Below are 57,671 nucleotides of genomic sequence, written 5' to 3' on the forward strand. Positions count from 1 at the left end.
CTCGGCGGGTGAGGGGGACGTCCCCTTTTTGCGGACTAAGCCTTGACCGTCTGGTTCAGCGCTACGAGCGCCTGGGCCCACCGCACGTACTTCAGCTGCCCGAAGTCGGCGACGGTCTTGACCCCGAACGCCTCGTGCAGCAGCTTGCCGTCCTCGTCGCTGACGCCCTTCAGCGCGGCGACGGGAGCCGCAAGCACCTCGGCGAGAGGCTTGTCGGCCCACGCCTTGTCGAGCACCTTGTCCAGATCGATCGCCATGAGTGTCCCTCTCGGAATCCCAGAACCAAACAGTCGGGGCAAACCTAACCGAACCAGACATTTCCCCCATGCCCCGACACGCACTTCCCACGCACCTCTGGGCGATCACCGATCTTGACTACGGAGCCCGGCCCGGCCGCCCGACACCGCAGCCAGAGCCGCACCCAAGCCCGCACGCAGACTTCCCCGCAAACCCTGGCAGTCGAGGCCTTGATATACACCTCGGACACGATTCCCCTACACGCCCAAAAGCCTCTGAGGCCCACCGTTCGACGGACCTCAGAGGCTTTCGTTTCACAAGGAAGTCTTTGACGAGTTACAGCTCCGAGAATCCTTAGACCATCAGATTCCCAATGCTCCCCATCTCCCAACTCGCGAGAGGTGCTTCACGAGCACCTCTCCGCCGATCTCTAATCACAGGTTTTCAACAAAACGGCGTAGGCGCGCTTGATGGTCGGCAATCCAACCGTCTTCCAGAGCGACTGGGACGCGGACGGTAAGCATTGAAATGGAGTCATCCTCCACGACAACTTCCGGGCAATCCCGTTCACCCTGGAGCTGGATGGCCACCGTGGGGCCCCGGTCCGATTGCATCCACGTGACATCCTGCCCGAGAGAAAGAAGTTCCAGTACCCGAGCCCAGTCTTCGAGTTTGGATCGGGAAAGAACAAGGAGAGTGCTGCCCTTGACGAACAGGCTGGCAATCTCGATCTTCGCCTCCCAGAAATCACCGTCCATCGAGGACTGCACAACGACCCTGACTTCATTCTCGAAATCGGTCAGCCGTACGAGCTCAAACGGGAACATACCTACGCACCCTTCCCAACCAAGAACTGAGCCGCAGTGGACCAGCCATTGTCGTCAAAGGCACTGATGTCAATCCGGAACGGAACATTCGATCCCGGTAGATACCTCGGCGTCGCTTGGAACAATATTGTATTGCCCTTGGCGACATGATCGGCAATAGACTTGCCGAACGCATTCAGCGGCCCATTATCTACCTTCGAATTAGTCCTCACGATGTTCGCCGCAACCTTACCACTACCCCCCAATGAATCCGGAAGGAGATGGCCTCGCGTGTGACCGTAGGCATTCTTGATGAACCCCGGAGGAATGATCCTGCGACCGGCCTTGTCACCCTTACCGAGATCCGCCGGGGTAACGATGGCGATCACTCCGGTACGACGACCATCAGGAAGTACCTGGCCGTAGTCAACATCACCGCAGTTGTGGACGAGGACCGGCACAGCGCCTGCCAGCACATAATACGTGTGGAAGTCGTCGACCGTGAGGTTGTACGTGGTGACGGCGAGCGGGTAGCTCCGGGTCGCCTGAACCGTGACGGTGCTGCCGTCAGGCTTGCGGAGCTGTTCACCCTCGGCGAATTCGCCGGCATCGAGCCACTGGCGGCGGGTTTCGCTCCAGTGGGGGTGATGGGTGGTGGAGGTGAGGACGACCGGCGGGCCGCGGGGGCTTGCGTCGTCGGTGAGGGTGAGGTCGGTGAATTCCTTGTCATCGGGGGTGGTAATGGTGGCCGTAACCGTCTTGGCTTCGGTCTCACCGGTCTGCGGGTCCGTAGCGAGGACCTTGTCGCCTACCTTGACTTCCTCGATGGCCTTGCTCGTGCCATCGGCCATTTGGACGCGCGCACCCGTGGGGAAGCTGTTCTTCTTCTTTACAGGGCACGAGGCGCCGGAGGCAGACTCGCTTGATCGGGCATCCGACCCTCCGCCGCCCGACTCGGCGTCATCCTTACCCCTACCGGCCTTGGATTCTGTGCCGGCACTGTCGGTGGCCTTCTCGGTCGCGGCTTTCTCATCCGCGGCCTTTCGCGCCTGAGCCGCCGCAGCGGATGCTTCGTCCTCGGCCTTCTTGGCCTTGGTGAAGGCATCCATGGCCTTCGATGCCCTACGTTCGGCGGCACTGATCGCGTCGTAGGCCTTGTTCATCTCCTTGTAGATCTTGAAGGCCTTGATGCCGATCTTGATGGCCTTGGCGATCTTGCCCCAGGGAACTGCGTTCAGCGCCGTGTTGATGCACGCCATGACGTCGCCCTTGGTGAAGCAGTCACGGGCGTCGTTGTAGCCGATCAGGTCCATGACCAGGTCGACCACGGCGTGCTTCAGCTCGTCGCGCTTCTTCTTGGCCTTGTTGAGCTCGTGGTTGGCGGTGTTCAGCTCCTCGGTCTCAGGGCTCGTGCCTTCCCACAGTCTGCCGGGATTCCGCGCCTCTGCCTCCTCCGTACCCGCGGGGCACTGAGGGGGCGTACACCTGATCATCAAGCCGTCTGGGTCGGAGGAATTGACGGGGCTGTTGTTGGCGTACGCGTAGGCGTTCCACTGCTGCGGGTTGCCTGGGTCGATGAGTGGGTCCGGGCTGATGAAGCGGCCCGTGGTCGGGTCGTACTCGCGGGCGCCGAGGAGGGTGAATCCGGTGGACTGCTCCTTGGTGCCACCGACGAAGCCCTTGTCTCCGGCCCAGGCTCCAGGCGTCGGCTGGGTGCCGCGCTCGTTGCCGAAGGGGTCGGACGGACGGCGGACCTGAGCCAGGTCAGTGGCGTTGAACTGCACGCCGTTGGTGCCGTGGTGGTCCGAGGACTGGTAGGCAAGCGTCGAGACGCCGGCCGTGGTGGTGCGGGTGACGGACAGGCCGCCGGGAGCAGCGTAGGCCCGGACGTTGGAGACCTTGCTGGTGGCGGTGTCCAGGGTGATCTGGTCGGTGCCGAGGTTGAGCGTGGTCTTGCCGGGGTCGCGGCGGATGAGCTGGTTGCCGCCGGTGTCGTACAGGTAACTGGTGCCGCCGCTCTCGGCGGTGCCGGTGATCTTGTCGAGCTTGCCCTGGACGTTCCAGGTCAGGGTCTTGGTGCCCGGGGTGCTGGTGATGGAGGCGGTGTTGCCGCTCGCATCGTAGGTGTACGAGGTGACCTTGGTGCCCGTGGTGCTGGTCTCCGTGGAGGTCATCAGCGCGTGCGGGCCGCCCGTGCCGCCGCCCGTCTTCGGGTCGGATGACGGGGTGTTGGGGCCGGATCCGAAGGTCTGGGTGACCGTCGTGTCCTTGGCCGCGTTGCCGGTGACGTCCTTCTTCACCAGCTTGGTGCGGTTACCGATCTTGTCGTACTCGTACTGCTGCCAGTACGGGGCCGGACCGCCCACACTCGGCTTGCCCGTGCCGTCGACCTTCGGCCCAGTGGCATTGGTGCAGCCGCCGATGCCGCGCACACTCGGCTGCGGCGCCGTCATGGTGGTACCGGTGTCGGTCCACGCCTGAGTGAGGCGGCCGAGGTAGTCGGTGGTGAAGCACTGCAGGTCCCGGGCAGCGCCGTCCTGCGTGTTGCTGATCGACGTCAGCTGACCGACCTGGTTGTAGGTGTAGTCGAGGACATCGACACTTGCCGTGGCCGCGGTCTGCTTGTCCAGCGTGGACCGGACGGGACGGCCGGTTGCCTCGTCATAGTCAACCGTCGAAACGATCTGCCGGCCGGTGTCCCCGACCGTGGTGCGGATCGCACGACCGAACGGGTCGTAGCGCATGTCCACGACGAACGGCGTGATCACCGAACCGATCGTGCTGTCGAGCGAGGTGAAGCTGCCGACGGAGTTGATCCCGTAGGTCAGAGTCTCGGCAGCCAGCCCGGCCTTCGCGATGGCCGGCAGGCTCGTGGTCGTGAGCTGGCCGTACTTGTCGTAGGTGCTCTTGGCCTCGTAGGTGCCCTGCAGCTCCTTCTCGACGGCGGGGATGGTGATCTTGGTGCCCAGGGGGCGGTAGCCGCTGTCGTAGCCCGTCACCTCGGAGACGTACGCACTGCCGGACGCTCCGCCGACGAACCGCGTGCTGGTCGACGGCTTACCGAGCGCCTTGGTGTCGTAAGTGAAGGCACCGACCTGCTTCGCCGGGTCGACTGCCGCGCCCTCGTAGGTCGCCACGGTGCGGCCGAGGATGTCGCTGACGGTCGTGGCCTGCTTGCCGCGGGCATCCTTGACCGTGACGAGGTTCTTGCTGTCGTCGTAGAAGCTCTCACCGATACCCGAGTCCGGGTCGGTGGTCTTCACCGTACGGCCCATGAGGTCGTAGGCGAAGGTCCACTCGTTGTTGGCCGAGTCCTTCCGGGACAGCTCCTTGCCCTGCGTGTTGCTGACGTACGTGGTCTCGTCGTATGCGCCCGTGGGCGTGTTGCCCTTGTACTGGCGCACCACCGAGGTGAGGCCATTGGTGATGGTCGCTGTGGCGTAGCCACCCGTCGGCGGAATGGTACGGACCTCGTCAGCGCCCGGGTACTCCGTCTTCGAACGCCACTGCTCAATCCCGTAGGACTGGAACACTGAAGCAGTGGCACGGCCGAGGCCGTCGAACACGGAGACGGTCTGGGCCGGGATCTTGCTGTCCGGGTTGACCCCGCCGTTGGGCAGGAACAGCGCCCCGCCGGGAGCCTTCTCGTTGTTGTAGTACGGCGCGCTGGTCTTGACCTGCCGACCGTGCGAGTCGAAGTGCGCGTCGGTGATCATGCGGCCGGTGACACCGGACGGCGTGTGCGCCTGGGTCTGACGGACGCGGCCGAGGCCGTCGTAGATCGTGTAGCTGTTGATGTACTTGCCGTCGTTCATGAGCGTCTGGCTCAGAACGGTGGTCGGCGCGTTCGTCCCGTTCATGGAGTACGAGAACTTGCGGACCGCCGGGTCGACGGTCCGGTCCTGGCCCGGCTGCCAGATGGTGGTGACACGGCCGAGGGCGTCGTAGCCGCGCTCGGCCACGTGACCGTTCTCGTCGGTCGTCTTCATCGGCAGCGCACGACCCGTGTCGAGGGTCGTGGTGGTCTTCCAGCCCAGCGGGTTGGTGTGGGTGACCTCGTACGGCAGCGCGTTGGCCAGCGCCTTGTACTCGGTCTTGGTCACCGCGCCGTCCGGGTGGGCGGCGTCCTTGCGCACCTTGTTCGTGCTCGTGGTGACGCGTCCGTACACGTCGTACGTGGACGTGGCGTTCAGGCGGTAGACCGGCTTGCCCGCCCCGTCGTACTTCTCCAGCACCTCGGTGCCGGTCTGGTCGGCGGTCGCACCTGCCTGGCCCACGGCCATGCCGTCGTAGTACGTGCGGGTGTCTCCGACCGTGTTGGCCGTGGTCGGGGTCTGGCCACAAGCACCCGTCAGGATCAAGGTGCGGGAGGCGAGCTGGGTGAGTGCGCCGCCGGGGCCGGTGGCGTACTCGAAGGTGGTGCACATGCGCTGGTCGGTGCGGGAGACATCGCCCTTGTCGTCGACCTGGAGCGGCCGCGAGAAGAGGGTGTCGTCGTAGGTGGACGTCCGCTCGCTCGTGCGCCAGGCGCCGCTCGCGAGCTTCTCGCGGCTGGTCACCTTGGCGGTGTTCATCGCACGGGCGGTGATGGCGGGCATGCCGCCGGACTGCGCACGGGTCGCCGTGATGGCGCCGAGCCACGGGGTGGTGACCTCGTCGCCGACGACGGTGCCGCCGTCGCGGTCGTAGGTCTCCGTCTGGCGGATGAAGCCCGAGAGGACTTCCTCGTCCTTGATGGTGCCGCCGTGCGCGTCGAGGACGTTCACGCTGCGCTTGGAGCCGTTGGCGAGGACGTCGCCGTCCATGCCGCGCAGGAAGGTGGCCACCGACTTGGTGCGCGGGGCCTCCGCCGCGTTGCCGTTGCCGGTACGGGTCGTGACCGTGGCGTAGCCGCGGAACTGGTCCCACGTACGCGTCTTGGGGTCGGTGAACTCGGAGTCGTTGCGGTGCCAGGCGATACCGCCGCCGTACTCGTAGTCGGTCACCGTGGTGACCTGGCCCGCGACCATGTCCTGCTGGGTGACGGACTGGACGACGACCTTGTGGAACCAGTCGTTGACCGGGTCCGGGTAGGACTGGCCGGGCAGGTACCACTTGACCGGCATGCAGGCCATGGTGTTGGTGTCGTCGGCCGCGGGCATGGTGCCCTTGACGCGCGAGCACTCCGGAGCCTTGTAGACCACGTTGATGCGGCCACCGGTCTCGGTGGTGATCGTCTGGATGCGCGGCCGGTTGTAGCGGGAGGTGCTGGCCTCGGTGCCGTCGGGGCGCTTGACCACGCCGTCGACGCGGTTGGGTATCTGCAGCGGCTCGAAGAGCACCGGCGGCACGGTCAGCGGGGTGCGCGAGTTGGTCGCGGTCCGCTGGATGGACTCGAGCCACAGGGTCGGGGAGGTTCCGTCGCCCGGGGCCTCGAAGCGCTGCTTCAGCGCGTAGGAGTCGACGTTGCGGTAGCCACCGGTGCCCAGGACCTCGGTGTCGATCTTCGTCAGCCGCTTGGTGGTGAAGTACGTCGGCGACAGGTTCAGACACTGACCCGAGGACGCACACTCCTGGTCGACCGGGGTGTCGCCCCAGGCCGTGGCATTGGTCTTGCGCTTCGTGGGGTCACAGGCGTCGCCCGCTTCGAAACAGCGGTCCGCGGAGCGGAGCCAGACCTGGGCGGCGGTGTTCGCCTTGCCCTTGGCCGTGATCTGGTCGGGCAGGCGCTGGCCGTAGCCGATCCAGGTCGGGTACGAGGCGCGCTGGTAGAGGGTCGGGGTGCCGTTGCCGTTGTTCTGGCCGCCGCCACGCCCGTAGTAGTTGTCCTCCTGCTCGTAGCGGTAGGAGGTCAGGTTCTGGTGCGGGTCCACGACGTAGTCGAGGTTCCACTGCCAGCCCAGCTGCTGGTGGGTGCCGTTGGCCGGAGTGTCCGCGCCGAGGCACTTGTCCTGGCCGCTGTTGAAGTACACCGGCACCGTGGAGACCGACTTGGCCTCCGGGTCGGTGCCGTCACCGCCCGGGAGGCGGTTGGCGCCGAAGTAGTACTGCGTGCCGTCGGTCGTGGTGACGCGGAAGCCCTCGCCCTTCCAGGCGGAGTTGCGCTGACCGGTCAGACGCTCGATCTTCGTGCCGTCTTCACCCTGCAGGCGGTAGACGCAGGTGTTGTCGTCGCGGACGATCTGCCCGGCGTGGCCGGCCATCGACAGCGAGAGGATGTCGCCGGCCCAGCACTCGTCACCCGACTCCGCGATGCCCGCGTCCTTGCAGCCCTTGTACGAGCGGGAGATCGAGCCGGGGTGCCAGTCCCAGCCCTCACCGATCAGGCCGGACTGGGCGTTGGTCGACGCGGTACGGCCGTCGATCGAGGAGGAGTCGTAGCCGAGCACGACGCTCGGCGCCGCACCCGCGATCGTCGACGGGATCTCGGCCGTGTAGCCGTAGGTGAAGTTCGCCGCGTTCGCGCCGGCCTGCCAGGAGGCGGAAGGCAGCAGCGGCGTCGCGGAGAAGTCACCGAGGTTGCTGGACGGGCCCGGCTCCACGCCGAGGGCCACGCCCTGGGCGGCCATGACCTGCGGGGCCGCTGCGGCCCCGGCCTGCGCGCCCTGCTGCGACTTCAGCAGGACGGAGGGAGCCGCGGTGCTCTTCGCGACCTGGACCTCCGCGACCAGGCGCCCGGAGGCGTCCCGGTGCGAGGCGACCGGGGTGCGCGTCGTACAGCCCGTGGCGCCCGGGGTCGTCAGGGCACACGTGGGCAGCTGCACCAGCCGGGCGCGGTCGCCCCAGTTGGCGCCGGCGTTGTTGGCCCAGGCGGACACGTCCAGGCCGACCTCGACCTTGCCGGTCGCGGCAACGCCCTCGGGGGCGGTGAGGGTGATCAGCGCACCGTTCACACCGGCCGCGCGCGACTTGGCGCCGTCCTTCACCTCGACGCTGAGGCTGCCCGCGCCGACGGTGGAGGCAGCCGCCGCCCCGGAGGGCGAGGCCTTCGCCTTTGCGTCCTTCCCGGGTGCGACCCAGACGGGCAGCTCGCCCGCCTTGACCGCTCCGGCCCCGGCGGCGGGCTTCGACGCGGGGTTCGAGCCGACCTCGATCCGGCTGGTGCCGGCCGGGGTCTTCGCCTTCGGGGCGGGCTTCCATGCCTTGCCGGCCGGCGCCTTGGGCTTGGCCGACTTGGCGTCAGCTCCCTTGACCGGCTTCGCGCCGGGTAGTGCCGTCTTCGGTGGCACCCACACCTTTGGCGGCTTGTCAGCCGCCTGGACGACGGGAAGTCCCGCGCCCGAGAAGAGAATTGCGAGTGCGGAAACCACCGCGACCCGCGCTCTGCCACGCGTTCCGCGCATGGCAAAGCGACTCCGATGAGACAACAGGATCCCCCAGGAAACCAGTACAGGAGAGAGCCGGCCCGACAGGGTCCGGATCAAACCCGCGACATGACGCGGGCGTTGGGAGTCTAAGGAGATTTTAAGAAACTCTCCCCATGGCCAATGTCACGGATGGACAAGATGGCATTTCATGCCGCCAATCGGGCATTTGACCTTCATGAATTTCTCACAAACCGTTGACAAGTTTGCAGACCAGAAGGAACTGTGCCCCCTGACTTCTGTTCATCAACGCTCACAGCGAGGACCTCCGCCTTGAGGCCTGCATTCCATTCACGTCACTTCGGACCGGGGGGGTCCGGCAGACGCCGGTCCCTGGGCGCGCTCACCCTCCCGCTGGCCGGCGCCGCCGTATTCGCTCTCGGGGCCGGTCTGCTGACCGGTCCTCCTGCGTACGCCGACGAAGCACGTGGCCACGGCCCTGCCGATACGGCATGGCCCGCCCCGCCGACCCGTCCCTCCTCCGCGCAGAACACGGCGATCGACACCGCCAAGGCCAAGGCCAGGAGCAGCGGCAAGCGGGTCGTCATCGACTCCCTGACGACCGCCAGTTCTCAGACCTTCGCCACCCCCCACGGGACGCTGACCACGGAGACCGCGCTCGAACCGGAGCGGGTGAAGAACTCCTCCGGCGCCTGGCAGAAGGTCGACGCGACCCTGCGGGCCAACGCCGACGGCACCGTTGCTCCGGCGGCCGTCCCCTCCGGGCTCAGCTTCTCCGGTGGCGGAACCGGTCCGATGGCGACCATGACGGCCGCCGACGGTGCGAAGCTCGCTCTCAAGGCACCCTTCCCGCTGCCCAAGCCCGCCCTCAACGGTGACAGCGCCCTCTACCCGTCCGTCCTGCCGGACGTGGACCTCGAACTCACCGCGACCCCCGCCGGTGGCTGGCGCCAGGTGCTGATCGTCCGCACCCCCGAGGCCGCCGCCAGTCCCGCCCTCAAGAAGCTCCAGTTCCCCGTCGAGGCCGACGGTCTGACGGTCAGCGCCGACGGGGCCGGCAACCTCAAGGCGGTCGACGCCCGGGGCAACGCCCGCTTCACCGCCCCGACCCCGGTCATGTGGGACTCGACCCACTCCGGCACCGGCCGCTCGAAGCCGGTGGGCTCCTTCGCCAAGCAGTCCGCGCCGGCCGCGGAAACCCCCCTGGCGCCCCCGATCGTGTCGACGTCCGACGGCCCCGGCGAAGGTGCCGCGGTGAAGCCGATCGCCGCGACGGCCGACGGCCGCGGCATCCAGCTCGTTCCCGACACCACCCTGCTCGGTCAGGGCACCGGCCCCTGGTACATCGATCCGGGCTGGAACCCGACCCTCAACAACGCCAACCAGGCCTGGTCCCAGGTCCAGGAGGCGTACCCGGACACCAACGAGTTCAACGGGACGCAGTACGGGCAGGACCGGCCGGCCGCCGGCTACTGCGGCTACTTCGTGGGCAACCCGCCGTGCGAAGGCATCGGCCGGACCCGTGCCTACTTCCAGATCGGTGTCGACACGCGGCTCCACGGCGCCGAGATCCTCAGCGCCCGCTTCGAGGCGAACGTCGTCTCCTCGTCGAGCCCGAGCACGCCGACCCCGATGGGTCTGTACTCCACGAACGCCATCGGCAACCCGACGAGCTGGAACAGGCAGCCCTGCGACAAGAACTCGCACATGGGCGGCTGCGAGAAGGTCGCCGGCATCACCATGTCCGGGTCGGGTGGCATCGCCTTCGACGTCAAGAACCTCGTGAAGAAGGCCGCCCAGTACAAGTGGCCCACGATCACGGTGGGTCTCGCTCCTGACAACGAGTCCGAGAAGCTGTACCGCCAGCGGTTCGACAACAGCCCGCGCATCGTCGTCGAGTACGACATCCAGCCCACCGTCTGGTGGCCCCGCGCCCGGCCCACCCCCGGCTTCGCCGACACCGCTTCCTACTCCGACTGCAGCACCCCTGGCACCACGCACCCCTGGGACAACCCGGGCTGGGTCGGCGCCAACAACAACGTCACCCTGACCACCGCCACCTACTCGGCCACCGGGCAGCAGCTCTGGGCGGGCTTCCAGTACTGGGACGACGACGACTCGGGCAAGACCTACAACGCCGACACCGGCTGGAACAGCAGCTACGGTGACGCCACCGTCGACATCGGCGCCCTGACCGACGGCCACCAGTACGGCTGGGTGGCCCGCGTCACGGACGGCACGCTCACCAGCAACCCCACCGAGATGTGCTTCTTCCGCGTCGACCGCACCCCGCCGACCGCCGCCATCGCCTCCACGGACTTCCCCGCCTCCGGCACCATCGGGGCACACCCCAAGCGCGCCGGCGAGGAGGGCACCTTCACCCTCACCGGAACCGACCCGGCCCCCGCGACGGGCAACCGCACCTCCGGCCTGGCCTGTGCCCGCTGGACCACCGACCCGGTCAAGGCGGCCGCCACCGGCTGGAAGTGCACCGACCCCGGCGTGATCAAGATGACCGGTGGCAAGGCCACCGTGAAGATCACGCCCCCGCAGTGGGGCACCAACTACGTCTACCTCCAGACGCAGGACAACGCGGGCAACATGTCCCAGCCGTTCGTCTACAGCTTCTACGCGCCGTCCAACCCCGACGGGGGCAAGCCCGCGTTCGGTGACATCAACAACGACCGCAAGCCCGACGTCCTGCTCCCCGACACCGCCGGGAACCTCCGCACGATCGCGGGCGGCCAGGACCCGTACGCCGCACCCAACGCGGTCATCGACGCGGCCCCCGGCAACTCCAGCAACTGGAACAACATCCAGATCAGCCACCGGGGCAGCCTGGGACGCAAGGTCGTCGACGACCTCTTCGCCCATGAGCCCGGCAAGGCCAATCTCTACCTCTACACCAACGACAACAGCGGCCGGTTCGACGGACAGGCCCCCAACCCGGTCACGAAGCCGTCCACCTGTGGCACCCCCGCCGGCGCCACGATCGACTGCGCGGCCCACGGCTACGGGACCACCAACTGGGCCCAGGTGACCCAGATCGCGGCCTTCGGCTCGACCACCGGTGATTCGGGTGCCACCCCGGAGAGCCTGCCCCGTACGTCCCTGCTGTTCGTCGAGAACGGACGGCTGTGGCTGAGCACCGCGGGTACGACCAACGCGCTCTCCCCGCAGGCGATCCTCCTCTCCGCCAATGACACCAAGTGGGCCGGCTACGAGCTGATCGCGCCCGGCCGCGCACAGGGAACCGACTTCCCGACCCTGTGGGCCCGTTCCAAGACCGACGGCACTCTCCACGCCTTCTCGGTCAAGGGCACCGCTCAGGCCCCCGACCTCACCGGCTTCACCAACCCGGCCGCGGGCCTGATCTCCGGCAAGATCGACCCGAAGGTCTACCCCCGGGTCGGCTCCGAGGGCGACCTCACCGGTGACGGCATCCCCGACCTGTGGGCCGTCGACACCAACCAGCAGCTGGTCGGCTTCAACGGCGCCGGCACCGCCACGCCGTACCCGTCCGTGACCGGAGTCAGCACGACGCCGATCACCCTGGGCAACCTCAACATGCCCAAGGCCCAGTGGAAGCTGACCGGGCAGACCGGCACCACCACCCCCAGCGCCGTCGGCAACTTCCCCGCCACGACGACCAACGTGACCTTCCCCGCCGCGGAGACCATCGGCGGCCGCAGCTCGACCTACGCCGCCTTCCGCGACGCGGGCGACGCCTACGCCAGCACCACCGGTCCCGTGATCGACACCCGCAAGAGCTTCACGATCAGCACGTGGGCGAAGGCCAACGAGCTCGGCAGGGTCGTCCTCAGCCAGGACCTCAATCGCAGCAGCTCGCTGCTCCTGTTCGCCAACCACCAGAAGAAGGTCTGGAAGTTCGCGCTCTCCAACGCCGACGCGGACGCCTGGCCGTACGACGAGACCAACGACGAAGGCAGCCTCGGCGCCGTCTCCCTGAACACCTGGACCCAGCTCACCGCCGTCTACGACCACACGACGGGCCTGATGCGGCTGTACGTCAACGGCACCCTGGCGTCCACCGGTCACCACAAGGCGTCCACCAGCCCGGCGCCGATCGGCGCCTTCCAGCTGGGCCGCTACAAGTACGAAGGGGCCTACTCCGCCCACTTCAAGGGCGGCATCAGCAACCTCGCCGTCTACCCGTACGCCGCTCCCGTCACCGCCCCGCAGGCGGCCGGGCCGATCCAGCTGACCCAGTCCGCCGGCAACTGCGTGGACAACGACTTCAACCGCCTCGAGGACGGCAACAAGATCCAGATCACCACCTGCAACGGCACCGCCGCCCAGCAGTTCCAGATCCACAACGACGGCACCATCCGCAACCAGGGCATGTGCCTCAACGCGGCGGGCGGCGGCGTCGCCGACCGTACCCTCATCGAGCTCCGTACCTGTGACGGCAGCGCGCCCAGCCAGCAGTTCCTGCCGCGGGGTGACGGAGGCATCTACAACCCCGTCTCCGGCCGGTGCCTGGACCTCGGTGGCTTCAACACCACCCCCGGCACCCAGCTCTGGCTGTTCGAATGCAACCCCAGCGCCGCCCAGCGCTGGACCGTCCCGGTCCTCGGCACGGCGCCCCTGCCCGTCCCGACGCCCTAGCGGGCACCCGCACCACACCACACGGAGGCCGTCTCCCCGTCCCGGGGAGGCGGCCTCCGCCGTGCGCGCCCGGCCTCAGTCGTAGCAGCCGGTGGGGGTGTCGTCCGTCGGGGAGCCGGCCTCCAGGCGGTAGACCGTCTCGGGCGCACCGCCCGCTGGTGGGGTGTAGCCGAAGTCCTCCGCCAGGTGGTTCAGGGGCGGGAAGTACAGGTCGAGCGTACGGGAGCGGTTCTGCGTCCCCTTGTTGAAGCACAGGTCGGCCGCCCACGGCGGGATTTCGTGGGGATTGTGTTCCAGGGTCCAGCCGTCGTTCGCCGCGGCGCTGCGGTAGAAGTCGGCGATCTCCGCCGGGGTGCCGGGCGCCGTGTAGTAGCGGCCCGCCACCATCCAGGCGTCCCCGCTGTCGTCCGCGCACTCGGAGTAGACCTCCTCGGCGCCCTTGAGCGGTGCGGCGCCCGTCGGGCGGGCCTCCAGCACGGCGAGCTCGCTCAGCGCCTTCAGGTCCTGCTCCGCCCCGTCGCAGGACGTGAACGGCGAGAGCAGGGCGCACCCGCCGAGGCACACCCCCGCCAGTGCCATGGCCGACAGCACGGAGGCAACACGGGCCACAGCAGAAACAGGCATGTTCATGGCGGGATTATGGGGCACCGGCCGCGGCGCCGCGCAATCCCTCGAACGGAGGCATCGCCACCTCCGGGTGATTCGAACGCCGCGTCACCGTGCCACCGCCGCGCCGCCCATGGGATCCGGCGCGTGGTCGCAACTGCGTGCGGGCATTCGTTCCCCGGGCCCCGTGACGCCGCTCTGAACAGCCACGTTCTTGCGGCGTCAGTTCGCAGCCGCAGCGCCTCGGGAGGAATCTTGCGATCCGTGCACGTTCATGTGGTGTTCGACCCGGCACCGGGCGGAGGTGGCCGCGCATGAGGCTCCTCAAGCGACCCGAAGCCGCCGAGCCCGCCGTCTCCGAGAGCGAGCGGCGCCTCTTCGGCGGGCCCCTGCGCTACGACGCCGGCTGGTCGAACCACGAGTACGCCCAGCTGGAGAGCCGGCTCCTGACCACCCTGCGCTCCATGCCCCGCATGGTCGGCGGGACCCTGCGCCTCGCCTGGGACACCGACCGGCCGGCCCTGCTCACCGTCGCCGCCGCCGAGGCCGGGCAGGGGGTCACCTCCGCCGTCGGGCTGCTCGTCATCAGCGACGTGCTCCGTACGCTGCTGAGTTCGGGCAGCGCCGCCGACCGGCTGTACGCCGCCCTGCCCGCCCTCGCCACCGGCGCGCTGGTCGCCGTACTGGGGGCCGTACTCGCCTCCCGGTCCACGGCGGCCGCCGGGCGGCTGGAGCCCAAGGTCGAACGGGCCGCGTACGAGCAGTACCTGAGCGCCGCCGTCGCGGTGGAGCTGGAGGCCATCGAGGACGGGGAGTTCCGGCGGCTGCTGGACAGTGCCCAGTGGGGGCCGCCCTCGGCCCGCCGGACGGTCGGCGCCTGCGTGGCCACCCTCGGCGGGGTCATCTCCCTGATCGCCACCGCCGGGGTGCTGACCGTACTGCACCCGCTCCTGCTGCCCATGCTGCTGCTGATCGCGGCCCCGCGCGGCTGGGGCGCGATGCGCGTGGCGCAGCGCCGCTACCTGTCGATGATCACCTGGGTGGAACACGTGCGGGCGGCCCGGCTCATCGGCCAGCTGCTGATCTCCCGCACCTCCGCCCCCGAGGTGCGGGTGCACGGCGTCGGCCGCTATCTGCTGGGCCACTACCGCAACATGGCCGAGGTCGCCGAGGGCGAGGCCACCCGCCTCGCCAAGGACAAGGCCGGCACCGAGCTGCTGGCCGCGGCGCTCTCCGGCGTCGCGGCCCTGGTCACCTACGGGGCGATGGGCGCGCTCATCGTCTCCGGCCGGATGGACCTCGCCGTCGCCGGCACGGCCGTGATCGCGGTGCGCACCGGTTCGGCGAGTCTCGGCGCTCTGGTGGCCACCACCAACACGCTGCACGAGGAGTCCCTGTACGTCCGGGACCTGGAGCGGTTCGTCGCCGAGGCGGCGCGCCGTGCCATCCCGTCCGGCGGGGCCGAACTGCCCGAGCAACTCGCCGCGGTACGGCTGCACGACGTGGACTTCAGCTACCCGGACCGGGACGAGCCCGCCCTCACCGGGGTCTCCCTCACCATCGAGGCGGGCCAGGTCGTCGCCCTGGTCGGGGAGAACGGCTCGGGCAAGAGCACCCTCGTCAAGCTGCTGGCCGGCCTGCACCTGCCCGACTCGGGTTCGGTCACCTGGGACGGGGTGGACGTGCGCGACGCCGACCGGGAGCAGGTCTTCGACCGGGTCGCGCTCCTCACCCAGGACTTCGAGCGCTGGCCGGTGACCGCCCGTACCAACATCGCCATCGGCCGGCCCGCCACCGGGGAGAACGACCGTACCGGGCGGAGCGGCCGCGCCGGGGAGAGCGAGCGCACCGCCGCGGTGGTCGCCGCCGCCCGGTACGCGGGGGCCGACCGGATCGTCGAGAAGCTGCCGCACGGCTACGAGACCCTGCTGGCCCGGGTGTTCAGGGGTGCCTCGGAGCTCTCCGGCGGGCAGTGGCAGAAGTTCGGCCTTGCCCGCACCCGCTTCCGCGACGCCCGCGTCCTGGTGGTGGACGAGCCCACCTCGGCGCTGGACCCGGAGGCGGAGATCGCCGCCTTCGACAGCATCCGGGGTCTCGCCGGTCCGCAGCGCGCGGTCGTCCTCGTCACGCACCGCATGTCCGGGGTGCGGTTCGCCGACGTCATCCACGTCCTGCACGAGGGGCGGCTCGTCGAACAGGGCGGGCACGAGGAGCTGCTGGCGCTGGGCGGCCGCTACGCCTCGATGTTCCGGATGCAGGCCGAGCAGTTCGACCGGCACGACGGCGGCGACCGGCACGACCGCAAGCCCCCGTCCTCCCCTCCTATCCCCCGGCAGGCCGCGGCGCCGCAGAACGACGGGTCCGTCACCTGAAGCGGTGAACTCACCCTTGTCCCACGGGCACCAGGGGTAGGGCACTGCTGATCTCGTGCGGGGGACCGGGCCGCCCGGCCCCCGCACCCATGGACGAAAGGCCGACCCCGCCGTGACGCAGCCGTTTCAACTGCCGGATTTCTATGTGCCCTGTCCGGCACGACTGAACCCCCACCTGGAGGACGCGCGGACCCACACCAAGCAGTGGGCGCGCGCCTTCGGGATGCTGGAGGGTTCCGGCGTCTGGGAGGAGAGCGACCTCGACTCGCACGACTACGCGCTGCTCTGCTCGTACACCCACCCCGACTGCGACCGCGACGCGCTGGCGCTGGTCACCGACTGGTACGTGTGGGTGTTCTTCTTCGACGACCACTTCCTGGAGATGTACAAGCGCTCGCAGGACCGCGACGGTGCCAAGGCATACCTCGACCGGCTCGCCGCCTTCATGCCGATGGATCTCGCCGGCGGCTTCCCCGAGCCCACCAACCCGGTGGAGGCGGGCCTCGCGGACCTGTGGGCGCGGACCGTCCCGGTGATGTCCGCGGACTGGCGGGAACGGTTCTCCTTGTCCACGAAGAACCTCCTCGACGAGTCCATGTGGGAGCTCGCCAACATCAACATCGGGCGCGTGGCGAACCCGCTCGAATACATCGAGATGCGCCGCAAGGTGGGTGGCGCGCCCTGGTCGGCCGGTCTGATCGAGTACGTCTGCGCCGAGGTCCCCGCACGCGTCGCGCACTCACGCGCACTCGGCGTGCTGCGCGACGCCTTCTCCGACGCCGTGCACATCAGGAACGACATCTTCTCCTACGAACGCGAGGTCACCGACGAGGGCGAACTCTCCAACGCCGTCCTCGTGCTGGAGACGTTCCTCGGCTGCACCACCCAGGAGGCCGCCGAGGCCTCCAACGACCTGCTCACCTCCCGCCTCCAGCAGTTCGAGCAGACCGCGCTCGTCGAGCTCCCCCAGCTCTTCGCCGACCACGCGCTGGACCCGGCGGAGATCGCGGCCGTCCTCGCCTACGCCAAGGGCCTGCAGGACTGGCAGTCCGGGGGCCACGAGTGGCACATGGTCTCCAGCCGCTACATGAACAAGGGGGCCCGGCCCACCGCCCCGGCGGCCCTCCCCCTCCTGCCGTCCGGGCTCGGCACCACCGCGCTCGACCTGCGGTCCGTGTTCACGAAGCGCTCGATGGAGCTGCGCCGCCGCTCCTTCACCCACGTCCCCTTCGCACGCACCGGTCCCTCCGTCATCCCCGAGATCTACATGCCGCACCGGCTCGGCCTCAGCCCGCACCTGGCGCACGCGCGCGAGGAGTCCGTGGCCTGGTCCCGGCGGATGGGTCTGCTGGACCCGCAGCCCGGCGACCCCGGCTCGGCGATCTGGACCGAGGACGGCCTGCGGGGCTTCGACTTCGCGCTCTGCTCGGCCGGGATCGACCCGGACGCGACGCCGGAGCAGCTGGCCCTCAACGCCTGCTGGCTGACCTGGGGCACGTACGGGGACGACTACTACCCGGCGGTGTTCGTCCGGAGCAGGAACCTTCCGGCGGCCAAGGCGACCACCGCCCGCCTGATCTCCATGATCCCGGTCGACAGGGCCGACCGGCCGGAGCCGGTGACCGCGATGGAGCGCGCCCTCGCCGACCTGTGGGTGCGCACCACCGCCACCATGTCCGTGAGGCAGCGCACCGAGTTCCGGGCCACCCTGGTCAGCATGCTGGAGAGCTGGCTGTGGGAGGTGGACAACCAGATCCGGAACCGCGTCCCGGACCCGGTGGACTACGCGGAGATGCGCCGCCGCACCTTCGGCAGTCACCTCACGATGTACCTGTGCCGTCTCGGGCACACCGGCCGGGGCATCCCGGAGGAGATCTACGCCTGCGGGACCATCCGTTCGCTGGAGAACGCGGTCGCGGACGCCGCCTGCCTGATCAACGACATCTACTCCTACCAGAAGGAGGTGGAGGTCGAGGGCGAGGTCCACAACCACATCCTGGTCACACAGAAGTTCTTCGACATCGACTACCCGCAGGCCCTGCACATCTGCCATGCGCTGATGACGCAGCGGACCGAGGAGTTCGAGCACATCGTGGCGAACCAGCTGCCGCTGCTCTACGACGACTGGAAGCTCGGCGCGCAGGCCCGGGAAGCCCTGGACGCCTACGTGGGCGAGCTGAAGGACTGGCACGCCGGCATCCTCAACTGGCACCGGAAGATCCGCCGTTACCGCCCGGAGGACCTGCACGCGCAGCCCGACCTGCTGTCCACGGCGGTGCGGAGCCCCGGCTTCGGCATGGCGGCCGCCCGGATCTCCCTGCCCGCCTGATCCCGGCGGCGGGGGGCGGTCCGCCGCTCCCCGGCCCCGCCGCCCCGCCGCCACGGCTCCGCCGCCGGTCAGAACTCGTCGCTCGTGTGCGGCAGTACGGGCGTGCGCAGGGCCGCGTCCAGCGCCGCGGCAGCGCCGGGCGTGTGCTCCCGTACCAGTCCGGCCGCGACGAGCTCCTCGATCCGGGTCCCGCCGAGGTAGCAGGCGGCCAGCTCGCGTACGTCCAGGGCCAGGTCGGCGGCGGAGTCCGCGTGCTCGTACGTGGCCCCGCCCGGCCCCGCCTTGAGCCGGAACCGCCCGGCGTTGGCGGGCAGCCGTACGTCGTGCACCTCCAGCACCACCTCCACCGGCGCGGCCCAGGACCGCCCGGTCAGCGCAGCGCGTACGTCGACCAGCCGCAGCCAGAGCGCCGGGAACTGGGCGGTGACCCGCACCTGGTCCCGGTCCGCGGCGAAGTGCAGCAGCGGGTCGTCGGCCGGGCGGCCCCACGCGGTGACCTTGCCGGTGAGGTCGAGGGAGGCCACGCACTCCCACAGCGCGGCGGCGACCGCCGGGGTCTCGGCCTCCAGTTCGTCGACCCGGACCAGGCCCGGGACGCGGGATCGTCCGGCTCCGCCCCCGTCGTCCTCCGGCTTCGTGCGGTAGAGCACGTATCCGGCGACGGGCTCGCCCGCGTCCCCGAGGACGATGATCCGCGGCGGGCTCAGCTCCTCGTCCTCCTCGTCCTGTTCGGCCAGCCACTCCTCGCGCCACCGCTCCGCGCTGCGGGTGGGGCGGCCGGCCCGCCCGGCGCGGGCGGCCTCGTGGAAGGGCCCGATCACGGCGAGGGCCTCCTCCGGGTCGACGAGCCGCAGCGGGCGCCGGTCCGGGTCGATGCGCAGGGCCAGGGGGCGGGTGGAGTCGATCTCGATGGTGGCGCCGGTGGTGGCACTGCCGTAGCCGAAGCGGCCGTAGATGGCGGCCTCGGAGGCCCACAGGACGGCGAGCGGGCCGCCCGCGTCGGCGGTCCGCCGCAGCTGCTCGGTCATCAGTCCGGTGAGCACGCCGCGCCGGCGGTGGGTGGGGGCGACGCAGACGAAGGTGAGCCCGGGGCAGGGCAGGTCCGCCCCGGGCACCGAGAGCCGGAAGTCGTACGCGGCCATGAAGCCGACTAGGGTGGTGCCGTCGTAGGCGCCGATCCGGTCGCAACTCACGAGCAGCGCGTGGTGTTTCTCCCGGAGCTCCTTCTCGGGCCGGTCGTGGAAGACCAGGTACGCGAGCTCCAGAGCGCGGTCGATGTCGGACTCGGGTACGTCACGGATGTCCACCATGATCGCGAGGCTAATCGGTCATCGCGGACCGGTCACCTCATAATGGCCTGCTTTTCACATGTGGCCGGATTGCATGCCCGGCGCGGCCTGCGGGACGGGTTCAGGAGCCGGTGGCGCGGACCGAGCCGGTGCTGGGGCCGCTGGTGTCACCGAGGAAGCAGGTCACCTCGCGGTCGTCCGAGGACCAACCCTCGGAGGTCGGATAGTAGTAGTAGATCTGCATGGTCTCCGGGAGCTTCGCCTCGTCGCCCACGTAGTCGGTGAACTCCTTGCCGGCGCACCGCTTGTCGGCGATCACGGTGATCTTCTCCTTGCCCGGGTACGGCCCGTCCTGCAGGTCGAAGACGGCGTACGCCTCCGACTGGTGCGGCTCGGTGCAGGGCACGGTGTCCACCGAAGGAGGCGCCTCGCCTTCCACGTCCTCGGTCTTCAGTTCTTCCTCGGTGTCGAAGCAGTCGCCCACCTCGATGTCGGCCACGTCGCCGAAGACCGGGCCGGTGACCCGGCCACCGCTGTCGCGCTTCGACAGGGCGCCGGCGCCGTCCGCCGCTCCGAGGAGCCCGAGGGCCAGTACGACCACGAGCACCGCGCTGTGGACGGCGGCGGGCGCGAGCGCCGGGCCGCGGCCTCTGCGCCGCCGGTGACGGGCGGTGAGGGTGGCGCCGCCCAGGATCAGCGGGATCCTGCGGAGCGCCCGGCACATCGACAGGACGAGCGCCACGGCGGCGGACCGGCCCCGCCGGACGCCGTGCGACCGGTGGGGCCGCTCCGGCTGTCCGTACGGTCCCGGGCGCGGGTGCGGGTCCGGGTGCGGCCCGTGCCACGACGGTGGTTGCGGGGGTTGCGACAGTCTGGACATGCGCACAGCTCTCCTTGCACAGAGCGTGGGACGCGGCCGACCGGCCACTTCCCACGCTACCCCCCGGCGCGGGGCTCGTCCTGACGGGCGGCGGGACCGCTCCAGCCGGCCGGGACGTGGCCGATGCGGACGCGCTGCGGATGGTCCCCGACGGGGACGGAGACCCGCTTGGTGCCGGTGGCGAAGTCGATGGCCGTGACCCGGTCGGCGCCGCTCTCGGAGATCACGCAGGCGCTGCCGTCGCCGGAGACCGTGGCCCAGTACGGCTTGGCGGCCGGGACGAGCGGCCCCTCGGCCAGCGTGCTGCGGTCCACGACCGTCGCGTAGTCGTCCATGGTGCCCGCGATGCAGAGCTTGGCCCCGTCGGGGCTCATGGACATGCCGTGGTGGCGGGAGTCGTTGACCCAAGTGGTGCGGTCGGTGCTGGTGGCCGGGTTCATCGGGAGGGTCTTGAGGCGGGTGATCCGGTCGGAGGGCACGTCGTACTCGAGGAAGCCGTTGAAGAAGGACACCTGGAAGTAGAGCTTCGATTCGTCGGGGCTGAAGGACACGGGGCGGACGGCGTCGGACAGGTCCCGGCGGCCGAAGGCGTCCAGCCGCTCCCGCATGTCGATCACCCGGACCGTGCGGAAGGTCTGCGTGTCGACCACGGTGATCTTCCGGTCGCCCTTCGTCCAGTCCAGCCAGGGCGCGTCCAGCGCGGTGTTCACCTCGCCGATGGAGCTGTTCCACAGGAAGCGGCCGTCGCGGGTGAAGGTGTTCTCGTGCGGCTTGTCCCCGGTGCCGAAGGAGCCGACCTGCCGCCCGGTGGCGATGTCCAGGACGTGCACGGTGTTGGAGGTGGAGGCCGAGACGGCGACGCGGGTGCCGTCCGGGGAGACCGCCATGTGGTCGGACCGGTAACCGGACACCGGGAAGCGCCAGTTGATGCGTCCGGAGGCCACGTCGATGGAGACGACGTCGGCGAAGCTGGGGCGGGAGACGACGACCGCCGTGCCGTCCGGGGTGGTGAACATGTCGTCGACGAACTGGTCGTGCCCCTCACCGGCGCTCTCCCGGATGCCGAGGAAGAAGGCGAGCTTCACCGGGTTGAGGTGGATCTCGCGCAGCCGCTCCGCCTTGTCCGGGATCACGTTGATCCGGCCGACCCTGGCGAGATCGCCGGTGGAGGCGAGGACGTCGGCGGTCCCCTCCCAGTTGTTCCCGACGAAGAGCACCTCGCGCAGGCCGTCGCCCGGTCCGCCGCCGGTACCGCCACCCGGACCGGCCGGCGGGGCCGGCGCCATGGCGGTGAGCAGGGTGGCCGCGGCCAGCAGGCCCAGGGTTCTCAACGTTCGCAACATCCGCTCAACTCCGCTACGGGGAAGGGATGGAGAGAGTGCCTCCTATTACCGGCGGGTAAGATAGGGGGAACACCGAAAGGGCGCAACCCCCACGGGGTCGCGCCCTTTTCTCACGTTCGTCGGCGTGGGCCGTCACGCCTTCAAGCGACGGAACCGATCCTGTCGATCGTCGTGTTCGAGACGTCCGGGTGGATCGGGATGTGCGCGCCGGTCAGGGCCGCGCCGGTGCCGCCGCGGCGGTTCGCGACGATCTCGGCGGCGATGGACAGGGCGGTCTCCTCCGGCGAGCGGGCGCCGAGGTCCAGGCCGATCGGGGAGCGCAGCCGGGCCAGGTCGAGCTCGGTCACGCCGACCTCGCGCAGCCGCTTGTTGCGGTCCTCGTGGGTGCGGCGGGAGCCCATGGCACCGACATAGGCGACGGGAAGCCTGAGGGCCAGTTCGAGGAGCGGGACATCGAACTTGGCGTCGTGGGTGAGCACGCACAGGACGGTCCGGCCGTCCACATCGGTGTTCTCCAGGTAGCGGTGCGGCCAGTCGACGACGATCTCGTCCGCCTCGGGGAAGCGGTTCTTGGTCGCGAACACGGGCCGCGCGTCGCACACCGTCACCCGGTAGCCGAGGAACTTGCCGATCCGCACGAGGGCCGAGGCGAAGTCGATGGCGCCGAAGACGATCATCCGCGGGGGCGGGACGCTGGACTCGACCAGCACCTGCAGCGGCTCTCCGCAGAGCCTGCCGTCGGCGCCGATCTCCAGCACGCCGGTCCGGCCCGCGTCGAGCATGGCGCGGGCCTCCTCGGCGACGGTGCGGTCCAGCTCGGGGTGTCCGCCGAAGCCGCCCTGGTGGGCTCCTTCGGTACGGACGAACACGGCGCGGCCCATCAGCTCGGCCGGGCCCTGCGCGATCCGGGCCACCGCCGCGGCCTCGCCGCGGGCCGCGGCGGCCAGGCCGGCCGCGAACACCTCCCGTGCGGGAGAGCCCACGCGGACCGGGGTGACCAGGATGTCGATGATTCCGCCGCAGGTCAGACCCACGGCGAAGGCATCGTCGTCGCTGTACCCGAAGCGCTCCTGAACGGTCTCGCCGTCCTCCAGCGCCTGCAGGCACAGCTCGTACACCGCACCCTCCACGCATCCCCCGGAGACCGAGCCGATGGCCGTGCCCTCGCTGTCGACGGCGAGTGCGGCCCCGGGCTGCCGGGGCGCGCTCCCGCCGACCGCCACGACGGTGGCTACGGCGAAGTCACGTCCCTGCTCGACCCACCGGTTCAGCTCTTCGGCGATGTCCAGCATGGGGGGCCTCCTCGGAGAGGTTCGGTTCCAGTATCGGATACGTGAAGGGTGCGGTTCTTGACGATCAGGTCGATCAGGTCGACCAGGCCGGTCGGATCAGTCGGATCGGCCGGGCCGATCGGAGCGATCCGACCGGGCCGGATCAGCCGACCCCGAGCCAGCCCTCGATCGGGTGCAGGGCGAAGAACACCACGAAGATCGCGGTCAGCGCCCACATGAAGCCGCCGATCTCCCGGGCCTTGCCCTGAGCGATCTTGATGGCGACGTAGGAGATGACACCGGCGGCGACGCCGGCCGTGATCGAGTACGTGAACGGCATGATCACGACGGTCAGGAAGACCGGGATCGCGGTCGCGCTGTCGGACCAGTCCACGTGGCGGGCGTTCTGCATCATCATCGCGCCGATGACGACCAGGGCCGCGGAGGCGACCTCACCCGGGACGATCTGCGTGATCGGGGTGAAGAAGAGGCAGGCGGCGAAGAACAGGCCGGTGACGACGGAGGCGAGACCCGTACGGGCACCCTCGCCGACGCCGGTCGCGGACTCGACGAACACGGTCTGACCGGAACCACCCGAGATGCCGCCGATGGCGCCACCGGCACCGTCGATGAAGAGCGCCTTGGACAGGCCCGGCATGCGGCCCTTGTCGTCGGCGAGCTTGGCCTCGGTACCGACGCCGATGATGGTGGCCATCGCGTCGAAGAAGCCGGCCAGCACCAGGGTGAAGACGATCATGCCGACCGTCATGTAGCCGACGTCGCCCCAGCCGCCGAACGAGACGTCGCCGAAGAGCGAGAAGTCCGGAGTCGAGATCGCGGAGCCGCTGAGCTCCGGCGGGCCGCTCTTCCATGCCTTCGGGTCGATGTCGACCACGGCGTTGACGATGGCCGCCAGGACGGTACCGCCGACGATGCCGATCAGGATCGCGCCGGGAACCTTGCGGGCCTGCAGCATGAAGATGGTGAGCAGGGTGACGCAGAAGATCAGGACGGGCCAGCCGGCGAGTTCACCGACGGCGCCGAGCTGCACGGGCGGGCCGAATTCCGGACCCCGGCCGACGAAGCCGGCCTTCACCAGACCGATGAGGGCGACGAACATGCCGATGCCCATGGTGATCGCGTGCTTGAGCGCGAGGGGGATCGCGTTCATGATCATCTCTCGGAGGCCGGTGACGACCAGGAGACAGATCACGACACCGTAGACCACACACATGCCCATGGCCTGCGGCCAGGTCATCTGGGGGGCCACCTGCGAGGCCAGCACGCCGGACACGGAGAGACCGGCGGCGAGGGCGAGCGGCACCTTGCCGACGAAGCCCATGAGGAGCGTCGTGACGGCGGCGGCGAACGCGGTGGCGGTGATGATCGCCGAGGCTTCCATCGTGGTGCCGGCGACGTCCTTGCCCGAGAGGAGCAGGGGGTTGAGCAGGAGGATGTACGCCATCGCCATGAAGGTCGTGATACCGCCACGAACCTCATTGCCGACGTTGGAGCCTCTGTGCGTTATGTGAAAGTAGCGGTCGAGCCAGGACCTTCCCGCGGGGGGCTGGGAGCCGTCGCCGGCTTCCTCCGCGGTGGTCTTGGGCTCTACTGACGATTGGGTCATGGTGCCTAACTCCCAAGGTTCAAAGGGGCACCCGCTTGGAGATTGGAGATGCGGGATTTGGGATGCTGCGTTTGGCTGCACGACCCGGGGTGACGGCCCGAGGCGACGCGAATGTTCACTGCGTGTACTGCGGGTAGTGCGGGGGTGACCGCTGGTACTACGGGGGTTCTTGCAGGGGTACTGCCAGGTGAAGGGACCGCGAGCGGTGCGGTGCTTCGTATGTCCTCCGGGCGGTGCGCGGTGAAGTGTGACGTTCCCATGCACACCGCCCGGAGAGTCTGAGGGGGTCCGAGGGCCTCGCGGCCCCCGGACCACGCCGTCCTAGAGGGTCCCGGTGAGGGCTTCCGGACGGATCGGCGTCTTGTTGATCTCAAGACCCGTCGCCTGCCGGATCGCCGCGATGACGGCCGGGGTGGACGAGAGGGTCGGGGCCTCGCCCATACCGCGCAGGCCGTAGGGGGCCTTCGGGTCGGCGAGCTCCAGGACGTCGACCGGGATGGTCGGGGTGTCGAGGATGGTCGGGATCAGGTAGTCCGTGAAGGAGGGGTTGCGCACCTTCGCGGTCTTCGGGTCCACGATGATCTCTTCCATGATCGCGACGCCGAGACCCTGGGTGGTACCACCCTGGATCTGGCCGACCACGGAAAGCATGTTGAGGGCCTTGCCGACGTCCTGCGCGGTCGCCAGCTCGACGACCTTGACCAGGCCGAGCTCGGTGTCCACCTCGACGACCGCGCGGTGCGCGGCGAAGGTGTACTGGACGTGGCCGTTGCCCTGGCCGGTGACCAGGTCGAAGGGCTCGGTCGCCGCGTGACGGAACTCGAGCTCGAGGTCGATGGCCTCGTCCCCGAGGATGTCGGCGATGTCCGCGAGGACCTCGCCGCCGTCGGTGACGACCTTGCCGCCCTCGAGGAGCAGCTCGGCCGTGGCCCACGCCGGGTGGTACGAGCCGTTCTTGCGGCGGCCGATCTCCAGGAGGGCCTCGCGGACGGCCTCGCAGGTGTTCTTCACGGCGCCACCGGTCATGTACGTCTGCCGGGAGGCGGACGTGGAACCGGCGGAGCCGACCTGCGTGTCGGCCGGGTGGATGGTCACCTGCGTGACGCCCAGCTCGGTACGGGCGATCTGCGTGTGGACGGTGATGCCGCCCTGGCCGACCTCCGCCATGGCCGTGTGGACCATCGCGACGGGCTCGCCGTTGATGACCTCGAGCCGCACGCGGGCGGTCGAGTAGTCGTCGAAGCCCTCGGAGAAGCCGACGTTCTTGATGCCGACCGCGTAGCCGACGCCGCGGACGACGCCCTCACCGTGGGTGGTGTTCGACAGACCGCCGGGCAGCGCGCGGACGTCCGCGCTCTCACCGGCGCTCTCCCACTGGCGCTCCGGCGGCAGCGGGCGGGCCTTGACCCGGCGCAGCAGCTCGGCGACCGGCGCCGGGGCGTCCACGACCTGGCCGGTCGGCATGACCGTGCCCATCTCCATGGCGTTCAGCTGGCGGAACTCGACCGGGTCCATGCCCAGCTTCGCCGCGAGCTTGTCCATCTGGGCCTCGTAGGCGAAGCAGGCCTGGACGGCGCCGAATCCGCGCATCGCGCCGCACGGCGGGTTGTTCGTGTAGAGCGCGATCGCCTCGATGTCCACGTCCTCCAGGACGTAGGGACCCACCGAGAGGGAGGAGGCGTTGCCCACGACCGCCGGGGAGGCGGACGCGTACGCGCCGCCGTCCAGGACGATCTTGCACTTCATGTGCGTGAGCTTGCCGTCCTTGGTGGCGCCGTGCTCGTAGTACAGCTTCGCCGGGTGACGGTGCACGTGGCCGAAGAAGGACTCGAACCGGTTGTAGACGATCTTGACCGGCTTGTTCGTGGCGAGGGCCAGGAGGCAGGCGTGGATCTGCATGGAGATGTCCTCGCGGCCACCGAAGGCACCGCCGACGCCCGAGAGCGTCATGCGGACCTTCTCCGGCGGCAGGCCCAGGACCGGGGCGATCTGCTGGAGGTCCGAGTGCAGCCACTGGGTGGCGACGTACAGCTCGACACCGCCGTCCTCGGACGGCACGGCCAGGCCGGACTCCGGGCCGAGGAAGGCCTGGTCCTGCATGCCGAAGGTGTACTCGCCCTCGACGATGACGTCGGCGCGCTTGCGGGCCTCTTCCACGTTGCCGCGGATGATCGGCTGGCGGTGCACGATGTTCGGGTGCGGGACGTGACCGATGTGGTGGTCGTCGCGGCCCTCGTGGATCAGCGGCGCGTCGGGGGCGAGGGCGGAGGCCTCGTCGGTGACGAGCGGCAGCTCGCGGTAGTCGATCTTGATCTTGGCGGCCGCGCGGCGGGCGGTCTCCGGGTGGTCGGCGGCCACGAGGGCGACCGGCTCACCGTGGTGACGCACCCGGCCGTTGGCGAGAACCGGGGTGTCCTGGATCTCGAGGCCGTAGTTCTTCATCTCGGCCGGCAGGTCGTCGTACGTCAGCACCGAGTAGACGCCGGGCATGGCGAGCGCCTCGGAGATGTCGATGGAGACGATCTCGGCGTGGGCGACGGTGCTGCGCAGGGTCTGGCCCCAGAGCATGTCCTCGTGCCACATGTCCGAGGAGTACGCGAACTCGCCGGTGACCTTGAGGGTGCCGTCCGGGCGGAGAATCGATTCGCCGATGCCGCCCTTGTTGTGCTTCTGGGTGACGTTCGTCGGCGTACCGGCGGGCACGGTGCGGGTGTTCTGAGCCATGGTCAGACCGCCTCTCCCTGACGGGCGGCCGCGAGGCGGACCGCGTCGAGGATCTTCTCGTAGCCCGTGCAGCGGCAGAGGTTGCCGGACAGGGCCTCACGGATGTCCTGGTCGGACGGGGAGGAGTTCTCCTCCAGGAGCGCGTCCGCCTGGATGAGCAGACCCGGGGTGCAGAAACCGCACTGCACGGCGCCCGCGTCGATGAACGCCTGCTGAATGTTGGAGAGCGGGGTGCCCTCGCCGGTCTGCGAGTCGCCCGGCTTGGCCTGCCACTGCTTGGCCGCGTCCAGGGACACGCCCTTGCTGCCGCAGCCGCCGCCGGTGCCGCAGGCACCGCCGTGGCCGTGCTCGTCACGCTGCTTGGAGAAGTCCGCCAGACCCTCGACGGTCACGACGTCGCGACCCTCGACCTGGCCGGCCGCCACGAGACAGGAACAGACCGGTACGCCGTCGAGGCGGACGGTGCAGGAACCGCACTCGCCCTGCTCACAGGCGTTCTTCGAACCCGGCAGGCCCAGGCGCTCGCGCAGGACGTAGAGAAGGGACTCGCCCTCCCACACGTCGTCGGCTTCCTGCTGACGGCCGTTGACAGTGAAATTGACGCGCATGATTACGCAGCCCCTTCAAGCGAGCGGCCGTTGCCGGTACCGCGGTACTGCTCCCAGGTCCAGACGAGCTGGCGGCGAGCCATGATGCCGACCGCGTGACGGCGGTACTTCGCCGTGCCGCGGACGTCGTCGATCGGGTTGGCCGCGCCGGAGGCGAGGTCACCGAACTGCTTGGCGATCGACGGGGTGATGACCTTGCCCGACTCCCAGAAGCCGCCCTCTTCGAGCGCGGCGTTCAGGAACTCCTCGGCGGCCTTCGCCCGGATCGGGGTCGGCGCGGCCGAACCGATGCCGGTGCGGACCGTGCGGGTCTCGGGGTGCAGCGCCAGACCGAACGCGCAGACCGCGATGACCATCGCGTTGCGGGAGCCGACCTTGGAGTACTGCTGGGGGCCGTCCGCCTTCTTGACGTGGACGGTCTTGATGAGCTCGTCGGCGGCGAGCGCGTTGCGCTTGACGCCGGTGTAGAACTCGTCGATCGGGATCAGGCGGGAGCCGCGTACGGACTCCACCTCGACCTCGGCACCCGCCGCGAGCAGCGCGGGGTGGGAGTCACCGGCCGGCGAGGCGCAACCGAGGTTGCCGCCGACGCCACCGCGGTTACGGATCTGCGGGGACGCGACCGTGTGCGAGGCGAGCGCGAGTCCCGGAAGCTCCGTACGGAGGTTCTCCATGATCTGCGTGTACGGGACGGAGGCGCCCAGGCGAACCACATCCTCGCCGACCTCCCACTCCCGCAGGAGACCGATGCGGTTCAGGTCCAGGAGGTACTCCGGCCGACGGTGGTCGAAGTTGATCTCGACCATCACGTCGGTGCCACCCGCAATCGGCACAGCTGAGGGGAACTCGGCCTTAGCGGCGAGCGCCTCCTCCCAGCTGGCGGGGCGAAGGAAGTCCATGAGCGGCTCTCTTCTTCTTCATCGTGTCGTTTACTTCAAGCCAGGAGGCCCAAGAGCCCTCGACTGGTCGTTCACGTGCTGTTAACGCGGTGTGGACCCAGTACACAAGCCGCCCGTCCCTCGGGTGCAGTCACCGAAACCATGAAGGAGTTGGCTGACGGCCTCCCTCGTCTTGTAGATTCGTATGAAAGGCAGGATGCGACGACCTGCCCGATTTCCAACGGCAACATTCGAGACAGATCGGCGGCGACATCATGCGGCTGCGCGCACTGCTGGAAACCGAGGCGCTGGGGCTGCGGCTGCTCGGCGGCGAGGGTGAACTCGACCGGACGGTCCGCGGGGTCATGACGACCGATCTGCGGGATCCCAGCCGGTACCTGTCGGGGGGTGAACTGGTCCTCACCGGCCTGGCCTGGAGACGAAATTCAGCCGACTCCGAGCCATTCGTACGAATCCTGGCGAGCGCGGGCGTCGCCGGGCTCGCGGCGGGCGAGGCGGAGCTGGGAGCCATCCCGGACGATCTCGTTTCGGCCTGTGTGCGCAACCGGCTGCCGCTGTTCGCCGTGAACGAGGACGTTGCATTCGCCACCATCACGGAGTACGTCGTCCGGCAGGTCTCGGGGGAGCGCGCCGGGGACCTCGCGGCCGTCGTGGACCGCCACCGCCGTCTGATGACCTCGGGTCCGGCCGGCGGCGGCCCCGACGTGGTGCTCGATCTGCTCACCACCGACCTCGATCTCCGGGCCTGGGTGCTCTCCCCCACCGGCCGGCAGATCGCCGGGGCGGGCGAGCCGCTGGCGCCGGGCGTGTGCGCAGCACTGGCGAGCGAGCACCTCGCGGCGGTCCGGACGGGCCGCAGGGGGCCGCACCGGATCTCCATCCAGGGTATTACCTACTCCCTCTTCCCGATCAGGGGACACGGTCGCGGCGCCGCAGGTCCGGCCGCCCGCGACGTGCGCGAGACGGTGCTCTCCGACTGGCTGCTGGCCGTCGAGGCGGACGCCGGCGACTGGCCCGCCGAGCGCCTGGACCTGCTCCAGGGCGTCACCCAGCTGATCGCCGTGGAACGGGACCGGCGCGACGCGGCCCGCACGGTGCGCCGCCGCCTGGCGCAGGAGGTCCTGGAACTGGTCCAGACGGGTGCCCCGCCCGCCGAGATCGCCGCCCGCCTGCGGGTGGCGGCCCCGGTGCTGCTGCCCGGACTGGGCGCCGCCCCGCACTGGCAGGTCGTCGTGGCCCGGGTGGACTGGGAGGGCGGGGACATCCCCGGCGGCCCGGTGGCCCAGTCGCTGCTGGAGGAGATCCTCGTCGACCCGTCGATCTCGGGGCCCGAGCCCTCGGACCGGATCGCCGTGGCCCATGCGGGTGACGAGGCCATCGCCCTGGTCCCGCTGCCCTCGCTCGCCGGGGACGCCGGGGAGGACAAGGGCCCGGACTCCGCCCTGCACGCCGACGAGCTGCTCGCGGCCGTACGGGACCCCCTCGCCGCCGGCCTGGCCGACGACGGCCGGCTCACGCTGGGCGTCAGCGCGGCCGTGCACTCCGCCGAGGGGCTGCGCGGGGCACTGGAGGAGGCCCGGCACGCCCGCCGGGTGGCCGCGGCGCGCCCGGGCCGGGTCTGCGCGGCCGGCCACCACGAGCTGGCCTCGCACGTGCTGCTGCTGCCGTTCGTCCCGGACGACGTCCGCCGCGCCTTCACGGCCCGGCTGCTGGACCCGCTGCGGGACTACGACCGGCGCCACCGCGCGGAGCTCATCCCGACGCTGGAGGCCTTCCTGGACTGCGACGGTTCCTGGACCCGCTGTGCGACGCGCCTGCACCTGCACGTCAACACGCTGCGCTACCGCGTCGGGCGAATCGAGCAGTTGACGGGGCGGGACCTGTCCCGGCTGGAGGACAAGCTCGACTTCTTCCTGGCACTGCGGATGAGCTGAGCAGATCCGCCCCGCGGCCGCCCGGCCCCGGCCACGGGGCGCCTGATGATCCGTCCGGACTTTGTGAAAGAGTTCACCCAACCCCTTGGCCGATGCCTCCGATCCGTGCTCTCATTTCGCCCCAGGGCTCAACGATGTGCTGCTTGCTTGCTTTGGGGAGGGCAATGTGGCGGATACCGCCATGTCGGGTGCCGGAACAACCGGGGGAGACGACCCCCTCCAGCGGGCGATATGGCGGCTGCGCTCGCGCGGCTGTTGGACCGATGCGGCGGCGCTGCTGACGCCGCACGTCGGCAGGGCCGGCAGTGCCGGCGCGGCCGTGCAGCGGACCGCGCTGCTGGTGGAGCGGTGCCTGTTCACCGGCCAGGGCTGGGCCGAGGCCGAGGACGCGCTGCGGATCGCCGAGGCACTGGCCCAGGACGACGACGACCGGGGCGCGGCCGCGTGCGAACGGGGCCAGCTGGCGTACGCCGCCACCGTGCTCGGTGTGCGTGACCGGGCCGACGAGGCCCGCTCGGCGCTCGGCCGGGCCGCGGCCCTGCTGTCCCCGGGCTCCCGCACCCGCCCGCTGCTGGACTTCCGGCGCGGGCTCGTCGCCGAGCACCTGGCGGACGCCCCGCAGTCGGCCCGGCCGGCCTACCACCGGGCCCACGCGGGGGCCGAGGCGCACGGGGACACCCTGCTGCTGTCCTTCACCTGGCGGCACCTGGCCGCGCTGGCCCTGCGGGACGGGGAGGTGGCCGAGGCCCGCAAGGGCTTCGCGGAGTCCCTGCGCATCCGGGAGGACCTGGGCTTCCTGATCGGCACGGCGCCGGCGCTGGCGGCGCTGGCCGAGGCCGAACCGGAACCGGAGGCCACCCGGCTGCGCGCGGAGGCCCGCCGACTGTTCCACCTGCTGGGCGGCATCCCCACCTGGCTGGCGGACCAGCTCCACCCGACCGACTCCAGCCCCGCCGGCGTTTGAGGCGCGGGCCCGGGGCGGAGCCCCGATCCTGAGCCTCACCGGCGATTGAGGCGCGGGGCCCGGGGCAGCGCCCCGGTCAGGCGGTCGAGCCCGCGAAGTGTTCGCGGACCAGGGACTCCACCACCGGGAGGTCCCGGGCGATCAGCGCCTCCAGCAGTGCCGAGTGTTCCGCCGCGTCGGCGACGAGGTCGGCCCGGCGGACCCGCGCAGCGCCCGGCAGGGGCCACTGGGCGCGGCGGTGGAGCTCCTCCGCCACCTGCACCAGCTGGTCGTTGCCGGCCAGCCGCAGCACGGCCCGGTGGAAGTCCCGGTCCGCCTGCGCGTACCCCGGCAGGTCACCGGCGGCCGCCGCCTCGGCCGTGGCGGCCGCGGCCGGGCGCAGGGCCTCCCACGTCTCCGCGGGCACCGTGCGGGCCAGCCGGAGCATCACGGGGACCTCGAGCAGTGCCCGCACCTCGGCCAGCTCGGCGCGTTCCCGCGGGGTGCGGGACAGCACGCGGAACCCGCGGTTCGGGAGGCATTCCACCGCCCCCTCCACGGCCAGCTGCTGCATCGCCTCGCGCACGGGGGTGGCGGAGACCCCGAAGCGCTCCCCCAGGGCCGGGCCGGAGTAGATCTCGCCCGGCACCAGCTCTCCGTCGACCAGGGCCGCGCGCAGCGCGTCGAGCACCTGGCCGCGCACCGAATGGCGCAACACCTTCTGCCTTTGTGCCGGTACCCGGGCGTGGGCCGTTTCGTGCACTCGGTCCTCCTGCGGGTTCTCGACCTGTTCCGAGAATAGGCGACGGCTCGCGCCGGGAGGGGGTGCAGATCGATCCACATCAGGTAAGGTAAGGCTAACCTGTTAACGATCGTGTGATTCTGTGATTCGGTGGCCCGCCATGACCGTCACGACCCTCCCGGCCGTCACATCCGCCCCGCCCGGCTCTGCGGTGGCGGATGCGTTCGCCCGGCTGGCCGAGGCGTACGGCGGACTGCGGGTGATCGAGCGAACCGCGCACGAACCCGTCCCTCGCGGTGTGGGCTGGGTGGGCGCGGACGAGCTCGCGGCCGGCGGGCCGGCCCTGGACGCCTTCCTCGCCTGGGACAACGCCCAGGTCCTGAGGGACTACGGGACCCAGGCCCGCCCCGATGTGATCGCGGGCTTCGGGCTGCACCGGTACGCGTGGCCGGCCTGCCTGCTGATCACCCTGCCGTGGTTCCTGCACCGGCGGGTCCCCCGGCTCCCGGTCGACCGGGTCGCTTTCCACCGGACCCTCGGCCGGATGTCCGTGCACGTCGGGGAATTCGCCTGCCTGCCCGACGATCCGGCGGCCGCACTCCCGGGGGCCCGTGTCGTGCCCGACGAGGAGGCGCTGCGCGACGAGGTGCGGGCCGCGGTGGCCCAGCACCTCGGACCGCTGCTGGAAGGTTTCGGCCCGCGGATGCGGCGCGGCCGCCGCGCCCTGTGGGGGATGGTGACCGACGAGGTCGTGGAGAGCCTCTGGTACGTCGGCAACCTGCTCGGCGAGGAGCAGCGGGCCATGGCCGAGCTGGAGGCCCTGCTGCCCGGCTCGACCGCCCCGTACACCGGGGGCGCGGGCTTCCGTACGCTCACCGGGCCCGCCGGCGAGGAGCTGCCCACCCGGGACCGGGCCGGCTGCTGCTTCTTCTACACCATCCGCCCCGAGGACACCTGCGTCACCTGTCCCCGTACCTGTGACGCCGACCGGATCGCCCGCCTCGCGGCGACCGCCGCCTGAACCCACCCCGTACGACTGACTGTAATCGAACACAACTCTGGCCACACTGACGCCAGTTCGAGCCACAACACCCTATCCGGCGGGCCCCGCCCCCCGATGGCGTCCACTTGCCCCGAAACCCGCGTGAACGGCTGACCACCTGCGCCACTATGGCGCCCGGAAAGCCGCACGGCCGCATACGCGAGGCAAGGGACATCCGCATGAGACTGACCGACATATCGCTGGACTGGCTGCTGCCCGGCAGCCTGCTGATCCTGGGCGTACTTGCGGCAGTTGCGGTACTGGCCCGTGGCAAGCGCGAGAGCGAGAAGGCCGCGGCCGACGACAGCTGGGAGCGCAGCGAGGAACGACGGCGGCGCAAAGAGGCCGTCTACGGGACCGCTTCGTACGTCCTGCTCTTCTGCTGCGCGGCGGTCGCCGCCGCGCTCTCCTTCCACGGCCTGGTCGGCTTCGGCCGGCAGAACCTCAACCTCTCCGGGGGCTGGGAGTACCTGGTTCCCTTCGGCCTCGACGGCGCCGCCATGTTCTGCTCGGTGCTCGCCGTGCGCGAGGCCAGCCACGGCGACGCGGCCCTCGGCTCGCGCATGCTGGTCTGGCTGTTCGCGGGCGCGGCCGCCTGGTTCAACTGGGTGCACGCTCCGCGGGGCCTGGGCCACGACGGGGCCCCGCAGTTCTTCGCGGGGATGTCGCTCTCGGCGGCCGTGCTCTTCGACCGTGCCCTCAAGCAGACCCGCCGCGCGGCTCTGCGCGAACAGGGCCTGATCCCCCGGCCGTTGCCCCAGATCCGGATGGTCCGCTGGCTGCGGGCCCCCCGGGAGACCTTCGGCGCCTGGTCGCTCATGCTGCTGGAGGGGGTGCGCACCCTCGACGAGGCTGTGGACGAGGTGCGCGAGGACAAGAAGGAGAGGGAGCAGGACCGGCACCGCAGGCGCGACCAGAACCGGCTGGACCGGGCACGCATCAAGGCGCTGGGCCGGCAGAACCGGGCGTTCGGGCGGTCCCGCGGTCGCCAGGTCGAACTCCCGGAACTGACGCAGGGAGCGGGCTCCGCGCCGGTCGGCGCGGAGCCGGCCATACCGGAATCGGGACAGCTGCCCATGCGACTCCGGCCCTCCCTGCAGGCCGTGAACCGAACCGAATCCCTTGACGTGACCGGCACCCGGACGGTGGACCTCACCGCCGAGGACGACACCCAGACCATTCCCCGGCTGGACTCGCTGGAGCGGAAACTGAAGGACCTGGAGCAGCAGTTCGGCTGACCGAACCCATGCGTCCAGGCAGAACCCCGGAGGGCCCGACCGTCAGGCGGGCCCTCCGTCGTACGGCGCGTCGTGCCGTCCTTCGAGCTCGAACCACACCACCTTGCCGCTGCCCAGGGCCAGCGCGTCCACGCCCCAGTCGTCGGCGAGCGCCTGTACCAGCACGAGTCCCCGGCCGTGCGTACCGTCGTCGGCGGTCGGTACGTACGGCCGGGGCCGGCGTGCGGCGTAGTCCCGCACCTCCACCCGTAACCGTGTGGCGGCGAGACTCGCGTGCACCTCAGCGCCCCGGTCGGTGTGGACGAGGGCGTTGGTGACGAGCTCGGTGATCAGCAGTTCGGCCACCTCGGCGGCATCGCTCCGGCACCGGTGACGCATCAACTCCCGTAATGCCCGGCGGACTTCACCCACCGCCTTCAGGTCGGCCCGGCGTACGCTCCGGGTGATCCGCAGCGTGTCCACCGCTCCCCCGTCCCCGTCGGCGGACGGCTCGCGCGGCACCGGCCTCCCTCTCCCCCACAGCTTTCCGGTCTTCGCCCCCACCCGCACGGCGATGTCCCTCCCGTGTCCTTGCTCTCGAACAGGTCTACGGGATGCATGCCCCCCGGGCGGTTCCGCACTCCTGCGGGCTTACGGGCGGGGTGCGTTGCACAGGTTGGATCGAGCCATCCGGATCATGCGGTCCACCCCTCCGCCCGACACGATCTTGCTGGCGGACAGTGCAAATCCGGTCACCATTTCGGCGCTGATTTTTGGTGGAACCGACAGGGCGCCCGGGTCCGTCACCGCATCCACCGGATCGGGTCCCGGGTGCCGGGAGGCATCCTTCAAAGCGCCTGTGAGCTGCTCGGTCTTCTCCGCGTGGACGCCGTACGCGCCCGCCGCACGCGCGATGGCCGCGGACTCGGGGTTCTGGTTCACCGTCCCGCAGGACGGCAGGCCGGAAACCGGCATCTCCAACTCGACCGTTTCGAGAGATGAGTTGTTGAAGAGGACCACTTTGACGGGCAGGTCGTACTGCACCAGGGTGAGGAAATCTCCCATCGGCATCGAGAAACCACCATCGCCCGACATCGACACCACTTGACGTCCGCGATCGGTGAACTGTGCGCCGACGGCCCGGGGCAGGGCGTTGGCCATGGAGCCGTGGCTGAAGGAGCCGATGATGCGCCGCTCGCCGTTCGGGGAAAGATAGCGCGCCGCCCACACATTGCACATGCCGGTGTCCACGGCGCACACGGCATCCCCGTCGGGCGGGAAGGCGTCATACGGGAAGTCGGTGCCGAGCAGGATCAGCAGGTCGCACTCGCGGGTGGCCTCGTGGGCCGCGCCGTGGCCGAGCGGTCCGCTCATGCCGACGTCGTACGGGTTCTCGTACCGGAGCGGCCTGCCCACCACGCGCTCTCGCCCCGCAGCCACGCGCTGCGGGGCGCTCCCGCGCGAGCACGCTTCAACATCACAGTTGCACCGGGATACCGGTCACGCCTCCCAGACCGCGGCGGCCGTACGGTCGTCGGCGTACCCCTTGACGCGGATCTGGATGTCCGCGAGGAAGGCCGCGAGGCCCGGCGGCTCCTGCTCGGCCCAGCGGGCGGCGAGCTCCGCCGGAAGGGCGGCCTCCTCCCGCATCGGCTCCGCCAGGCCCCCCGAGCACAGGAGCAGGGTGTCCCCCGGCCGGGCCACGGCCGCGCGGAACCGGAAACCGCCCTCGGTGTCCTCGGCCGGCCCGGCGGGCTCCAGGTCCTGCCACTGCCCCGCGCGGAGCCGGAACAGCCCGCCCGCGCCCGCGCCGAAGCACACCCGGGTGCGGCACTGCGGGTCCACCGGGAGGAGCAGCCCGCGCAGTCCGGCGTGGTACGCCGTCTCCGCGAGCCCCAGCTCGGCGGCGCGGGCCCGCAGCCGCCCGTAGCCCCGGTCGGTGAGCCGCTGCAGGCCCGACCGCAGGGCGTCGCGGCGCCCGGCGCGGATGTCGTCGGACAGTCTGTCCTGGCTGCGTCCGACGGCGGCCGCGACCGTGCGGCACAGTTCGGCGGCGGCTTCGGCCGCCCCGGGGGCGGCCCGGTCCCCGCCCGCGAGGGCCACCAGGACCAGGGCGTCGTCGCCGCTGCCGAAGCGGGCGGTGAGCAGGAAGTCCCGGCGGGCCTCGCCCCGGTAGCGGGCGGAGTCCCCGCGCAGGGAGGCGGCGCGCAGGGTGTAGGTGCCGTAGCGCGCCCCCTCCAGGACGGTGTCCGGGGTCAGGCCGTCGAGGGCGGCCGGGTCGGCGGGCGGGAGCGCTCCCGGTTCGGCGGCGTAGGTGGGGGCGCGATCGCCCAGGTGGGACACCTCGGGCCGGGCGGCAGCCGGTCCGGCAGCCACCGGCTCGGGCCCGGGATCCGGCCCGGGTCCGGGCTCCGCCACCGGGGCGGGATCCGCTGCCGGGGCGGGTGGCGGGGCCGGATCGAACCAGGGCTCCGCGCGCGGCCCCTCCCAGTGCCGCACCGGCAGCTCCGGTCCCGGTAGCGGTGGTACGGCCACGCCCCCGAGGGCGTACCCGGTGGCTTCGCCCGCCCGGGGATCCCGCGGCGGCGGAAGGGTGGGCAGCGTCGGGGTCGGGACCGGCGGCGCGGGAGCCGGTGCCGCGTCCCCCTGCCGGGGGCCGGGCAGCAGCGGCTCCGGGGCGCGCAGGGGTTGCGGCGGGCCCGGATCCGGCGCGAGGCCCGGTGCCGGGCCCGGGCCCGGTGCCGGGTCCGGTGCCCGGTCCGTCGTCACGCCCGCCGCCGAGTGGAATCGGTTGTCCAGCGTGTCTCCCGGGTCGGGTTCCGGTCCCGCGTCCGGGCCCTCGTAGAGCTTCTGCCACCAGTCGTCCGCGCCCTGCTGACTCATGGCTTCATTCTCGGCCTCCCGGGGGGACGGAAAACGCCGAATGCACGAAAAGGGTCCACCGGACCGCCGTCCGGTGGACCCTTCCCGTTCTACCCGTACGGATCAGCGCACGTCGTACGCCCGCACGACCGTCTGGGTGACCGTGGCGCCCTTCGCGTCGGTCAGTTCGACCTTCAGCGACACGGACGCACCGGCGGCTCCGGCGTGGTCGACGACCGCGTTCCACCGGCCGCCGTGCTCGCCCACCCTGGCCGCCGTCCAGTTCTCGCCGTCGTAGGAGTACGACAGCTTCGCCGACTTCAGCGCGCCCGGCGCGTAGCCCGCGTGACCGGTGACACCCAGGCCGATGCTCTGGCCGTTCGCCGCCGCGACCGTCTTCATCCCGTCCAGCGGGGCCGCGTACCGCGGGAAGAGGACCGGCAGCCCTTGCGAGTACGCCGACGCGTCCGGCTTCGAGGTGAAGCCCCAGGTCGTCCGGACGGAGGTGGAACGCTGCCAGACCCGGGCGGGCGGGCCGATCTTCTCGATGGACTGGGTCAGTTCGTAGCGTCCTTCCCCGGCCGGGACCTCGAAGACGCCGAACGGGTACCAGCTGTCGCCGATCACCTCGCCGTCGCGCTTGAGCTGGAGCCCGCCGATGTCGCCGAAGGAGCCCGGCTGCGCGGCGTGGTTGCTGTCGCCCCACATGGCGGGGGCGAAGCCGATCAGGTTGCCCTGCCGCTCGGCGGCGAGGGTCTCCCGGCCCGCGGGGTCGCGCGGCGCGACCGGGCCGGTGATCCCGTCGTACCAAGTGGCGCTGGTCTGCTGCCCCTTGGTGTAGCTGCGCTGCTCGCCGACCATGAACTCGCCCCAGGGGAAGCTGCTGGAGAGCAGCTGGTCCCAGGCCGTGTCGCCGGCCGAGTGGTACTCGGTGCGCCGTCCGGGAGCCGCGACGGTCTCGATGCCGCCGAAGTGGACGGCGGTGCCGATGGGCCGGTGGGCGCCGGCCAGGTCGATGAAGTCGGCGGCCACGCCCATGGAGTTGTAGGTGGATTCCGTCCGGCCGAGGTCGCGGTCGCGCACCCGGTAGGTGTGGCCGCCCTTGACCTCTCCGGTCTCGGGGAGCGCGAGGGAGTAGACGTACGGGCTCTTCGCCGTCGCCTTCCAGGACAGGGTGACCTTGCCCGCGGCGAGCCTCGCCAGCAGCGCCTCGGCCTCGGCGGCCTCGATGGTCAGCGCCGGCAGGGCGCCGCCGGCGTAGCCGGTGAATCCGGTCCAGCGGCCGGGGGCCCCGCGGTGGGCGAGGACCGCCTCGGCGCCGGCGGCCCGCGCGTTCTTCGCGACCTCGTACAGGGAGCCGTCGACCGCCTTCACCAGGACGACCGCGCCCCTGGCGCCCGCCGCGGCGAGTTCCCCGGGAGTGCCGGAGCCGGCGTCCACCAGCGGCGCGCTGCCGGTTCCGTCGAGGTTGTCGCTGCCGGTGGAGGCGGTGATCGGGTGCAGCACCGGGCCGCCGACGGCCTTCAGCTCGGAGATCAGCGCCGCGGCCGCCCGCCAGTAGCTGCCGAACTCGAAGTCGCCGTCCTCGGCGCGGCCTTCGACGGAGGCGTAGAAGCCGCGGATGGTCCGGCCGCCCGCCGCCGTGCCCGCGTGCAGCCAGACGTCGTCCCAGGTGCGGGCGAAGCCGAGGGTGGTGTTGCGGGCCTCGACCGGCTTGTCGGCGGCGATCTCCAGACGCCCGGCCCGACGGGCGTCCAGGACGACCGTGGTGTCCTTCTTCAGCTCGACCTGGGGACGGCCGAGGTAGGTGAGGGAGTCGATCAGTCCGGCGCCCTGCCCTGCATCGGGGGTGGCGACGAAGGCGGAGAGGAAGTACGCGCCCGGGCGCACCCGGTAGACCTCCGGTCGCCGGTGACCAGGGTCACCGTGACGGGGGCGGTGGGCTGCTTTCCGGCCGCCTCGCTGCCGACGAGTGGTCTCCTCCCCGCCCCGGACGCTCCGTCGGCCGGCTGCGCCGCCGACGGGCCGACGGCCGTGACAGCCAAAACGGCCGCGGTGGTCGCCCCGAGTGCCGTACGCGATATCGGACGCATCGCTCTCCCCAGGTGAATTCCGGCCAACTCCTGCATTGCACGGCGAAACTGCCGCGTAAATGGCTTCTGGCCGGCGGATGTTGGTGCTGCGGTGGCGTCACCTTGGCAGAGTGGCGCCGGGTGCGGCGATGATGACCGCGGCGGGTTTGCGCCGTGGCCGCTTCCCGCCAGGCGCGTGTCGAAGGGGTGGGTGGACGGGTTGCTGGGTGCCATAGGCCTGGACGAGGGCCAGGAGTCGGCGTACCGCGCGCTGGTCGCGCTGGGAGCGGCGGAGGTACCCGACCTCGCGCACCGGCTGACCCTGCCGGTGCCGCACACCGAACGGGCCCTGCGCCATCTGGAGCGGCACGGGCTGGCGGCGCAGTCCTCGGCCCGGCCCGGGCGCTGGGTGGCGGCCCCGCCCGGAGTGGCCCTCGGGGCCCTGCTGACCCAGCAGCGGCACGAGCTGGAGCAGGCGGAACGGGCGGCGGCGCTGCTGGCGGAGGAGTACCGGGCGGAGGCGGCCGAGCCCGCGGTGCACGACCTCGTCGAGGTGGTGCAGGGCGCGAGCGCGGTGGCGCACCGCTTCCACCAGCTCCAGCTGGGCGCGGAGAAGGAGGTGTGCGCACTGGTCACCGGCCGCCCTCAGGTGGTGACGGGGACGGACAACGACGCCGAGGACCGGGCCTCCGTGCGCGGGGTCGACTACCGGGTGGTCATCGAGCGGGAGGTGCTGACCCTGCCGAGCGGGATCCGGGAGGCGTCGACGGCGCTGGCCCGGGGCGAGCAGGTCCGGGTGACGGCGGAGGTCCCCACGAAACTGGTGATCGCGGACCGGACGCTGGCGATGGTCCCGCTGACGGCCCGCGGGGCGGAGCCGGCGGCACTGGTGGTGCACGCCTCGGGGCTGCTGGAATCCCTGACCGGGCTGTTCGAGGCGGTGTGGCGGGAGTCGCTGCCGCTGCGGCTGGGGGCGTCCGGAACGGCGGAGGAGTCCGGGGGCAGCCCCGACGCCACGGATCTGGAGATCCTCTCGCTGCTCCTGGCGGGCATGACGGACGCGAGCGTGGCGAAGCACCTGGAGCTGGGGCTGCGGACGGTGCAGCGGCGGGTCAAGGGTCTGATGGAGCTGTCCGGGGTGACGACACGGCTGCAGCTGGGCTGGCACGCGTACGAGCGGGGCTGGGTGGCCCGATAGCCCCTGGTCGGTCAGGCTGAGCAGATGGATCTGCCTCAGCTGCTCCTGGTGGGGCTGGTGCTGCTGCTCGGGGTGGTCGGAGTGCTGATCCCGGGTGTACCGGGCACCTGGCTGGTGTGGGCGGGTCTGCTGTGGTGGGCGTTGCACGTGCGCTCGGCGCTGGCGTGGTCCGTGCTGGTCGCGGCGACCGCCCTGCTGCTGGTGGTCCAGGTGGTGAAGTGGCTGCTGCCGCCCCGGCACGTGCGGGGGCTGGGCATCACGACGCGGATGGTGGTGTTCGCGGGGGCCGGAGCGGTCCTGGGCTTCGTCCTGATCCCGGTGGTGGGGGCGGTACCGGGCTTCATCGGCGGCATCTACCTCTGCGAGCGGCTCCGCCTGGGGACGCACGGCGAGGCCCGGGCGTCGGTGCGGGCGGTGATGCGGTCGGTGGGGACGAGCGTGCTCGTGGAGCTGTTGGCGTGCCTGATGGTGGTGGGGGCGTGGGTGGGGGCTGCGGCGGCGGAGTAGGGGGCTCGCGGGCGGCGGAGTACGTCTCCCGGCGTAGGGCCGTGGCCCGATGTGGCGGGGTGCGGGGGCTGCGAGGCTGGCCGGTATGACGGACTTCAAGGGTTTCGGCGAGGCGGAGCTGGCCTATCTGCGCTCCCAGCACCTGGGCCGGCTGGCCACGGTGGACGCGGCCGGGCAGCCGCAGGCGAACCCGGTGGGCTTCTTCCCTCAGGAGGACGGGACGATCCTGGTGGGCGGGATGGCCATGGGCACCACGAAGAAGTGGCGCAACCTGCACGGGAACCCCCGGCTGTCCCTGGTCGTGGACGACCTGGTGAGCATCCGGCCGTGGCGGGTGCGCGGCATCGAGATCCGCGGCCGCGCCACGCTGGAGACGGGCCCGCACGAGCTGGGCCCCCACTTCGGCCCGGAGGTGATCCGGATCCATCCGGAGCGCGTCCACGCGTGGGGGCTCTGACCGCCGGCACTCCGGCCGCCGGCACATCCGGCCGCGAGCGCTCCGACGGCCCGCGCTCCGACCGCCCGTACGGCCGAGAGCCGGCAGGGCAGTTCGGGGGGCGGGGCGCGGCATCGGCCGCCCCCGCCCCCCGGACGCGCTTCAGACCCGGCCGCCCCGCTTCGCGGTGTAGTTGGCCCGGCCCTCCGCCGACTTCAGCCGCCAGTCGCGGCGGATCTCCGACCGCAGCCGGGCGTCCGTCTTGGCGACGATCCGCTGGTTCTCCCGCAGCAGCTTGCGGTAGCTCTCCAGGCGGCGCTCGCCGAGCTCGCCGGAGTCCACCGCGGCCGTCACCGCGCACCCCGGCTCCGCCTCGTGCGCGCAGTCGTGGAAGCGGCAGTGCTCCGCGTACTGCTCGATCTCCGAGAAGACCTGGCCGACCCCGGTCCCGGCGTCCCAGAGCCCGACGCCGCGCAGTCCGGGTGTGTCGATCAGGACGCCGCCGCCCGGCAGGGCGAGCAGGTTGCGCGTGGTGGTCGTGTGACGGCCCTTGCCGTCGACCTCGCGGGCCGCCTGGACCTCCATGACGTCGGCGCCGAGGAGCGCGTTGGCCAGGGTGGACTTGCCGGCGCCCGAGATGCCCAGCAGCACGCTGGTGCCGTCGCCGACGATCGCGGCCAGGACGTCCGTGCCCTCTCCGGTGACGGAGGAGACGGTCAGCACCTGGACGCCGGGCGCGGTGGCCTCCACGTCCTGGACCAGGTGCCCGAGGGTCGCCGCGTCCGGGACCAGGTCCGCCTTGGTCAGGACGACCAGCGGCTGCGCCCCCGATTCCCAGGCCAGGGCCAGGAAGCGCTCGATGCGCCCCAGGTCCAGCTCGACGGCGAGGGAGACGGCGATGATGGCGTGGTCGACGTTGGCGGCGAGGATCTGGCCCTCGGAGCGCTGCGAGGAGGTGGACCGTACGAAGGCGGTCCGGCGCGGCAGGTACGCCTTCACGTAGCGCGGATTGCCCGCGGCCTCGACGGCGGCCCAGTCACCCGTGCAGATGACCCGGAGCGGGTCGTGCGGGGTGACGAAGGCGGTGTCGGCGCGGACGATGCCGTCCGCGGTCATGACGTCGCACTGGCCGCGGTCGACGCGCACGACCCGGCCGGGCAGCAGGCCCTGCTCGGCGTACGGGGCGAACTCGGCCTCCCAGGCGTCGTCCCAGCCGAAGGGGGCGAGGGCGTGCGGGAGCGAGGTCTGCGGGAAGGACGGGAGGGAGGAGAAAGACAAGGGGAACCCTTCACAGGGTGGCCCCGGCCGCGCGCGCTCGCTCAGCGGCGGCGCGCGAAGAGGTGTGAGGTCAGCCGGAGACCACAGAAGTGACATTGATGGTCTTCTGAGTGCGGGCAGCGCCCTGCGCAATGACAGTCATCAACGAACTCACCTCCGGGTCCATGCACGTGCTGGTCGTCCCCCACCGGTCGGCGGGAACGGACCCACCGTAACAAGACCGCTCCCGCCGGGGCCACTTCTTTTTCGCCCGGCCTCCCCACGGCTTTCCCGCGGCCCTGCCACGGCCTGCCGACGCCTCCCCGCGGCGTGCCGCGGCCGTCAGCCGATCCGCCGGGCCAGCACCTGTCCCGGCCAGGAGTCGGACAGGAACGGGTCGGTGCGGGTGAAACCGTTGCGCTCGTAGAACGCGACGAGTTCACCACCGCCGCCCGCCCAGCAGTCGACCCGCAGCAGCCGGACGCCGGCCCGCCGGGTCTCCTCGGCGGCGTGGGCCAGCAGCGCCGCCCCGATGCCCAGACCGGCGTGGCGCCGGTCGGAGACGAGCAGCCGGACGTACCGCTCGGGCTCCCCCGCCGGTGCGATCGGCAGCTGCGGGCTGGGTCCGGAGTCGAGCACCAGGGCTCCGACGGGCGCGCCGTCCGACTCCGCGATGTAGGGGGTGTTCTCGGTCGTGTACCGCTCGACCCGGGCCACCCCGCCGGGCTTCTGCGAGTACGGGGTCGTGCCCCACTGTTCGGTGTTGCCGCGCGCGTTCATCCAGGCCACCGCGGCATCGAGCATGTCCAGGACGGCCGGCGCGTCGGCCGGGCCGCCCTGCCTGATCCGCAGGTCGTGTGTGGTGTCGTTCACCGTGGCAGCCTATTCAGTTGCCGTCGGGTGGCCGCGTCCGGATCGGGAGCGACGTCGAGGTGCGCCGGTCAGGCGGCGAAGCGGCGGTTTCCGGTGAGCGACCACACGGCGGAGATCCGGCCGTCCGTGACGGCGAACATGTCGATGCCGCTCTTGACGACGACCTCTCCGCCGGCGGCGTGGCTCTCGATCCACCGGCAGGCCATCTCGCCGCGCTCGGAGTCGACCAGTGGTGCGGCGTCGGCGGCGAACGTCAGCCCGGTGAGGGCGTGGCTGTTGGCCGAGATGAAGGCCGTCAGTTCGCCCTGGCCGAACGTCTTGGCGGAGCCGGTGCCGTCGAAGTCGTCCGCGAAGTGCAGCCGGAAGCCGGGGGCGAGGATCTGCTCGGCGAGGGCGACGTCTCCGTTCCAGAGCGCCGTCCAGCCCTCCACCAGCCGGGTGCCGGCTTCCCGGGTCAGCGGTGCGGAGTCGGTGATGGGGGTCGTCGTCACAGACATGGGTGCCTTCCGGGGTCGGTTCGTGGTCACCCAGCCTCCGGTCCGGGGGCGACACCCCCCTGTCGGTGTTTAGCCCTTCGGGCGGCGGCTCAAGCGAAACTGTAGAGCTCGTCGAGTGCGACGAAATCCCGTCCGAGGGTGTCCAGTTCGGACAGGTCCACCGGACGGGGCTCCGCCGTCTCCTCCAGTGCCCGCGCCTCGCGGATGCGGTCGAGGCGAAAGCCCCGTACGGCGGAGCGCAGCCTGCACCAGCCGATGAGGTACCAGTGGTCTCCCCCGAGGAAGCCCAGGGGTTCGACGGTGCGGTCGGTGACCTCGCCCTGCTCGCCGGCGTAGCTCAGGTGCAGCAGCCGGCGGGTCGAGAGCGCCTCGCGCAGGGTGTGCGGGAGGGCGGACGGCCGATCGGGGTCCACGGCGATCCGTACCCGGGCGGCGAGCTCGCGCGCGGCCTGGCGGTCGCGCTGCGGCATGACGGCGAACACCTTGTGCAGCGCCGAGCGGGCGTCCGCGGCGAACGGCGTCCCGGACAGTCCGTGCAGGGCGACGGCCAGGGCCGCCGCCTCGGCCGGGGTGATGGTCAGGGGCGGCAGGGTGTGGTCCTTGTCCACGACGTACCCGCCGCTGCGGCCCGGTTCGGCGTAGAGCGGCACACCGGACTGCTGCAGGGCGCTGAGGTCGCGCTCGACGGTGCGGGTGCTGACGCCGAAGCGCTCGGCGAGCCACCGGGCGCTGCGCGGCCGGGGCGAGACCGCACGTAACTCCTCCACCAGGGCGTACAGACGCTCGGTACGGTTCACAGCCAAGGACCGTAGCCGATGCCCCCGGGTCTGACGACGGAGAACGCGGCCCTGGATCCGTCCGGACACCCGGGCCGGGCAGGGCCGAACCCCGCCTCGGTGTCCGGGGTGCGGGTCGAGTGCGGTGCCGTCGGCCGCGATGCGGCCGGGGCGCGGCGGTGTCCGATTCGTTCAAGACGGCCGCCCGGTGTCCGCCTAGCCTGCTGCCATGACTCCTCGACTCGACATGATCGGCACGGTGGTCTCCGACATGGCCGCCTCGCTCGCCTTCTACCGCCGCCTCGGGCTGGACATCCCGGCCGAGGCCGACGGCCTGCCGCACGTGGAGGCCGTCCTGCCCGGGGGCCTGCGGATCGGGTGGGACACGGAGGACACCATCCGCTCCTTCGACCCGTCCTGGACCCCGCCCACCGGCGACGGACGCCGCGACCTGGCCTTCCTGTGCGACTCCCCCGCCGAGGTGGACGCGCTGTACGCCGAGCTGACCGCCGCCGGGCACACCGGCCATCTGAAGCCGTGGGACGCCTTCTGGGGCCAGCGCTACGCCGTCGTCCTCGACCCGGACGGCTGCGGGGTCTCGCTCTTCGCCCCGTCCGCCCCGGCGGATCCGGCGGCGTAGGCCCGCAGGGTCGTCCCGGCCAGCGCCCGCACCTCACGGGCCAGGTGCGCCTGGTCGGCGTACCCGGCGACGCAGGCGACCTCGGCGTACGGCAGGCCCGCGCGGGCCAGGGCCAGGGCGCGGCGCAGCCGCAGGATGCGGCCGAGCGTCCGGGGGCCGTACCCGAAGGCGTCGAGCGAGCGCCGGTGCAGCTGCCGCTCGCCGAGGCCGACGCCGCGGGCGATCTCGGCCACCGCCGCCCCCGCGCGGAGCCGGGCCACGACCTCGGCGGCCAGCGGGTCCGGGGGCGCGGCCCCGGCGGCGCGGGTGCGGGCCAGTGCCTCGAGTCCCGCGCGTGCGTCCCCGTACCCCTCGACCAGCCCGGTCAGCCGGCGCAGCTCGCGGGCGGGCCACAGCTCGGTCAGCTCGACGCGCCGGTCGCGCAGTACGTGCGCCGGTACGCCGAGCAGCGCGGGCGCGGTGCCGGGCGCGAGCCGGATCCCGGCGAAGGCGCCGCCCGGCACTTCCCCCGCCGGATGCGGTCCGGTGTCGGGCCCGGCCACCAGCAGCCGCCCGTCGGCCCACAGCAGGTCCATGCAGCCGTCGGGCAGCACCGTCCCGCCGCCGCCCGCGGTGGCCCGCCAGAGCACGGCTCCGGGGACGACCGCCGACGGAGCTTCCTCGTACACCCCTCCAGGGTAAGGACCGGTCCGTCTCTTTCGGATCAGGCCCGGCGCGCCTCGGTGGGGCGGGAGGGCGCCGGTGGAGGATCGGTGGGGCGGCGGCGCCGATGCGGGCCGCGTCCCCTTTCCCCGCCCCGTGAAGAGGTCCGGACGTGAATCTCCCCGACGACGACCCGCCGCCGCGTCCCGACGGTGCGGCCGGCGGCCACTACGGCGAGACGGTGTTCCGGCCGGAGCAGGCGGGCGAGGACGACCGCATCGACCTGGGGGCGCTCGCCTACGACGAGTTCACCCTGGCCCGGCTGCGCGCCCTGGGTGCCGGACCGGGGTGGCGCTGCCTGGACGTGGGCGCCGGGACGGGCACGGTCTCCCGGCTCCTCCTGGAGCGGGCCGGGGTCGCCGAGGTCCTCGCCGTCGACCGGGACACCGCCTTCCTCGGGGCGCACCCGGTGCCGGGGCTCACTGCGCTGGAGGCGGACATCACCGCCCTGGACTTCGGTCCGGGACAGTTCCGGCTGGTGCACGCCCGTTTCGTGCTCATGCACCTGCGGAACTGGCCGCGGATGATCCGCAAGCTCGCCTCCCTGGTCGCCCCGGGCGGTGTCCTGGTCCTCGGCGACGCGGTCGACCTGACGACCCCGGCCGCGCCCACGACCACGTACGGCCGGGTCATGCGGGCGATGTGGCAGGGACTGCGGGAGAGCCTGGGCACCGACGTGTCCTGGGTGCCGGACTATCCGGAGCACCTGCGGGAGGCCGGTCTGCTGTCCGTGGGGGCCGAGATCCATGTCCCCCCGCTGCTGCCCGGCAGCCCCATCAGCCGCTTCTGGGCCGACACGTGGGACCGTGCCCGCGAGCCGATGACGGCCACCGGGCTCGTCGACGACGCGGCGATCGACGCTGCGATCCGCTACCTGGAGTCACCGGACTGCGCTGCGCTCTCCCCCGGTCTGCTCACCGCCTGGGGGGTGAAGGGCCCGGCCTGACCGGGAAGGCACCCCCATGGGGTGTCCGGCCCGTGGGCTCAGTGCTTGCGCAGCCGGGAGTGGTAGTCCTCGGGCGGCAGGAACTTCGACCACCGCTCCGGGAACTCCGACGGCATCCCGTCGTCCTCGTCGTCCTCCGACTCGCCCTCCGCCATGGCCCGCCAGGCGGCGGCCCGCGCGATCAGCTGGGCGGCCTCCGCCTCGCGGGCCCGCTCGTTCGCCTCGCGGGCCGCCGCTGTGGCCACGGAGGGCCAGACGCGGTCGATCGCGGCGTTGACGGCGGCGCCCACCAGCACCGCGAAGGCCGAGATGCCGATCCAGAGCAGTACGGCCACGGGCGCGGCCAGCGATCCGTAGATCGTCGGCCCCTCCACCGTGTTGGTGAGGTAGATCCGCAGCAGGAACGAGCCCAGCACCCACATGGCGAGGGCCACCAGCGCCCCCGGCACGTCCTCGATCCACGGCGAGCGGACGGGGACGGACACGTGGTAGAGCGTCGTCAGGAAGGCGATGGACAGCAGGGTCACGGTGGGCCAGTACAGGACCGCGATCACTTCGGTGCCCCAGGGCACCAGCCGGACGACGGCGTCCGGTCCCACCACCATCAGCGGCAGCACGATCGCACCGATGAGCAGGGCGATGATGTAGAGCAGGAAGGCCAGCAGCCGGGTCTTGACGATGCCGCGCTGGCCGTCGAGCCCGTACATCACGGTGATGGTGTCGATGAAGACGTTCACGGCGCGCGATCCCGACCAGAGCGCGAAGGCGAAGCCGAGCGAGATCAGGTCGGGGCGGCCGCGACCGGTGACGTCGTCGAGCAGGGGCCGCGCGATGTCGTTGACGCCCCGGTCGGACAGGACCGTGCCGACCGCCGCCAGGATGTTCTCCTCGATGCTTTCCACCGTCCGGGTGTCCGTCCAGCCGTCCACGTAGCCGAGCAGACCCAGCAGGCCGAGGAAGAGCGGGGGCAGCGAGAGCAGCGTGAAGAACGCCGCCTCGGCCGCGAGACCGAGGATGCGGTACTCGATGCACGAGTTGACGGTGTCCTTCAGCAGCAGCCAGCCCATCTTCCGCTTCGAGACGTTGCGGTAGAGGGCGCGGGCCCGGTGGAGCCGTCCTGGGATCCGCTCGGGTGTTTCTTTTGCTGGCTGCACGTCCTTACGGTATCCGCATGGCAGCCACCACCCACACAGTCAGCAACCAGGCCCCGCCCCTGGTGGGCTACGACGTTTACGGCGGCGATCGGGCCCTCACCGAGGGCGTCGAGCGTCACCTCGCATCCGCTGATCCCGAACTCCTCGGCGAGGTAAGGCAGGAGCTCACGGACCTCGGGCGCGCGGCGGGTTCCGCGCAGGCCCAGGAATGGGGTGTGCAGTCGAACGAGAATCCGCCCAGGTTGCGGACCCACGATCGATACGGGAACCGGATCGACGAGGTGGACTTCCACCCGGCCTGGCACCGGCTGCTGGGGCACGCCGTGTCCTCCGGGCTCACCGACGCCTGGGGGCGTCCGGCCGGGCACCTGCGCCGCGCCGCCGGGTTCTTCATCTGGTCGCAGGCCGAGGCGGGGCACGGCTGCCCGATCTCGATGACGCACGCGGCGGTGCCGGCGCTGCGCGCCGATCCGTCGCTCGCCGCCGAGTGGGAGCCGCGGCTCACCTCGCACGTGTACGAGCAGGGGCTGCGGCCGGCCGCCGAGAAGGGCGGTGTGCTCTTCGGCATGGGGATGACGGAGAAGCAGGGCGGCAGCGACGTACGGGCGAACACGACGGCCGCGGTGCCGCTGGACGCGTCCGGCGAGTACCTGCTGACCGGGCACAAGTGGTTCTGCTCGGCGCCGATGAGCGACGGTTTCCTGGTGCTGGCGCAGGCTCCGGGCGGACTGACGTGCTTCCTGGTGCCGCGGGTGCTGCCGGACGGCACGCGCAACGTCTTCGCGATCCAGCGGCTGAAGGACAAGCTGGGCAACAAGTCGAACGCGTCGAGCGAGGTGGAGTTCGACGGGACCTGGGCGCGGCGGGTCGGTGAGGAGGGCCGCGGCGTGCGGACCATCATCGAGATGGTCGCGGCGACCCGGCTCGACTGCGTCATCGGGTCGGCCTCCCTGATGCGGCAGGCCCTGACGCAGGCGGTGCACCACGCGGAGCACCGCTCCGCTTTCGGAGCACCGCTCATCGACCAGCCCCTGATGCGCAACGTGCTCGCCGACCTCGCCCTGGAGTCGGAGGCCGCCACGACCCTGACCCTGCGCCTGGCAGCCGCCAACGACGCCGGGACCGAGCAGGAGAAGGCCTTCCTGCGCCTGGCCGTGCCCGCCGCCAAGTACTGGGTGACCAAGCGCTGTACGCCGATGGTGGCGGAGGCCCTGGAATGTCTGGGGGGCAACGGCTACGTAGAGGAGTCGGGGCTGCCGAGACTGCTGCGCGAATCCCCGCTCAACTCCATCTGGGAGGGCTCGGGCAACGTGCAGGCGCTGGACGTACTGCGCGCCCTCCAGCGGGAGCCGCAGGCGTTGAACGCCTTCCTCCAGGAGGTCGGCCTGGCCCGGGGCGCCGACCACCGGCTGGATTCGGCCATCAAGGACCTGCTGACGGATCTCGCCGATCTGGAGGGCATCGAGGCACGGGCCCGCCGCGTGGTCGAGCGGATGGCGCTGGTGCTCCAGGGATCGCTGCTGGTGCGGTGGGCCCCGCCGGAGGTCGCGGACGCCTTCTGCGCCTCGCGGCTGGGCGGCGACTGGGGCACGGCCTTCGGCACGCTGCCGCACAGCCTCGATCTGCGTGCGGTGGTGGAACGGGCGCGGATCGCGGGCTAGGAAGGGAGCCCCCGTCGGGCTCCGCTGCGGTCCCCAAACCGCTCCCGGCCGGGATCCGGGCCCATCACCGGTACAGGGGTGGCGCCGCGCCGACTCGGCACCACCCCTGATCCGAAGCCCCGAGGAGGAGCCGCACGCCGCTCTGCAGCGTGCGGACAGTTTCGGTCGGGCGACCGGGACTTGGCGAGAGTTGCATACCGTTGCAACCTTTGAGTCGGCAGCCGTCCGTCGGGGTGCCGGGGGAAGCGGCATGCGCGGACCGCCCGGACGGCTCGCGTCGTACGTCCTGTTCGCACGGGGAGGTTCCGGTGGCCGACACCACAGGCAGCACGGTCGATGTGGCACGCATCTCGGCCATGGACGCGCGGGCGGCGGCCCGTCTGCTCAAGGGCGTACGGGCGGCGGCGCTCGCCGGGGACCGACCGCCGACCGCACCCAGGCCGGAGATCGCGGAGTCCTGGCGCCGGATGCTGGCCGGCGGGGTGCACCCGGACCGGGACGCGCGCTCGCGGATGCTGTCGGCCGCCGAGACCGAGGAGCGGCGGCACGTGTCGCCGCTGCGGGAGGTCCTGCCGGTGCTGCGCGAGGGGCTGCTGCCCGCCCTGGACGAGGCCCTGCACATCATGGTCGTCGCGGACGCGGACGGGCGGCTGCTGTGGCGGGAGGGGCACTCCTCCATCCTGCGCAAGGCGGACCGGCTCGGCTTCGCGGTCGGGGCCGACTGGGACGAGGCCGTCGTCGGCACGAACGGGGTGGGCACCGCCCTGGTGGCCCGGCGCCCGGTGCAGGTGTTCTCGGCCGAGCACTTCGTCTCCAGCCACCACGACTGGACCTGCGCCGGGGCGCCCGTACGGGACCCGCGCGATGGACGGCTGCTGGGCGTGGTCGACGTCAGCGGGCCGCTGGCCACCATGCATCCGGCGACGCTGGCATGGGTGAGCTCGGTGGCCCGCCTCGCGGAGCGGGAGCTGCGCGTGCGCCACCTGGAGTCGCTGGAGCGGCTGCGGGCGGTGGCGGCGCCGCTGCTGGCCCGGCTGCCGGGGCGGGCACTGGCCGTGGACCCGAACGGCTGGACGGCGGCGGTGACGGGCCTGGCCCCGGCGGAGCGGATCCCGCTGCCGAAGACCTTCGGGCCGGGCCCGGTGTGGGTGCCGCGGCTCGGGGAGTGCGTGGTGGAGCCGCTGCCCGGCGGCTGGCTGCTGCGGGTCGCCCCGGACCGGGCGAGCACGGCGGCGACCCGGATCGTCCTGGACCTCAGCCGGGCGGGATTCTGGTCGGCGACGGTGTACGGGCCCTCCGGGAGCTGGTCGCAGGAGCTGAGCCCGCGCCACGCCGAGCTGCTGTTCCTGCTGGCGGAGAGCCCGCGCGGGCGCTCGGCGGCGGAGCTGTCCGCGGAGCTGTTCGGGGACCCGACACGCACGGTGACGGTCCGGGCCGAGCTGTCCCGCGTACGCCGCCACCTCGCGGGGGTCCTGGCCCACCGGCCGTACCGCTTCGCGGAGGACGTGGAGGTGGAACTGATCCGCCCGCAGGACCCGGCCGGCCTGCTCCCGCACTCCACCGCTCCCGCGGTGATCAGGGCCCGCCTGGGGCACGGGGGGCCCGGCGTGATTCCCTGAAGGGCATGAGCACCATCACCCTCACCACCTGGTCCCTGGAAATGACCTCGCCGTCGGACCTCGTCCCGGCGGCCGTTCCGGGCCCCGAGATCACGATCTCGCGGGCGGAGGTCCCCTCCCCCGAGTTCAGCCGCTTCCTCTACGCCTCGGTGGGCGGCGACATCCACTGGACGGACCGGCTGTCGCTGACCCGCGCGCAGTGGGTGGAGCAGCTGGACCGGCCGGGGGTGGAGACGTGGGTGGCGTACGACCGGGGCACGCCGGCCGGGTACGTGGAGCTCGACCCGCAGGACGACGGTGTGGTGGAGATCATGTACTTCGGTCTCCTCCCGGACTTCCGCGGCCGCCGCATCGGCGGGCACCTGCTGTCCGTCGGTGTGCGGCGGGCGTGGGACCTCGCGGAGCGCTGGCCGGACCGGGCGCCGACCCGGCGGGTCTGGGTGCACACCTGCAGCCAGGACGGCCCGACGGCGATGAGCAACTACGAGCGGCGCGGCTTCAAGGTCTTCAAGACGGAGACGGAGTCCAAGGAAGAGACCCCGACCCCCGGTCCGTGGCCCGGCGCGTAGCCCCTCCGGGGCCGGTCGGCCGGGCACGGCCGGAGCCCTGGGAGCCGGGTCCCCCGGCTCCTGGGGCTCCGCCCCGGACCCCGCAGCGGCGCCGCAGATGAGCGGGAGGGAGGCCCCCGCTCCGAGCCGCCCGGAAGCACAGACGGAGTGACCCCCGTCACGCCATCCCACAATGCGGGACGAGTTCGTCCGAATCGTGGACAGTAGTGGACTCCTCCAATCGGCACATGACACGCTTCCGCCATGAATGGAGCTGGGATTGCCTTGGTGAGTCGGCGGCACGTCGACCTCGGCCGCATGTCCAGCGCCATCTGTCCGGCGCGCTGACGGAACCAGCCACGCCGCACATCGCCGCCGTCCCCGCCGCCGCGGACGCGCCGATCACCCGCTAGCCCCCTGAAGGCCGAAGCACCGCCCTGCCCGCCGGCAACCCCGGCGCGGAGCGGGAATCAGCCGCACCCGCTCGGAGCCGCCGAGCCGCAGGGGAGCGCCGCCGCCTCCCCCTGCCCTTGCCTCGAGCCGCCGAAGAAGGACGTACCGCCATGGCCGCCACCCCCGAAACGCCTGCAGCCGCGCCCGCAGCCGCCGCGCGCCGCAAGACCGGCCGTCACCGCGGCGAGGGCCAGTGGGCCGTCGGACACCACACGCCCCTCAACGGCAACGAGCAGTTCAAGAAGGACGACGACGGTCTCAACGTGCGGACACGCATTGAGACGATCTACTCCAAGCGCGGCTTCGACTCGATCGACCCCAACGACCTGCGCGGCCGTATGCGCTGGTGGGGCCTCTACACCCAGCGCAAGCCCGGGATCGACGGCGGCAAGACCGCGATCCTGGAGCCGGAGGAGCTGGACGACGAGTACTTCATGCTGCGCGTCCGCATCGACGGCGGCCGGCTGACCACCGAGCAGCTCCGCGTGATCGGCGAGATCTCCGAGGAGTTCGCGCGCGGCACCGCCGACCTCACCGACCGCCAGAACGTGCAGTACCACTGGATCCGGATCGAGGACGTCCCCGAGATCTGGCGCCGGCTGGAGGCCGTGGGCCTGTCCACCACCGAGGCCTGCGGTGACACGCCCCGCGTCATCCTCGGTTCGCCGGTCGCCGGCATCGCCCTCGACGAGATCATCGACGGCACCCCCGCCATCGACGAGATCTACCGCCGCATCGTGGGCAACAAGGACTTCTCCAACCTGCCCCGCAAGTTCAAGTCCGCGATCTCCGGCTCGCCGCTGCTCGACGTGGCGCACGAGATCAACGACATCGCCTTCGTGGGCGTGAACCACCCCGAGCACGGTCCCGGCTTCGACGTCTGGGTCGGCGGCGGCCTGTCCACCAACCCCAAGCTCGGTGTGCGCCTGGGCACCTGGGTCTCGCTCGACGAGGTCCCGGACGTCTACGAGGGCGTCATCTCGATCTTCCGCGACTACGGCTACCGCCGGCTGCGCACCCGCGCCCGCCTGAAGTTCCTCGTCGCCGACTGGGGCCCGGCCAAGTTCCGCCAGGTCCTGGAGGACGAGTACCTGCAGCGCAAGCTGACCGACGGCCCCGCTCCCGAGCAGCCGACCGGCCAGTGGCGCGACCACGTGGGCGTCCACCAGCAGCAGGACGGCAAGTTCTACGTCGGCTTCGCGCCCCGCGTGGGCCGCGTCGACGGCGCCACCCTGACCAAGATCGCGGACATCGCCGAGCAGCACGGTTCCGGCCGCCTGCGCACCACCGCCGAGCAGAAGATGATCGTGCTCGACATCGAGGCCGACCGGGTCGACTCGGTCGTCGAGGCGCTGGAGGCGCTGGACCTGCGGGTCAAGCCGTCCCCCTTCCGCCGCGGCACGATGGCCTGCACCGGCATCGAGTTCTGCAAGCTGGCGATCGTCGAGACGAAGGCGCGCGGCGCCTCGCTGATCGACGAGCTGGAGCGCCGCCTGCCGGACTTCGCCGAGCCGCTCACCATCAACATCAACGGCTGCCCGAACGCCTGCGCCCGTATCCAGGTGGCGGACATCGGTCTCAAGGGGCAGCTGGTCCTGGACGACGACGGCAACCAGGTGGAGGGCTACCAGGTCCACCTGGGCGGCGCCCTCGGCCTGGAGGCCGGCTTCGGCCGCAAGGTCCGCGGCCTCAAGGTCACCTCGGCCGGTCTGCCCGACTACGTCGAGCGGGTCGTCAAGAGCTACGAGGAGCAGCGCGAGGACGGCGAGCGCTTCGCGGCGTGGGTCGCCCGGGCGGACGAGAAGAGCCTCTCGTGAGCGAGCGCGCCGCACCGTTCTACTGCCCGTACTGCGGCGACGAGGACCTGTTTCCCAACGAGACGGGCCACGGCGCGTGGGAATGCAGGGCCTGCAACCGGGCCTTCCAGCTGAAGTACCTCGGGCTGCTGGCCCGGGGGGTCCAGTCGGATTCAGCGGGAGGGGACGGGATATGACCACCGATCAAGACGTGCGTCTCACGGCGGAGGAGCTCAAGGAACTGGCCGAGCAGGCGGGCCGGGACCTGGAGGACGCCTCCGCGCCGGACATCCTGCGCTGGGCGGCCGACACCTTCGGCAAGCGGTTCGCCGTGACCTCCTCCATGGAGGACGCGGTCGTCGCCCACCTCGCCTCGCAGGTCTTCCCCGGGGTGGACGTGGTCTTCCTCGACACGGGCTACCACTTCGAGGAGACCATCGGCACCCGTGACGCGGTCGAGGCGGTGATGGACGTCAACGTCATCACCCTGACCCCGCGTCAGAGCGTCGCCGAGCAGGACGCGGAGTACGGCCCGAAGCTCCACGACCGGGACCCGGACCTCTGCTGCGCGCTGCGCAAGGTCAAGCCGCTGGAAGAGGGCCTGACCGCCTACGCCGCATGGGCGACGGGCCTGCGCCGCGACGAGTCCCCGACCCGGGCGAACACCCCGGTGGTCGGCTGGGACGAGAAGCGGCAGAAGGTCAAGGTCTCCCCGATCGCACGGTGGACCCAGGACGACGTGGACGCGTACGTCGCCGAGCACGGCGTACTCACCAACCCGCTGCTGATGGACGGCTACGCCTCCGTCGGCTGCGCCCCCTGCACCCGGCGCGTCGCCGAGGGCGAGGACGCGCGGGCCGGCCGCTGGGCCGGGCGCGGCAAGACCGAGTGCGGACTGCACGGCTGATGACGACCAGCGAAGAACTTACGGAGACAGAGCAGATGAGCGTGAGCGACCAGGGCGCCACCGTGTGGCTGACCGGGCTGCCGAGCGCGGGCAAGACCACCATCGCCTACGCGCTGGCCGAGCGGCTGCGCGCCGAGGGCCACCGCGTGGAGGTGCTCGACGGGGACGAGATCCGCGAGTTCCTCTCCGCCGGCCTGGGTTTCACCCGCGAGGACCGGCACACCAACGTGCAGCGGATCGGCTTCGTCGCCGAACTCCTCGCGAGCAACGGTGTCAAGGCGCTGGTGCCGGTGATCGCACCGTTCGCGGACAGCCGTGAGGCCGTCCGCAAGCGGCACGGCGCCGAGGGCACCTCGTACCTGGAGGTCCACGTGGCCACCCCGGTCGAGGTCTGCTCGGAGCGCGACGTGAAGGGCCTGTACGCCAAGCAGGCGGCGGGCGAGATCTCCGGTCTGACCGGGGTCGACGACCCTTACGAGGCCCCGGAGTCACCGGACCTGCGTATCGAGTCGCACACGCAGACCGTGCAGGAGTCGGCCTCGGCCCTGCACGCGCTGCTCACCGAGAGGGGTCTGGCATGACGACGACCGTCGCACACGTCCACGACGAGACCGACGCGCCCTACGCGCTGTCACACCTCGACGCCCTCGAGTCCGAGGCCGTGCACATCTTCCGTGAGGTGGCGGGCGAGTTCGAGAAGCCGGTGATCCTCTTCTCCGGCGGCAAGGACTCCATCGTCATGCTGCACCTGGCGCTCAAGGCGTTCGCGCCGGCGCCGGTGCCGTTCACGCTGCTGCACGTCGACACGGGCCACAACTTCCCCGAGGTGCTGGAGTACCGCGACCGCACGGTCGCCCGGCACGGCCTGCGCCTGCACGTGGCCTCCGTCCAGGAGTACATCGACGCCGGCAAGCTGCGCGAGCGCCCCGACGGCACCCGCAACCCGCTCCAGACCGTTCCGCTGACGGAGGCGATCCAGCGGCTGAAGTTCGACGCCGTGTTCGGCGGCGGCCGCCGGGACGAGGAGAAGGCCCGCGCCAAGGAGCGCGTCTTCTCCCTGCGCGACGAGTTCTCCCAGTGGGACCCGCGCCGCCAGCGCCCCGAGCTGTGGCAGCTCTACAACGGCCGCCACGCACCCGGCGAGCACGTGCGCGTCTTCCCGCTCTCCAACTGGACCGAGCTGGACGTCTGGCAGTACATCGCCCGCGAGGGCATCGAGCTGCCGGAGATCTACTTCGCCCACGAGCGCGAGGTGTTCCTGCGCAACGGCATGTGGCTGACGGCCGGCGAGTGGGGCGGCCCGAAGGAGGGCGAGACGCCCGAGACGCGTCTCATCCGCTACCGCACCGTCGGCGACATGTCCTGCACCGGCGCGGTGGACTCCGACGCCACCACGCTGGACGCCGTGATCGCCGAGATCGCCGTCTCCCGGCTCACCGAGCGGGGCGCGACCCGCGCCGACGACAAGATGTCCGAGGCCGCGATGGAAGACCGCAAGCGCGAAGGGTACTTCTAGAAATGACCTCCACCACAGAGCAGTTCGCCGATCTGGCGGCGACCACGCTGCTGCGCTTCGCGACCGCCGGTTCCGTCGACGACGGCAAGTCCACCCTGGTGGGCCGGCTGCTGCACGACTCCAAGTCGGTCCTGACCGACCAGATGGAGCACGTCGAGGCGGTCTCCCAGGCCCGCGGCCAGGAGGCTCCCGACCTCGCGCTGCTCACCGACGGCCTGCGGGCCGAGCGGGAGCAGGGCATCACCATCGACGTCGCGTACCGCTACTTCGCCACCGCGCGCCGCCGGTTCATCCTCGCGGACACCCCGGGGCACGTGCAGTACACCCGCAACATGGTCACCGGCGCCTCCACCGCCGACCTGGCCGTGGTCCTGGTCGACGCCCGCAACGGCGTGATCGAGCAGACCCGCCGGCACGCGGCCGTCGCGGCCCTGCTGCGCGTCCCGCAC

At 71.3% G+C, this 57,671-nt stretch carries 44 protein-coding genes and 1 pseudogene (1 of these 45 running past the window's edge); 22 read left to right on the forward strand and 23 right to left on the reverse strand.

Annotated elements, in window-relative coordinates:
- Positions 1–35: 35 nt before the first annotated feature.
- The 3 genes from ACWGE1_RS11975 to ACWGE1_RS11985 all read right to left on the reverse strand — a co-directional run bounded on the left by ACWGE1_RS11975 (position 36) and on the right by ACWGE1_RS11985 (position 8,251).
- A complete protein-coding gene (locus ACWGE1_RS11975; protein ID WP_030390548.1) occupies positions 36–257 on the reverse strand; it encodes a hypothetical protein in 222 nt (73 codons plus the stop codon).
- Between the two features lie 414 nt (positions 258–671).
- Positions 672–1,064: a DUF5959 family protein gene (locus tag ACWGE1_RS11980; RefSeq protein WP_453420383.1), complete on the reverse strand. Its 393-nt coding sequence runs from the start codon at positions 1,062–1,064 to the stop codon at positions 672–674.
- Positions 1,065–1,066: 2 nt separating this feature from the next.
- Positions 1,067–8,251 carry a polymorphic toxin-type HINT domain-containing protein gene (locus tag ACWGE1_RS11985; RefSeq protein WP_453420384.1) on the reverse strand — a complete coding sequence of 2,395 codons (7,185 nt, stop codon included), beginning with the start codon at positions 8,249–8,251 and terminating at the stop codon, positions 1,067–1,069.
- A 408-nt stretch (positions 8,252–8,659) separates the two neighbouring features.
- Between ACWGE1_RS11985 and ACWGE1_RS11990 the strand changes: the two genes are divergently transcribed.
- Positions 8,660–12,976, forward strand: a complete 4,317-nt coding sequence (locus ACWGE1_RS11990; RefSeq protein WP_453420385.1) for a ricin-type beta-trefoil lectin domain protein — start codon at positions 8,660–8,662, stop codon at positions 12,974–12,976.
- A gap of 75 nt (positions 12,977–13,051) precedes the next feature.
- On the opposite strand, the gene ACWGE1_RS11995 is transcribed toward ACWGE1_RS11990, so the two are convergent.
- Positions 13,052–13,606 carry a hypothetical protein gene (locus ACWGE1_RS11995; RefSeq protein ID WP_453420386.1) on the reverse strand — a complete coding sequence of 185 codons (555 nt, stop codon included), beginning with the start codon at positions 13,604–13,606 and terminating at the stop codon, positions 13,052–13,054.
- A 290-nt stretch (positions 13,607–13,896) separates the two neighbouring features.
- Between ACWGE1_RS11995 and ACWGE1_RS12000 the strand changes: the two genes are divergently transcribed.
- Entirely contained in the window at positions 13,897–15,954 is a 2,058-nt protein-coding gene (locus ACWGE1_RS12000) for an ABC transporter ATP-binding protein (protein ID WP_453420387.1), read from the forward strand.
- Between the two features lie 112 nt (positions 15,955–16,066).
- A complete protein-coding gene (locus ACWGE1_RS12005; protein ID WP_453420388.1) occupies positions 16,067–18,283 on the forward strand; it encodes a terpene synthase family protein in 2,217 nt (738 codons plus the stop codon).
- Between the two features lie 68 nt (positions 18,284–18,351).
- Here ACWGE1_RS12005 and ACWGE1_RS12010 read toward each other — a convergent pair whose 3' ends face one another.
- The 8 genes from ACWGE1_RS12010 to ACWGE1_RS12045 form a co-directional block, all read right to left on the reverse strand.
- Positions 18,352–19,593 (reverse strand): GNAT family N-acetyltransferase, encoded by a 1,242-nt coding sequence (locus tag ACWGE1_RS12010; RefSeq protein WP_453420389.1) that lies wholly within the window; start codon positions 19,591–19,593, stop codon positions 18,352–18,354.
- Between the two features lie 100 nt (positions 19,594–19,693).
- Entirely contained in the window at positions 19,694–20,452 is a 759-nt protein-coding gene (locus ACWGE1_RS12015) for a septum formation family protein (RefSeq protein WP_453420390.1), read from the reverse strand.
- A 56-nt stretch (positions 20,453–20,508) separates the two neighbouring features.
- The gene (locus tag ACWGE1_RS12020) at positions 20,509–21,795 is read right to left on the reverse strand and encodes a YncE family protein (RefSeq protein WP_453420391.1); all 1,287 of its coding nucleotides are present in this window, start codon (positions 21,793–21,795) and stop codon (positions 20,509–20,511) included.
- 140 nt (positions 21,796–21,935) lie between these two features.
- Positions 21,936–23,087: an XdhC family protein gene (locus ACWGE1_RS12025; RefSeq protein WP_453420392.1), complete on the reverse strand. Its 1,152-nt coding sequence runs from the start codon at positions 23,085–23,087 to the stop codon at positions 21,936–21,938.
- A 142-nt stretch (positions 23,088–23,229) separates the two neighbouring features.
- Positions 23,230–24,693, reverse strand: coding sequence for an NCS2 family permease (locus tag ACWGE1_RS12030; RefSeq protein WP_453420393.1), 1,464 nt, complete (start codon positions 24,691–24,693; stop codon positions 23,230–23,232).
- A 321-nt stretch (positions 24,694–25,014) separates the two neighbouring features.
- Complete coding sequence (gene pucD / locus ACWGE1_RS12035; RefSeq protein ID WP_453420394.1) at positions 25,015–27,417, reverse strand: xanthine dehydrogenase subunit D; 2,403 nt, start codon at positions 27,415–27,417, stop codon at positions 25,015–25,017.
- A 2-nt stretch (positions 27,418–27,419) separates the two neighbouring features.
- Positions 27,420–28,025: a (2Fe-2S)-binding protein gene (locus ACWGE1_RS12040; protein WP_383204574.1), complete on the reverse strand. Its 606-nt coding sequence runs from the start codon at positions 28,023–28,025 to the stop codon at positions 27,420–27,422.
- A gap of 2 nt (positions 28,026–28,027) precedes the next feature.
- Entirely contained in the window at positions 28,028–28,924 is an 897-nt protein-coding gene (locus tag ACWGE1_RS12045) for an FAD binding domain-containing protein (RefSeq protein WP_030715117.1), read from the reverse strand.
- Positions 28,925–29,178: 254 nt separating this feature from the next.
- Between ACWGE1_RS12045 and ACWGE1_RS12050 the strand changes: the two genes are divergently transcribed.
- On the forward strand, positions 29,179–30,858 hold the full coding sequence (locus ACWGE1_RS12050; RefSeq protein WP_453420395.1) for a PucR family transcriptional regulator: 1,680 nt from the start codon (positions 29,179–29,181) through the stop codon (positions 30,856–30,858).
- Between the two features lie 166 nt (positions 30,859–31,024).
- Positions 31,025–31,822 carry a hypothetical protein gene (locus ACWGE1_RS12055; RefSeq protein WP_453420396.1) on the forward strand — a complete coding sequence of 266 codons (798 nt, stop codon included), beginning with the start codon at positions 31,025–31,027 and terminating at the stop codon, positions 31,820–31,822.
- A 76-nt stretch (positions 31,823–31,898) separates the two neighbouring features.
- On the opposite strand, the gene ACWGE1_RS12060 is transcribed toward ACWGE1_RS12055, so the two are convergent.
- Positions 31,899–32,564 carry a GntR family transcriptional regulator gene (locus ACWGE1_RS12060; protein WP_453420397.1) on the reverse strand — a complete coding sequence of 222 codons (666 nt, stop codon included), beginning with the start codon at positions 32,562–32,564 and terminating at the stop codon, positions 31,899–31,901.
- A 139-nt stretch (positions 32,565–32,703) separates the two neighbouring features.
- Between ACWGE1_RS12060 and ACWGE1_RS12065 the strand changes: the two genes are divergently transcribed.
- Positions 32,704–33,564 carry a (2Fe-2S)-binding protein gene (locus ACWGE1_RS12065; RefSeq protein ID WP_453420398.1) on the forward strand — a complete coding sequence of 287 codons (861 nt, stop codon included), beginning with the start codon at positions 32,704–32,706 and terminating at the stop codon, positions 33,562–33,564.
- A gap of 200 nt (positions 33,565–33,764) precedes the next feature.
- Positions 33,765–34,823 (forward strand): DUF2637 domain-containing protein, encoded by a 1,059-nt coding sequence (locus ACWGE1_RS12070; protein ID WP_453420399.1) that lies wholly within the window; start codon positions 33,765–33,767, stop codon positions 34,821–34,823.
- A gap of 42 nt (positions 34,824–34,865) precedes the next feature.
- On the opposite strand, the gene ACWGE1_RS12075 is transcribed toward ACWGE1_RS12070, so the two are convergent.
- From ACWGE1_RS12075 to ACWGE1_RS12090, 4 genes and pseudogenes are all read right to left on the reverse strand, one after another.
- The gene (locus ACWGE1_RS12075) at positions 34,866–35,324 is read right to left on the reverse strand and encodes an ATP-binding protein (protein WP_453420400.1); all 459 of its coding nucleotides are present in this window, start codon (positions 35,322–35,324) and stop codon (positions 34,866–34,868) included.
- A gap of 129 nt (positions 35,325–35,453) precedes the next feature.
- Positions 35,454–36,206: pseudogene (locus ACWGE1_RS12080) on the reverse strand (thiamine pyrophosphate-dependent enzyme); the annotation flags it as partial.
- A 96-nt stretch (positions 36,207–36,302) separates the two neighbouring features.
- Complete coding sequence (locus ACWGE1_RS12085; RefSeq protein WP_453420401.1) at positions 36,303–37,685, reverse strand: protein phosphatase 2C domain-containing protein; 1,383 nt, start codon at positions 37,683–37,685, stop codon at positions 36,303–36,305.
- A 102-nt stretch (positions 37,686–37,787) separates the two neighbouring features.
- The gene (locus tag ACWGE1_RS12090) at positions 37,788–39,554 is read right to left on the reverse strand and encodes a hypothetical protein (protein WP_453420402.1); all 1,767 of its coding nucleotides are present in this window, start codon (positions 39,552–39,554) and stop codon (positions 37,788–37,790) included.
- A gap of 402 nt (positions 39,555–39,956) precedes the next feature.
- Here ACWGE1_RS12090 and ACWGE1_RS12095 point away from each other — a divergent pair, with 402 nt between their 5' ends.
- From ACWGE1_RS12095 to ACWGE1_RS12105, 3 genes are all read left to right on the forward strand, one after another.
- Positions 39,957–40,934 carry a helix-turn-helix domain-containing protein gene (locus tag ACWGE1_RS12095; RefSeq protein ID WP_453420419.1) on the forward strand — a complete coding sequence of 326 codons (978 nt, stop codon included), beginning with the start codon at positions 39,957–39,959 and terminating at the stop codon, positions 40,932–40,934.
- A 24-nt stretch (positions 40,935–40,958) separates the two neighbouring features.
- Positions 40,959–41,441 carry a DUF456 domain-containing protein gene (locus ACWGE1_RS12100; protein ID WP_453420403.1) on the forward strand — a complete coding sequence of 161 codons (483 nt, stop codon included), beginning with the start codon at positions 40,959–40,961 and terminating at the stop codon, positions 41,439–41,441.
- Between the two features lie 85 nt (positions 41,442–41,526).
- Positions 41,527–41,898, forward strand: coding sequence for a PPOX class F420-dependent oxidoreductase (locus ACWGE1_RS12105; protein WP_453420404.1), 372 nt, complete (start codon positions 41,527–41,529; stop codon positions 41,896–41,898).
- A 141-nt stretch (positions 41,899–42,039) separates the two neighbouring features.
- On the opposite strand, the gene rsgA is transcribed toward ACWGE1_RS12105, so the two are convergent.
- From rsgA to ACWGE1_RS12125, 4 genes are all read right to left on the reverse strand, one after another.
- Positions 42,040–43,155 (reverse strand): ribosome small subunit-dependent GTPase A, encoded by a 1,116-nt coding sequence (gene rsgA, locus ACWGE1_RS12110; RefSeq protein WP_453420405.1) that lies wholly within the window; start codon positions 43,153–43,155, stop codon positions 42,040–42,042.
- Positions 43,156–43,476: 321 nt separating this feature from the next.
- Positions 43,477–44,007: a GNAT family N-acetyltransferase gene (locus ACWGE1_RS12115; RefSeq protein WP_453420406.1), complete on the reverse strand. Its 531-nt coding sequence runs from the start codon at positions 44,005–44,007 to the stop codon at positions 43,477–43,479.
- A gap of 68 nt (positions 44,008–44,075) precedes the next feature.
- Positions 44,076–44,504 carry a hypothetical protein gene (locus tag ACWGE1_RS12120; RefSeq protein WP_453420407.1) on the reverse strand — a complete coding sequence of 143 codons (429 nt, stop codon included), beginning with the start codon at positions 44,502–44,504 and terminating at the stop codon, positions 44,076–44,078.
- 89 nt (positions 44,505–44,593) lie between these two features.
- Positions 44,594–45,301 carry a helix-turn-helix transcriptional regulator gene (locus tag ACWGE1_RS12125; protein ID WP_453420408.1) on the reverse strand — a complete coding sequence of 236 codons (708 nt, stop codon included), beginning with the start codon at positions 45,299–45,301 and terminating at the stop codon, positions 44,594–44,596.
- A 208-nt stretch (positions 45,302–45,509) separates the two neighbouring features.
- Here ACWGE1_RS12125 and ACWGE1_RS12130 point away from each other — a divergent pair, with 208 nt between their 5' ends.
- Positions 45,510–45,920, forward strand: coding sequence for a VOC family protein (locus ACWGE1_RS12130; RefSeq protein WP_453420409.1), 411 nt, complete (start codon positions 45,510–45,512; stop codon positions 45,918–45,920).
- On the opposite strand, the gene ACWGE1_RS12135 is transcribed toward ACWGE1_RS12130, so the two are convergent.
- Positions 45,842–46,588, reverse strand: coding sequence for a helix-turn-helix domain-containing protein (locus tag ACWGE1_RS12135; protein ID WP_453420410.1), 747 nt, complete (start codon positions 46,586–46,588; stop codon positions 45,842–45,844). The genes ACWGE1_RS12130 and ACWGE1_RS12135 overlap by 79 nt on opposite strands.
- Before the next feature lie 146 nt (positions 46,589–46,734).
- Between ACWGE1_RS12135 and ACWGE1_RS12140 the strand changes: the two genes are divergently transcribed.
- Positions 46,735–47,568, forward strand: a complete 834-nt coding sequence (locus ACWGE1_RS12140; RefSeq protein ID WP_453420411.1) for a class I SAM-dependent methyltransferase — start codon at positions 46,735–46,737, stop codon at positions 47,566–47,568.
- 38 nt (positions 47,569–47,606) lie between these two features.
- Here the strand turns inward: ACWGE1_RS12140 and ACWGE1_RS12145 are convergent, their stop codons facing one another.
- On the reverse strand, positions 47,607–48,722 hold the full coding sequence (locus ACWGE1_RS12145) for a YihY/virulence factor BrkB family protein (RefSeq protein ID WP_453420412.1): 1,116 nt from the start codon (positions 48,720–48,722) through the stop codon (positions 47,607–47,609).
- A 17-nt stretch (positions 48,723–48,739) separates the two neighbouring features.
- On the opposite strand from ACWGE1_RS12145, the gene ACWGE1_RS12150 reads away from it, so the two are divergent.
- The 10 genes from ACWGE1_RS12150 to ACWGE1_RS12195 form a co-directional block, all read left to right on the forward strand.
- Complete coding sequence (locus ACWGE1_RS12150; RefSeq protein WP_453420413.1) at positions 48,740–50,383, forward strand: acyl-CoA dehydrogenase family protein; 1,644 nt, start codon at positions 48,740–48,742, stop codon at positions 50,381–50,383.
- Between the two features lie 356 nt (positions 50,384–50,739).
- Positions 50,740–52,002, forward strand: a complete 1,263-nt coding sequence (locus tag ACWGE1_RS12155) for a GAF domain-containing protein (RefSeq protein WP_453420420.1) — start codon at positions 50,740–50,742, stop codon at positions 52,000–52,002.
- A gap of 5 nt (positions 52,003–52,007) precedes the next feature.
- The gene (locus ACWGE1_RS12160) at positions 52,008–52,571 is read left to right on the forward strand and encodes a GNAT family N-acetyltransferase (protein WP_453420414.1); all 564 of its coding nucleotides are present in this window, start codon (positions 52,008–52,010) and stop codon (positions 52,569–52,571) included.
- Between the two features lie 243 nt (positions 52,572–52,814).
- Entirely contained in the window at positions 52,815–52,898 is an 84-nt protein-coding gene (locus tag ACWGE1_RS12165; protein WP_312847410.1) for a putative leader peptide, read from the forward strand.
- A gap of 215 nt (positions 52,899–53,113) precedes the next feature.
- Positions 53,114–54,820, forward strand: coding sequence for a nitrite/sulfite reductase (locus ACWGE1_RS12170; RefSeq protein ID WP_453420415.1), 1,707 nt, complete (start codon positions 53,114–53,116; stop codon positions 54,818–54,820).
- Positions 54,817–54,996 (forward strand): hypothetical protein, encoded by a 180-nt coding sequence (locus tag ACWGE1_RS12175; protein WP_030009617.1) that lies wholly within the window; start codon positions 54,817–54,819, stop codon positions 54,994–54,996. Before ACWGE1_RS12170 ends, ACWGE1_RS12175 begins: the two co-directional genes overlap by 4 nt.
- A complete protein-coding gene (locus ACWGE1_RS12180) occupies positions 54,993–55,706 on the forward strand; it encodes a phosphoadenylyl-sulfate reductase (RefSeq protein WP_453420416.1) in 714 nt (237 codons plus the stop codon). The genes ACWGE1_RS12175 and ACWGE1_RS12180 overlap by 4 nt, the downstream gene beginning before the upstream one ends.
- Positions 55,707–55,741: 35 nt before the next feature.
- Positions 55,742–56,287, forward strand: coding sequence for an adenylyl-sulfate kinase (gene cysC, locus ACWGE1_RS12185; RefSeq protein WP_327265045.1), 546 nt, complete (start codon positions 55,742–55,744; stop codon positions 56,285–56,287).
- Positions 56,284–57,222 carry a sulfate adenylyltransferase subunit CysD gene (gene cysD, locus ACWGE1_RS12190; protein WP_453420417.1) on the forward strand — a complete coding sequence of 313 codons (939 nt, stop codon included), beginning with the start codon at positions 56,284–56,286 and terminating at the stop codon, positions 57,220–57,222. The genes cysC and cysD overlap by 4 nt, the downstream gene beginning before the upstream one ends.
- Before the next feature lie 2 nt (positions 57,223–57,224).
- Positions 57,225–57,671 carry the beginning of a sulfate adenylyltransferase subunit 1 gene (locus tag ACWGE1_RS12195; protein WP_453420418.1) on the forward strand. 894 nt of this gene lie beyond the right edge of the window, so 447 of the gene's 1,341 nt are visible here — the first part of the coding sequence; it begins with the start codon at positions 57,225–57,227; its stop codon lies beyond the right edge, outside the window.

It is taken from the genome of Streptomyces sp. NPDC054932, from assembly GCF_053610205.1.

Coding starts and splice junctions, on each gene's coding strand:
- ACWGE1_RS12045 (WP_030715117.1), bottom strand. CDS start 28,924: ATGGACTTCCTTCGCCCCGCCAGCTGGGAGGAGGCGCTCGCCGCTAAG.
- ACWGE1_RS12010 (WP_453420389.1), bottom strand. CDS start 19,593: ATGGTGGACATCCGTGACGTACCCGAGTCCGACATCGACCGCGCTCTG.
- ACWGE1_RS12155 (WP_453420420.1), top strand. CDS start 50,740: ATGGACGCGCGGGCGGCGGCCCGTCTGCTCAAGGGCGTACGGGCGGCG.
- ACWGE1_RS12165 (WP_312847410.1), top strand. CDS start 52,815: ATGAATGGAGCTGGGATTGCCTTGGTGAGTCGGCGGCACGTCGACCTC.
- ACWGE1_RS12160 (WP_453420414.1), top strand. CDS start 52,008: ATGAGCACCATCACCCTCACCACCTGGTCCCTGGAAATGACCTCGCCG.
- cysD (WP_453420417.1), top strand. CDS start 56,284: ATGACGACGACCGTCGCACACGTCCACGACGAGACCGACGCGCCCTAC.
- ACWGE1_RS12120 (WP_453420407.1), bottom strand. CDS start 44,504: ATGTCTGTGACGACGACCCCCATCACCGACTCCGCACCGCTGACCCGG.
- ACWGE1_RS11980 (WP_453420383.1), bottom strand. CDS start 1,064: ATGTTCCCGTTTGAGCTCGTACGGCTGACCGATTTCGAGAATGAAGTC.
- ACWGE1_RS11975 (WP_030390548.1), bottom strand. CDS start 257: ATGGCGATCGATCTGGACAAGGTGCTCGACAAGGCGTGGGCCGACAAG.
- ACWGE1_RS12065 (WP_453420398.1), top strand. CDS start 32,704: ATGACCGTCACGACCCTCCCGGCCGTCACATCCGCCCCGCCCGGCTCT.
- cysC (WP_327265045.1), top strand. CDS start 55,742: ATGAGCGTGAGCGACCAGGGCGCCACCGTGTGGCTGACCGGGCTGCCG.
- ACWGE1_RS12030 (WP_453420393.1), bottom strand. CDS start 24,693: ATGACCCAATCGTCAGTAGAGCCCAAGACCACCGCGGAGGAAGCCGGC.
- ACWGE1_RS12105 (WP_453420404.1), top strand. CDS start 41,527: ATGACGGACTTCAAGGGTTTCGGCGAGGCGGAGCTGGCCTATCTGCGC.
- pucD (WP_453420394.1), bottom strand. CDS start 27,417: ATGGCTCAGAACACCCGCACCGTGCCCGCCGGTACGCCGACGAACGTC.
- ACWGE1_RS12070 (WP_453420399.1), top strand. CDS start 33,765: ATGAGACTGACCGACATATCGCTGGACTGGCTGCTGCCCGGCAGCCTG.
- ACWGE1_RS12130 (WP_453420409.1), top strand. CDS start 45,510: ATGACTCCTCGACTCGACATGATCGGCACGGTGGTCTCCGACATGGCC.
- ACWGE1_RS12085 (WP_453420401.1), bottom strand. CDS start 37,685: ATGAGTCAGCAGGGCGCGGACGACTGGTGGCAGAAGCTCTACGAGGGC.
- ACWGE1_RS12015 (WP_453420390.1), bottom strand. CDS start 20,452: ATGTCCAGACTGTCGCAACCCCCGCAACCACCGTCGTGGCACGGGCCG.
- ACWGE1_RS11995 (WP_453420386.1), bottom strand. CDS start 13,606: ATGAACATGCCTGTTTCTGCTGTGGCCCGTGTTGCCTCCGTGCTGTCG.
- ACWGE1_RS12020 (WP_453420391.1), bottom strand. CDS start 21,795: ATGTTGCGAACGTTGAGAACCCTGGGCCTGCTGGCCGCGGCCACCCTG.
- ACWGE1_RS12180 (WP_453420416.1), top strand. CDS start 54,993: ATGACCACCGATCAAGACGTGCGTCTCACGGCGGAGGAGCTCAAGGAA.
- ACWGE1_RS12150 (WP_453420413.1), top strand. CDS start 48,740: ATGGCAGCCACCACCCACACAGTCAGCAACCAGGCCCCGCCCCTGGTG.
- ACWGE1_RS12025 (WP_453420392.1), bottom strand. CDS start 23,087: ATGCTGGACATCGCCGAAGAGCTGAACCGGTGGGTCGAGCAGGGACGT.
- ACWGE1_RS12040 (WP_383204574.1), bottom strand. CDS start 28,025: ATGCGCGTCAATTTCACTGTCAACGGCCGTCAGCAGGAAGCCGACGAC.
- ACWGE1_RS12170 (WP_453420415.1), top strand. CDS start 53,114: ATGGCCGCCACCCCCGAAACGCCTGCAGCCGCGCCCGCAGCCGCCGCG.
- ACWGE1_RS12000 (WP_453420387.1), top strand. CDS start 13,897: ATGAGGCTCCTCAAGCGACCCGAAGCCGCCGAGCCCGCCGTCTCCGAG.
- ACWGE1_RS12100 (WP_453420403.1), top strand. CDS start 40,959: ATGGATCTGCCTCAGCTGCTCCTGGTGGGGCTGGTGCTGCTGCTCGGG.
- ACWGE1_RS12050 (WP_453420395.1), top strand. CDS start 29,179: ATGCGGCTGCGCGCACTGCTGGAAACCGAGGCGCTGGGGCTGCGGCTG.